Annotated in this window: 55 protein-coding genes and 1 pseudogene (1 of these 56 running past the window's edge); 30 read left to right on the top strand and 26 right to left on the bottom strand. The window is 41.6% G+C overall.

Translation table 11 applies throughout. The annotated features are described in order from the left end of the window. Positions 1–153 precede the first annotated feature (153 nt). The 4 genes from Q0017_RS02170 to Q0017_RS02185 all read right to left on the bottom strand — a co-directional run bounded on the left by Q0017_RS02170 (position 154) and on the right by Q0017_RS02185 (position 2789). On the bottom strand, positions 154–573 hold the full coding sequence (locus Q0017_RS02170; RefSeq protein WP_298142160.1) for a roadblock/LC7 domain-containing protein: 420 nt from the start codon (positions 571–573) through the stop codon (positions 154–156). Positions 574–587: 14 nt separating this feature from the next. Continuing rightward, entirely contained in the window at positions 588–1124 is a 537-nt protein-coding gene (locus Q0017_RS02175) for an ATP/GTP-binding protein (RefSeq protein WP_298142162.1), read from the bottom strand. Between the two features lie 12 nt (positions 1125–1136). Further along, the gene (locus Q0017_RS02180) at positions 1137–2366 is read right to left on the bottom strand and encodes a hypothetical protein (RefSeq protein WP_298142164.1); all 1230 of its coding nucleotides are present in this window, start codon (positions 2364–2366) and stop codon (positions 1137–1139) included. A 63-nt stretch (positions 2367–2429) separates the two neighbouring features. Further along, a complete protein-coding gene (locus Q0017_RS02185) occupies positions 2430–2789 on the bottom strand; it encodes a roadblock/LC7 domain-containing protein (protein WP_298142166.1) in 360 nt (119 codons plus the stop codon). Between the two features lie 660 nt (positions 2790–3449). Between Q0017_RS02185 and Q0017_RS02190 the strand changes: the two genes are divergently transcribed. Next, positions 3450–5852 (top strand): YgiQ family radical SAM protein, encoded by a 2403-nt coding sequence (locus Q0017_RS02190; RefSeq protein ID WP_298142167.1) that lies wholly within the window; start codon positions 3450–3452, stop codon positions 5850–5852. 199 nt (positions 5853–6051) lie between these two features. Beyond that, on the top strand, positions 6052–6573 hold the full coding sequence (locus Q0017_RS02195; protein ID WP_298142168.1) for a DUF2726 domain-containing protein: 522 nt from the start codon (positions 6052–6054) through the stop codon (positions 6571–6573). A 1-nt stretch (position 6574) separates the two neighbouring features. On the opposite strand, the gene Q0017_RS02200 is transcribed toward Q0017_RS02195, so the two are convergent. The 3 genes from Q0017_RS02200 to mdtD all read right to left on the bottom strand — a co-directional run bounded on the left by Q0017_RS02200 (position 6575) and on the right by mdtD (position 9435). Beyond that, positions 6575–6928, bottom strand: a complete 354-nt coding sequence (locus Q0017_RS02200) for a RidA family protein (RefSeq protein WP_298142170.1) — start codon at positions 6926–6928, stop codon at positions 6575–6577. Positions 6929–7245: 317 nt separating this feature from the next. Further along, complete coding sequence (locus tag Q0017_RS02205) at positions 7246–8007, bottom strand: GH25 family lysozyme (RefSeq protein WP_298142172.1); 762 nt, start codon at positions 8005–8007, stop codon at positions 7246–7248. Between the two features lie 45 nt (positions 8008–8052). Further along, positions 8053–9435 (bottom strand): multidrug transporter subunit MdtD, encoded by a 1383-nt coding sequence (gene mdtD / locus Q0017_RS02210; protein WP_298142174.1) that lies wholly within the window; start codon positions 9433–9435, stop codon positions 8053–8055. A 230-nt stretch (positions 9436–9665) separates the two neighbouring features. Here mdtD and Q0017_RS02215 point away from each other — a divergent pair, with 230 nt between their 5' ends. Continuing rightward, complete coding sequence (locus tag Q0017_RS02215) at positions 9666–10640, top strand: hypothetical protein (protein ID WP_298142176.1); 975 nt, start codon at positions 9666–9668, stop codon at positions 10638–10640. 48 nt (positions 10641–10688) lie between these two features. Here the strand turns inward: Q0017_RS02215 and Q0017_RS02220 are convergent, their stop codons facing one another. Then, positions 10689–11309, bottom strand: a complete 621-nt coding sequence (locus Q0017_RS02220; protein ID WP_298142178.1) for a TIGR00730 family Rossman fold protein — start codon at positions 11307–11309, stop codon at positions 10689–10691. A gap of 274 nt (positions 11310–11583) precedes the next feature. On the opposite strand from Q0017_RS02220, the gene Q0017_RS02225 reads away from it, so the two are divergent. The 6 genes from Q0017_RS02225 (at position 11584) to Q0017_RS02250 (ending at position 19967) form a co-directional block, all read left to right on the top strand. After that, positions 11584–13161: a transporter associated domain-containing protein gene (locus tag Q0017_RS02225; RefSeq protein ID WP_298142180.1), complete on the top strand. Its 1578-nt coding sequence runs from the start codon at positions 11584–11586 to the stop codon at positions 13159–13161. Between the two features lie 46 nt (positions 13162–13207). Next, entirely contained in the window at positions 13208–13672 is a 465-nt protein-coding gene (locus Q0017_RS02230) for a YchJ family protein (RefSeq protein ID WP_298142181.1), read from the top strand. A gap of 51 nt (positions 13673–13723) precedes the next feature. Next, entirely contained in the window at positions 13724–14368 is a 645-nt protein-coding gene (locus Q0017_RS02235) for a trimeric intracellular cation channel family protein (protein ID WP_298142183.1), read from the top strand. A gap of 122 nt (positions 14369–14490) precedes the next feature. Further along, positions 14491–15810 (top strand): MFS transporter, encoded by a 1320-nt coding sequence (locus tag Q0017_RS02240; RefSeq protein ID WP_298142185.1) that lies wholly within the window; start codon positions 14491–14493, stop codon positions 15808–15810. A 124-nt stretch (positions 15811–15934) separates the two neighbouring features. After that, the gene (gene parC, locus Q0017_RS02245; RefSeq protein WP_298142187.1) at positions 15935–18154 is read left to right on the top strand and encodes a DNA topoisomerase IV subunit A; all 2220 of its coding nucleotides are present in this window, start codon (positions 15935–15937) and stop codon (positions 18152–18154) included. Positions 18155–18290: 136 nt separating this feature from the next. Then, positions 18291–19967: an AMP-binding protein gene (locus Q0017_RS02250; RefSeq protein ID WP_298142189.1), complete on the top strand. Its 1677-nt coding sequence runs from the start codon at positions 18291–18293 to the stop codon at positions 19965–19967. A 29-nt stretch (positions 19968–19996) separates the two neighbouring features. On the opposite strand, the gene Q0017_RS02255 is transcribed toward Q0017_RS02250, so the two are convergent. Beyond that, complete coding sequence (locus Q0017_RS02255; protein WP_298142191.1) at positions 19997–20398, bottom strand: hypothetical protein; 402 nt, start codon at positions 20396–20398, stop codon at positions 19997–19999. Between the two features lie 92 nt (positions 20399–20490). On the opposite strand from Q0017_RS02255, the gene Q0017_RS02260 reads away from it, so the two are divergent. Together Q0017_RS02260 and ppa are read left to right on the top strand one after the other, a co-directional pair. Next, entirely contained in the window at positions 20491–20895 is a 405-nt protein-coding gene (locus Q0017_RS02260) for an MAPEG family protein (protein WP_298142193.1), read from the top strand. 94 nt (positions 20896–20989) lie between these two features. Further along, entirely contained in the window at positions 20990–21526 is a 537-nt protein-coding gene (gene ppa / locus Q0017_RS02265; RefSeq protein ID WP_298142195.1) for an inorganic diphosphatase, read from the top strand. Positions 21527–21592: 66 nt separating this feature from the next. Here ppa and Q0017_RS02270 read toward each other — a convergent pair whose 3' ends face one another. Further along, positions 21593–22891 (bottom strand): OprD family outer membrane porin, encoded by a 1299-nt coding sequence (locus Q0017_RS02270; protein WP_298142197.1) that lies wholly within the window; start codon positions 22889–22891, stop codon positions 21593–21595. 772 nt (positions 22892–23663) lie between these two features. On the opposite strand from Q0017_RS02270, the gene Q0017_RS02275 reads away from it, so the two are divergent. Together Q0017_RS02275 and Q0017_RS02280 are read left to right on the top strand one after the other, a co-directional pair. After that, the gene (locus tag Q0017_RS02275) at positions 23664–24425 is read left to right on the top strand and encodes a TorF family putative porin (protein ID WP_298142199.1); all 762 of its coding nucleotides are present in this window, start codon (positions 23664–23666) and stop codon (positions 24423–24425) included. 94 nt (positions 24426–24519) lie between these two features. Further along, positions 24520–25431 (top strand): annotated as a pseudogene (locus Q0017_RS02280) (patatin-like phospholipase family protein). Here the strand turns inward: Q0017_RS02280 and Q0017_RS02285 are convergent. After that, entirely contained in the window at positions 25421–26908 is a 1488-nt protein-coding gene (locus Q0017_RS02285; protein WP_298142200.1) for a YifB family Mg chelatase-like AAA ATPase, read from the bottom strand. The pseudogene Q0017_RS02280 and the gene Q0017_RS02285 sit on opposite strands and share 11 nt — an antisense overlap. A gap of 67 nt (positions 26909–26975) precedes the next feature. Then, positions 26976–27200, bottom strand: a complete 225-nt coding sequence (locus Q0017_RS02290) for an accessory factor UbiK family protein (RefSeq protein WP_298142202.1) — start codon at positions 27198–27200, stop codon at positions 26976–26978. 273 nt (positions 27201–27473) lie between these two features. Between Q0017_RS02290 and glnK the strand changes: the two genes are divergently transcribed. The 7 genes from glnK (at position 27474) to Q0017_RS02325 (ending at position 33595) form a co-directional block, all read left to right on the top strand. Next, the gene (gene glnK / locus Q0017_RS02295) at positions 27474–27812 is read left to right on the top strand and encodes a P-II family nitrogen regulator (RefSeq protein ID WP_297426732.1); all 339 of its coding nucleotides are present in this window, start codon (positions 27474–27476) and stop codon (positions 27810–27812) included. A gap of 62 nt (positions 27813–27874) precedes the next feature. Continuing rightward, positions 27875–29269 (top strand): ammonium transporter, encoded by a 1395-nt coding sequence (locus Q0017_RS02300; protein ID WP_298142205.1) that lies wholly within the window; start codon positions 27875–27877, stop codon positions 29267–29269. 129 nt (positions 29270–29398) lie between these two features. Beyond that, positions 29399–29866 carry a transcriptional regulator NrdR gene (nrdR, locus tag Q0017_RS02305; RefSeq protein ID WP_297426728.1) on the top strand — a complete coding sequence of 156 codons (468 nt, stop codon included), beginning with the start codon at positions 29399–29401 and terminating at the stop codon, positions 29864–29866. A 6-nt stretch (positions 29867–29872) separates the two neighbouring features. After that, the gene (gene ribD / locus Q0017_RS02310) at positions 29873–30955 is read left to right on the top strand and encodes a bifunctional diaminohydroxyphosphoribosylaminopyrimidine deaminase/5-amino-6-(5-phosphoribosylamino)uracil reductase RibD (protein WP_298142207.1); all 1083 of its coding nucleotides are present in this window, start codon (positions 29873–29875) and stop codon (positions 30953–30955) included. Beyond that, positions 30952–32247, top strand: a complete 1296-nt coding sequence (locus tag Q0017_RS02315; protein ID WP_298142209.1) for a DNA adenine methylase — start codon at positions 30952–30954, stop codon at positions 32245–32247. Before ribD ends, Q0017_RS02315 begins: the two co-directional genes overlap by 4 nt. Positions 32248–32277: 30 nt before the next feature. Then, entirely contained in the window at positions 32278–32937 is a 660-nt protein-coding gene (locus Q0017_RS02320; RefSeq protein ID WP_298142211.1) for a riboflavin synthase, read from the top strand. A 109-nt stretch (positions 32938–33046) separates the two neighbouring features. Next, the gene (locus Q0017_RS02325) at positions 33047–33595 is read left to right on the top strand and encodes a VTT domain-containing protein (RefSeq protein ID WP_298142213.1); all 549 of its coding nucleotides are present in this window, start codon (positions 33047–33049) and stop codon (positions 33593–33595) included. A gap of 38 nt (positions 33596–33633) precedes the next feature. Here Q0017_RS02325 and Q0017_RS02330 read toward each other — a convergent pair whose 3' ends face one another. From Q0017_RS02330 to Q0017_RS02345, 4 genes are all read right to left on the bottom strand, one after another. After that, complete coding sequence (locus tag Q0017_RS02330; protein ID WP_298142215.1) at positions 33634–33852, bottom strand: hypothetical protein; 219 nt, start codon at positions 33850–33852, stop codon at positions 33634–33636. Between the two features lie 162 nt (positions 33853–34014). Next, positions 34015–34653, bottom strand: coding sequence for a hypothetical protein (locus Q0017_RS02335; RefSeq protein ID WP_298142217.1), 639 nt, complete (start codon positions 34651–34653; stop codon positions 34015–34017). Between the two features lie 19 nt (positions 34654–34672). Then, on the bottom strand, positions 34673–35080 hold the full coding sequence (locus Q0017_RS02340) for a DNA polymerase III subunit chi (protein ID WP_298142219.1): 408 nt from the start codon (positions 35078–35080) through the stop codon (positions 34673–34675). Beyond that, the gene (locus Q0017_RS02345; RefSeq protein ID WP_298142221.1) at positions 35073–36518 is read right to left on the bottom strand and encodes a leucyl aminopeptidase; all 1446 of its coding nucleotides are present in this window, start codon (positions 36516–36518) and stop codon (positions 35073–35075) included. Before Q0017_RS02345 ends, Q0017_RS02340 begins: the two co-directional genes overlap by 8 nt. A 148-nt stretch (positions 36519–36666) precedes the next feature. On the opposite strand from Q0017_RS02345, the gene lptF reads away from it, so the two are divergent. The 4 genes from lptF to Q0017_RS02365 all read left to right on the top strand — a co-directional run bounded on the left by lptF (position 36667) and on the right by Q0017_RS02365 (position 41655). Next, positions 36667–37758 (top strand): LPS export ABC transporter permease LptF, encoded by a 1092-nt coding sequence (lptF, locus tag Q0017_RS02350; RefSeq protein ID WP_298142223.1) that lies wholly within the window; start codon positions 36667–36669, stop codon positions 37756–37758. 10 nt (positions 37759–37768) lie between these two features. Continuing rightward, positions 37769–38839: an LPS export ABC transporter permease LptG gene (lptG, locus tag Q0017_RS02355; RefSeq protein ID WP_298142225.1), complete on the top strand. Its 1071-nt coding sequence runs from the start codon at positions 37769–37771 to the stop codon at positions 38837–38839. 112 nt (positions 38840–38951) lie between these two features. Beyond that, a complete protein-coding gene (gene gpmI / locus Q0017_RS02360; RefSeq protein WP_298142226.1) occupies positions 38952–40496 on the top strand; it encodes a 2,3-bisphosphoglycerate-independent phosphoglycerate mutase in 1545 nt (514 codons plus the stop codon). 10 nt (positions 40497–40506) lie between these two features. Further along, positions 40507–41655, top strand: a complete 1149-nt coding sequence (locus tag Q0017_RS02365; RefSeq protein WP_298142227.1) for a S41 family peptidase — start codon at positions 40507–40509, stop codon at positions 41653–41655. A 1-nt stretch (position 41656) separates the two neighbouring features. Here the strand turns inward: Q0017_RS02365 and Q0017_RS02370 are convergent, their stop codons facing one another. The 3 genes from Q0017_RS02370 to Q0017_RS02380 are packed head-to-tail and all read right to left on the bottom strand — an operon-like array spanning position 41657 to position 45293. Beyond that, complete coding sequence (locus Q0017_RS02370; protein ID WP_298142228.1) at positions 41657–43072, bottom strand: sigma-54 dependent transcriptional regulator; 1416 nt, start codon at positions 43070–43072, stop codon at positions 41657–41659. Between the two features lie 18 nt (positions 43073–43090). Beyond that, a complete protein-coding gene (locus Q0017_RS02375; protein ID WP_298142229.1) occupies positions 43091–44656 on the bottom strand; it encodes an ATP-binding protein in 1566 nt (521 codons plus the stop codon). 1 nt (position 44657) lies between these two features. Then, positions 44658–45293 (bottom strand): response regulator, encoded by a 636-nt coding sequence (locus Q0017_RS02380; RefSeq protein WP_298142230.1) that lies wholly within the window; start codon positions 45291–45293, stop codon positions 44658–44660. 227 nt (positions 45294–45520) lie between these two features. Here Q0017_RS02380 and Q0017_RS02385 point away from each other — a divergent pair, with 227 nt between their 5' ends. After that, entirely contained in the window at positions 45521–46633 is a 1113-nt protein-coding gene (locus Q0017_RS02385) for a D-alanyl-D-alanine endopeptidase (RefSeq protein ID WP_298142231.1), read from the top strand. A gap of 52 nt (positions 46634–46685) precedes the next feature. On the opposite strand, the gene thrC is transcribed toward Q0017_RS02385, so the two are convergent. The 4 genes from thrC to xerD all read right to left on the bottom strand — a co-directional run bounded on the left by thrC (position 46686) and on the right by xerD (position 51115). Beyond that, the gene (gene thrC / locus Q0017_RS02390) at positions 46686–47825 is read right to left on the bottom strand and encodes a threonine synthase (protein ID WP_298142232.1); all 1140 of its coding nucleotides are present in this window, start codon (positions 47823–47825) and stop codon (positions 46686–46688) included. Between the two features lie 57 nt (positions 47826–47882). Continuing rightward, complete coding sequence (locus Q0017_RS02395) at positions 47883–49187, bottom strand: homoserine dehydrogenase (protein ID WP_298142233.1); 1305 nt, start codon at positions 49185–49187, stop codon at positions 47883–47885. A 121-nt stretch (positions 49188–49308) separates the two neighbouring features. After that, positions 49309–50121 (bottom strand): DsbC family protein, encoded by an 813-nt coding sequence (locus Q0017_RS02400; protein ID WP_298142234.1) that lies wholly within the window; start codon positions 50119–50121, stop codon positions 49309–49311. Positions 50122–50197: 76 nt separating this feature from the next. Then, positions 50198–51115 (bottom strand): site-specific tyrosine recombinase XerD, encoded by a 918-nt coding sequence (gene xerD / locus Q0017_RS02405; RefSeq protein ID WP_298142235.1) that lies wholly within the window; start codon positions 51113–51115, stop codon positions 50198–50200. Positions 51116–51283: 168 nt separating this feature from the next. Between xerD and Q0017_RS02410 the strand changes: the two genes are divergently transcribed. The 5 genes from Q0017_RS02410 (at position 51284) to ftsW (ending at position 56351) form a co-directional block, all read left to right on the top strand. Further along, positions 51284–51538, top strand: coding sequence for a FeoA family protein (locus Q0017_RS02410; RefSeq protein ID WP_298142236.1), 255 nt, complete (start codon positions 51284–51286; stop codon positions 51536–51538). Next, positions 51535–53391, top strand: coding sequence for a ferrous iron transporter B (locus tag Q0017_RS02415; protein WP_298142237.1), 1857 nt, complete (start codon positions 51535–51537; stop codon positions 53389–53391). Before Q0017_RS02410 ends, Q0017_RS02415 begins: the two co-directional genes overlap by 4 nt. An 18-nt stretch (positions 53392–53409) precedes the next feature. After that, on the top strand, positions 53410–53661 hold the full coding sequence (locus Q0017_RS02420; RefSeq protein ID WP_298142238.1) for a DUF6587 family protein: 252 nt from the start codon (positions 53410–53412) through the stop codon (positions 53659–53661). 127 nt (positions 53662–53788) lie between these two features. Beyond that, positions 53789–55135 carry a UDP-N-acetylmuramoyl-L-alanine--D-glutamate ligase gene (gene murD / locus Q0017_RS02425; RefSeq protein WP_298142239.1) on the top strand — a complete coding sequence of 449 codons (1347 nt, stop codon included), beginning with the start codon at positions 53789–53791 and terminating at the stop codon, positions 55133–55135. A 19-nt stretch (positions 55136–55154) separates the two neighbouring features. Continuing rightward, positions 55155–56351, top strand: a complete 1197-nt coding sequence (gene ftsW, locus Q0017_RS02430) for a putative lipid II flippase FtsW (protein ID WP_298142240.1) — start codon at positions 55155–55157, stop codon at positions 56349–56351. Here ftsW and Q0017_RS02435 read toward each other — a convergent pair. The 3 genes in view from Q0017_RS02435 to dksA are tightly spaced (at most 48 nt apart) and all read right to left on the bottom strand, a layout consistent with a single transcriptional unit that may run on beyond the window. Beyond that, on the bottom strand, positions 56348–56593 hold the full coding sequence (locus Q0017_RS02435) for a zinc ribbon domain-containing protein (RefSeq protein WP_298142241.1): 246 nt from the start codon (positions 56591–56593) through the stop codon (positions 56348–56350). The genes ftsW and Q0017_RS02435 overlap by 4 nt on opposite strands. A 48-nt stretch (positions 56594–56641) precedes the next feature. Continuing rightward, a complete protein-coding gene (gene gluQRS / locus Q0017_RS02440) occupies positions 56642–57538 on the bottom strand; it encodes a tRNA glutamyl-Q(34) synthetase GluQRS (protein ID WP_298142271.1) in 897 nt (298 codons plus the stop codon). Between the two features lie 37 nt (positions 57539–57575). Then, a protein-coding gene (gene dksA / locus Q0017_RS02445; protein WP_298142243.1) for an RNA polymerase-binding protein DksA crosses the window boundary here: on the bottom strand, positions 57576–57671 show its 3' portion. The gene runs 417 nt beyond the window's last position; 96 of the gene's 513 nt are visible here — the last part of the coding sequence; the start codon falls outside the window, past its right edge; it ends in the stop codon at positions 57576–57578.

Here is a 57671-nt window from a genome sequence, read left to right on the forward strand (position 1 = left end):
CGCTGATGGTAGTGTGGGGTTACCCATGTGAGAGTAAGTCATCGCCAGCTCATTATTCTAAAAAGGCCCCCTGATCAATGATCAGGGGGCCTTTTTTTATGCCTGAAATTTGAAAAATTTAAAAATAGCCCAAATATTTTGGGCTATTTTTATCTATTTGATTGGATAATTCTGATCGGCTTGTGCAATTTGTTCACTGGCTTTCTTAATTGCTAGTAATAAATGACCTAAAAGTACGTCTTTTGAAGTAAGTGCAACAATCAGCATTGGATGATTTGGGCTTGGTACTGCAGTTAAAAGCGCTTTGCCATTTTCTGCATCTAAAGTAATGTTTTGGCAGCCATTTAAATTGATCTCACCTAAGAATGCCTGCACCATTGCTAAAATCGAGCTACTTACGGCAGCTAATTTTCCTGAATTAGGCACATTTTTCTTGTGTATAGAAGCTAACTCAAAGCCGTCAGTAGAGCACAGCATAATGAAATCTACGCCACTCACTTCACGTAAAATTTCTTCAATACTTTGCTGTGCAAGATTGATCAAAGCATCAGGTGCTGAACGTTTTAATAACATAACTATTTAATCTTTTAATGAGAGAAACTAATTTCTGCATTGGCAAGTAATGCATCCACCATTAATAAAACATCGTCTTTTACTCGGGCATCAACAAAAAACACAGGATAACTCACTTTTTGCTGATCTTGCCACTGACGATAAATCGCAGTACTTTGTGTATTTTTCTCATCCACATGAGTAATTCCAATAATAATGTTATCACTCATATCTTTGAAGCTGCCCAAGTAATCATTTAAGGCAGTAATAGGGTCGGCAATACTATGATCAATTAATAAAATTGTACCTAGCGCACCTTTGCAAATCACACCCCACATAAAGTTAAAGCGTTCTTGTCCGGGAGTGCCGTATAGACCAACTTTGGTTTCATCATCTAGCGCAATCTCACCGTAATCAATTCCTACAGTGGTTAAGGCTTTTTGATGTGCAGCAGTATCGGTATTAATGGCTTCGGTACTTAACACTTTAATTTGTGAAATGGTTTGAATGGCGGCTGTTTTTCCAGCGCCCATTGTGCCTGCAAAGACAATTTTATATTGTTGTAAAATCATAAAGCTCTTTTCCTAGAGACCTAATTTTTTACGCAATTTACCAAAAAAATTACGTATGGCAGAAGGTGGTTCTACCACGGCATGTTTTTGCTCAGCTTTAAAACGCGAGTCTGCTTGTTGTTCATCAATTACCTCAAGCATATTACTCACTAAACTTGTAAAAACAAAACGATGAATAAACTCTAAGGCAATGCCTGTTTGCTTGTGTATATACTCAAGATCAGCACCATATTGTAAATAACCAGCAATTTTAAAAATATCTTTACGATCTTTTAAAGGCTGAGGCCAATACTTAAGACGATAGTAACCGCTATAACTTGGTACTCTTTCTTCAACGTTGTGCCAAACAAAATTCCATAGCCCATAGTGCAAGTCGTAGGGTTGATTCTTATGGCAAAAGCGTACTACATGATTTAAATCAGCGTGTTGTAACTCTAAGCTAGTTTGTTTAATACTACCGATTGAGCTACTTAACCAAAATTGATGGTTAGGCTTATCAAGCAGAGCAATTTTATCGCTTGCAGCGGTGATAATACATTGGCGATATTCATCGCTTTGCCACAATTGTTGCTGTAGCTGTTCAAAATATTTATAGTGAATTTTTTGCTCAAACAGCGCTTCAGATAAAGGGCTTTTCGGTTTTATAAAAACAGTTTCAGTGGGGATATTACTTGGTAGTAGAGGTTGTTGACTGCTTTTAAGCGGTCTTTGCGAGGTTGCTTGTGTAATTCTTGATGTATGTTGTGCCACACGTTGCACAAGTTGCTCAGCTTTAACTTGAGGACAAGAGGATTCTAAGACAACCGCTGGCTCAGTTTGTGGTTGGCTTGGTATTTCAGATTGAAGGGTAGTGGTATTGGGCAAAGTGGCTTGTAGTTCTGCTAAAGTGGGGAGAGCAGGTTCACAGATGTTATGATCTTCTTCTAAGATATGTTCTGCAAACCATTGTTGCAGTGCTTTTGTTTGAGCAGGTAAATATAAAGTATCGTCAACCACTTGATCATGTAAATGTGGATCATGCGCAATTTTTAAGGTCTTTAAATGCGGGCTTCTGCGGATCGCAACAATATTAGGCAACTCATAAAACAAATGACTAATTAAAAGCACATCTAAATGGGCATCACTAATATTGCTCCAATTGATGCTGTATGTTTCAGGCAAAACACCTTCAATCATGAGTTTTAACTCATCGATGGTCGTAAGCTTTAAGCCAAATACAGAAATATTGAGTTGCTTTTTCACGATAAGCCTATGTTAGAGAAGAAGAAGGTGAGACAAGTCAATTCTTATCTCACTGTGAACACATTAAGCGAAATCTAGTTCACGTTCAAAGCCTTTAAGCTCATGACGCGCCATAGCTAAGTTCGCTTTTGCACGGTCTAATACCACGTATAAAAATAAGCTGTCATTTGACTCAAGTGGACGAATCAAGTGATATTGTTTGCCTAATGTAATTAAAATATCTTCGATGGTGTCATCAAGGTTTAAAGCTTTTGCAACTTTACGTTTTGCACGTATCACTTCTGTATTACCTGCTGCTGCTAACTCTAAATCAATGCCTGAGGTACCTTGTGTTGCAAGTGCTAAACCACTTTCGCTATCGACTAATGCTGCAGCTACGAAACCATCGATCTCGCTTAAGCTTGCCAATGAAACTTTAGCCATGATTTTCCCCTTAAAAATGTCGTTATTGATATATAAACCTATGCATCACAACCGATATTGGATTTATGATGGTTGTCTGACTTAATCTAGCATTTTATTCATATTTAGCAATCTAAAAGTATGAAATACCTGTTGGATGATTGATGATAAACATTATATAAGTAAGTAATATTAAACAATATTTTTATAAATTAATTCTCGTAATTGAGAAATTTTGTGATGTGGTTATCATAGATTACTTGGATATATGCAAAAAATAATTTTTGTATGTATTTAGCAAATTTGGTCTAATTGTTGACCTTAATCACCTAAAAGCTATGTTATTGCTGTGACTACAGGTATTATAACGCAAGCGATTAAAAACTATACATCTTTTTAAATAGCAAAACATGAAGAATTTTTTATGTTGCCTATGCGCTATGCCAGTGTAACCGCGCAGGTATAGTCGAGCTTTTTATTAAGCACTCCTGCTGTTGTTTATCATTTCCGTAATTGTGTTCTGCAACCAAAATTACTCAACCATACTTTAGGAATTAGTCCTTGGGTATTGTATAAATTATAGTCAGACAAATTGAGCAAAATTCATGGTAAAATGCTCGGCTTTCATCTTTGATCTTATTTTTAGATCTCCTATCATCTGCCAGCCGAGAATTGCTAGCCATGTCTACAGCTTATACCGCTCAGACCGCGCCGACCGCGTTGTTTGATTACGACAAATATTGGGCGTCATGTTTTGAACCCGCACCATTTTTGCCGATGTCGCGCGAGGAAATGGACCAACTCGGTTGGGATTCATGTGATTTTATTTTAGTGTGTGGTGATGCATATATCGATCATCCTTCATTTTGTTCGGGCATTATCGGGCGTACTTTAGAGGCGCAAGGTTTCCGTGTTGGGATTATCGCGCAACCGGATTGGACCAACGTAGATGCGTTTCGTGTATTAGGCAAGCCAAATATTGCTTGGGGCGTGACCGCAGGTAATATGGATTCGATGATCAACCGTTATACGGCTGACCGCAAAATCCGCTCTGATGATGCTTATTCGCCAGATAATCAACCCAATAAACGTCCTGACCGTGCGGCAACTGTTTACTGTCAGCGCGTGCGCGAAGCTTATCCTGATGTGCCAGTGCTATTAGGTGGTATTGAGGCTTCACTGCGTCGTATTGCGCATTATGACTATTGGTCAGATAAAGTACGCCGTTCGGTACTGATGGACTCTAAAGCCGATTTACTGATGTACGGTAACGGTGAGCGTTCGATTACTGAAATTATGCATCGCTTGGCGCGTGGTGAAAAAATTCACCAAATTACCGATGTTCGTGGTACTGCGTTTATTGTCAATAAACATAACCGTGCCTCTAAAGCCAAGTTTGTGGAAATTGCATCTAACGATGTCGATACCATCGGTCGTGTTGATCCAATTATCAACCCGTATGTAATGACCGAAGATATTGAAGGCTGTGAAATTGAGCAAGGCAAAGACAGTAGCCAATATCAAGGCTTTGAAAAAGAACATGTTGCAAATCCAATTGTGCGCGAAGGCGATCAATTAGACGAAAATACTCAGATTGTTCAGTTACAGCCTGCAAAAAGCAAAGCAATTAAACATAAATTGCCACCACGCGAACTTGCTGTGATTCGTTTGCCTGCCTTTGAAGAGGTGGCAGAAGATCCTGTACTGTATGCTCATGCTAACCGTATTTTGCATTTAGAGACCAATCCGGGGAATGCGCGTGCCATGGTGCAAAAGCATGGCGAACGTGACGTATGGCTGAATGCTCCACCAATTCCGTTAACCACGGAAGAGATGGATTATGTGTTTGACTTGCCTTATGCACGTTTGCCGCATCCTGCGTATGCAAATTCACGTTTCCCTGCTTTTGATATGATTAAGTTCTCTGTGAACATCATGCGCGGCTGTTTTGGTGGTTGTACTTTCTGTTCAATTACCGAGCATGAAGGTCGTATTATCCAAAACCGTTCGGAAGAATCGATTTTACGTGAAGTTGAAAAAATCCGTGATACAGCACCGGGCTTTACCGGCATTATCTCGGACTTAGGTGGTCCAACAGCCAACATGTACCGTTTGGCATGTAAAGATCCCGAGATTGAGAAAAACTGTCGTAAGCCTTCGTGTGTATTCCCGGGTGTTTGTCAAAACTTGCATACCGATCATGCACCATTAACACAGTTATACCGTAAAGCACGTTCTTTACCGGGTATTAAAAAAATCTTGATTGGTTCAGGTTTACGTTATGACTTGGCGGTATTAAATCCTGAATACGTTAAAGAGCTAGTGACCCATCACGTAGGTGGTTATCTTAAGATTGCACCGGAACATACCGAAAAAGGCCCACTCAATAAAATGATGAAGCCGGGTATTGGGACTTATGATCGTTTTAAACAAATGTTTGAGCGTTTTAGTAAGGAAGCCGGTAAAGAACAGTACTTAATTCCGTATTTTATCGCGGCGCATCCGGGTACCACCGACTACGACATGATGAACCTTGCAATTTGGTTAAAGAAGAATGGTTTCCGTGCTGACCAAGTACAAACCTTCTATCCGTCACCAATGGCAACAGCAACCACCATGTATTACACCGGTAAAAACCCACTTGCCAAAGTGGCACGTTATACCGAACAAGTTGACATTGTTAAAGGTGACAAGCGTCGTCGTTTACATAAAGCGTTCTTGCGTTATCATGATCCAAATAACTGGCCAATGTTGCGTGATGCTTTACGTGAAATGGGTCGCCAAGATTTAATTGGTAACTCAAAGCAGCATTTGATTCCGACCTATCAACCTGCCGGTGGTGCAGAGGGCCAGTATCAATCAGCACGTAAGAAGAACTCAACTGTCGCAGGCGATTCGGCAAAACGTACAGGTGAACAAGGTAATCGTACTAAGGCGGCGCAAGCACGTCCTTCAAATACCAAGAAGCGTCCTGAACGTGGTCAAATTTTAACGCAGCATACCGGTTTACCACCGCGTGAAACAGGTGATAGCAAAAAGCCATTTAGTGGCAAGCCTAAATCAAAACCGAAATCACGTAGTTAATGCTTGACTCAAAAAAGGACGCTTAGGCGTCCTTTTTTTGTGCTGCATTTTATCGGAATATCACTTGTTGCTACCAAAAACATCTTGTGAGCTATGAATAAACTGCCTAGATTAAATCTAAGCAAAGGATATGTTTAAAGCTTAAATTTGCATTTAGGCTGATCAATAAAAATAAAATATAACAATTAGGATAGTCACCATGTGGATTTATATGCTCATTAGCATTCTGCTTTTAGGATGTATGACTTTATTGCTCAGGCAGATATTTTGGTATCGCCGACCGGCAGATAGTGCGTTAAAGCAAAGAGCTATTTTTAGCCCTCAACAGCAGTTGATTTACCAACGCTTAAAAACTTTGTTGCCTGAAAAAAATATTTTGGCACAGGTGTCTTTTGATGCGTTATTAACCACCAAATACCCAAGAACGCGCTCTAAATATCGCAATATGGTGGCAGATTTTGTTTTGCTTGATACAGATCATCATATTATCGCCGTGGTGGCACTCACCGAAAGTCATGCCATAAAGCGTTTAAAGCAGGATTATTATGAAGATGATCTACTTAAAATGGCGGGTTACAAGGTACTACGTTATACCCAAGTGCCACAGCTGAGTGAGTTAAAGCGTGATTTTTTAAATGCCCACATTGTCTTTAATGATCATTTAGACATGCGCCATCGGGACAAAGCTTATCCATTAACTCATGCCCCAATGTCATATTAAATTAAGGTTTCACGGCAACTACTGTCATTTCAACCAAAACATCAGGTCGATACATTTTTGCTTCGACGCAAGTCCGTGGCAGTGCTTGAATATCACTGACCCATGCATCCCACACTTGGTTAAATGCATCATAATCTTGCTCAATGTCTTTTAAATAAATGGTAACCGATAAAATATTTGATTTATCTGTCCCTGCATCTGCTAAAAATTGGTCAATCATCGCTAAGGTTTGCGTGGTTTGCCCAGTAATATCAAGGCTCGTATCATTTGCTAGTTGCCCGGCTAAATGCACCAATTGACCTGAAATTGCAATTTCTGAGAAACGTTGTGAAACGTGTAAGCGCTGTACTGTCATTATTTTATTCCTAGACTTAAAACTGATTTATTTTTATTGAGTGTAGTCAGGCTTGGTACAATTGCAAGAGCAATCACAGATACAGAAGAAGAATGAACAGAGAAGCCCTGTAATATTTGGATGGATCATCGCGCCAATCACAGGACAGTGTGCCAAAAATAAAGGTGATTTTTAGCATCTCAGCACATACATGGATAATGTATTGCGCGCATAGATTAACCTAAATTGGCTAAAATGGAATCCCTATTTTTACAAATATTTGCTTTAGAGCTTGCTTAAAGTATTGGAGTTTAAGAAAAAGTGCAGATATACAGCATTTAATCAATTGCAGCATGCTTGATGACTTGCTGCTGAATTAAGAAATTTTGCCAATCTTGCTGACTGCCATTAAAACGATTGACATCTACAGGGCCGTTAATCCCTTCAATTTTGCCTTGATTGCTATATTGCCAAAATAACCAAGTCAGCGGCTCAGGCAGCTTGGGCTGTCCTTGATAGTCACGAATCCAAAGCGGGGTATTTTGAAAATGACCGACTAGCACAATATGATAAAAGGCTGGTGTGGTATAAAAAATTGGTTGTTTTTCATAATGATGAAGTAAAGCATCATGCATGATTTGAATTTCATTTAATAATTGTTCTTTGCTGTAATGATTAATACATTTGCTGTCGTATTCTAAATCCATCACCGGTGGTAGGGCATCGGCTTTTTTAGGTACGGTATGGATAAAATGTTGAGCTTGCGTTTTGCCATCACGACACAAACGATAAAAATGATAGGCACCTACGTGTAAGCCTTGCTCACGTGCTTTGAGCCAATTGTCTTGAAATCGAGTATCACTAAAATCACCGCCTTCGGTGGCTTTAAGATACACAAATTGATATTTTTGCGGTGAAATTTTTTGCCATTGGATCTGTTTTTGATGGTGCGACACATCAAAACCTTGCACCATAGGCGGATTATGCGCACTGTTGGCTTGCTGATAAATAAGCTTGCAAACTATGCCAAGCAAAATCATGCTCAGCACAATGCCAAGCGTAAGCAATTTTGCTCGAGTGCTGAAGCATAAAGAGGGCATAAAGTGACGCCTGAAGGTAAATAGTTTGAGCTTAGTGTACTCGGGCTAGGTGTTTTTAGGAATCTGCCAAAAAATTGCGGCAGCAATTAAATTAATTGCGCCTAAACAGATTAAACTTAAATGAAAGGCCTGTTCTAAATGTGCAGCACCTAAATAGCCGCTAAACACATTTACTAAAGTCCCTGCCAATGCCACCCCAATACTCATTGCCAACATCATAATCATGGATAAGAAACTGTTGCCGCTACTTGCATTGTGTTGTGATAAATCTTTTAAGGTAAAAGTATTCATGGCAACAAACTGCAATGAGTTGAATAAGCCAAAAATAAACAAATGCAGCGCACGTAACCACAGTGGCATGTCAGCATGGGTAAATGCAAAGCTGGCAATGCATAAACCGAGTAATAACGTGTTGCTGAATAAAAAGCGACGGTAACCTAAGACCTGAATTAATTTACGAATGATTGGCTTAGACGCTAAAGAGCCCAAAACCGCAGGAATCATCAGTAAGCCTGTGGTGAGGGCATCAAAACCAAAGACCACTTGCAGCATCAGCGGTAAAATAAATGGAATGGCATTGCCACCTAAGCGTGCAAAACTATTGCCTAAAATTCCAATGGTAAAGCCTTTGTTGGTAAATAATTGGCTACGGAACAAAGCATTTTGATGGCTATGGGCATGATATGCATAACCAGTCATGGCGGCTAAACTCAATCCAATCAGCAGGATAGACAGCCACAGCGATTGTGCAGGATGGGCAAAATTTTCAATGCCTAAGGATAAACCCACCATCGCGATAAACAGCAATACAAACCCCATAAAGTCAAAACTTTTGACCGTGGCTTCTTTGACGTTGGGCATGATCTTAAACGTCATCCATGCACCTAGCAGACCCATGGGTAAATTGATTAAAAAAATCCATTGCCACGAGGCATATTCAACCATCCATCCACCTAAGGCAGGTCCTATTAAAGGCCCTAGTAAACCAGCCAAACTCATTAAGCTCATGGCAGATAAAAATTGGTTACGTGGAATAATCTTGAGCATAGCCAACCGCCCAACCGGCATGAGTAAAGCACCTCCTACACCTTGTAGCACACGATAAAGCACCAACTCAGTATAGCTACTGGCAAAACCACAACCTAAAGAGGCCAAAGTGAAAATGACGATGGCTGCAAAATAAGTATTACGCACCCCAAAACGATCTGCCAACCAACCACTCAGTGGAATAAAGGCTGCAACCGACAGCACATAGGCCACCACTACACCGTGCATGCTTAAGGGATCTTGTCCTAAATGCGCGGCAATATTGGGTAGAGCGGTATTAATAATGGTGGTGTCCAAGCCCTGCATAAAAAAGCCAATGGATACTAAGAGCACCAAAAGGCGAAATTCAGGTTGTAAGGCTTGGTGGGCAGGTGCAGTCATTGCTAATCACGCGAATTTTTATTCTATTTTAATGGAACTGATCACAAAAAACCCAAGGATTGCTGTGCTTATATTTTGGCTGATTTAAATTTTTGAGATAAAAAATACTTTGAAATTCATTCAACTGATCAATTTGCAGAAAAAACCCGATAAAAAATCACCAATGTTCATGAAATTGTCATAAAAACGCCATAACATTGCAACAAATTTATGATCTAGCATTTTTTGTTATGACAATTGAAATCTTAATGGTCATTGGCTTCTGTTTAGCGGCCTACTCCATTGTTGGGAATGACGTACCACAAACTTTAGGTACTTTCCTTGCATCAAACTCCCATCGCCCATGGTGGATTCTGTGGATTTTTATCAGCAGTATCTTGATTGTGGTTCTTATGTACGGTTGGTACGCATCGGGTGTTGGTGATGCGTCTTATGGTCGACTTGAAACCATTCCATTCCCTGAGGGTGGTATTACTTGGTTGTATATTGTACCGCCAATCTTACTGTTGTTTTTAACCAAGTATGGTATTCCTGTGAGTACTACATTCTTGGTGCTCACAATTTTCTCGCCATCGAGCTTAGGTTCGATGATGGTAAAATCGATGATGGGTTATGCGGTTGCCTTCATTGCAGCGCTAATCATTTATCGTTTTGTTGCCAACAAAATGACGGTGTACTTTAACCAGACTAAAGATCAAGAACATTCAACCAAATGGATTGTGTTGCAATGGTTATCGACGGCGTTCTTATGGAGCCAATGGTTAATTCAAGATTTAGCCAACATCTTTGTCTATGTACCGCGTCAAGTACCATTTGAATTCTTGATGTTTGCGATTGTGGTGTTTGTGGTCTTACTTGGTGTGATTTTGTACCAACGTGGTGGCGCAATCCAAAAGATCGTGGATACCAAGACCGACGTAAATGATGTACGTGCAGCAACTATTGTTGACTTTATCTATGCGATTATCTTATTGATTTTCAAAGAGTGGAGTAATATTCCAATGAGTACCACATGGGTATTCTTAGGTTTACTTGCAGGTCGTGAGTTTGCAATTTCAATGTTAATTCAAACAGTAGGCAAGCATCGTACTTCACGTAATGTGAGTAAAGATGCGATGAAGTTAATGTTTGGTTTGGCTTTGTCGGTGATTTTAGCCACCACCTTACCGTGGTTCTATGAAACGGTAACTGCTTTAGCTTCTTAAGCGAAGTGGATTCAAAAAAAGCGAGCTTGATGCTCGCTTTTTTTATATTTAAACCCTGACATTTTTGGGTGTATCTAAGTTTTGTAAGACATTATAAATTTGCTGTGCCTGCTCACATACAATCAGTTTGGCACGATGCTGTGGTGGTAAAAATCCTTCTAAGACAGCGTGGTCTAGTTGTGCAATTAAAGCATTATAAAAACCTTTGACGTTATAGAGCACCATAGGTTTTTGGTGCTGATTGAGTTGTCCCCATGTTGCAACTTCTAAGATTTCTTCAAATGTACCAAGCCCACCGGGTAGTGCGACAAAGGCACTGGCACGCTCTGCCATTAATGCTTTGCGTTCATGCATGGTCTGTACCACATGCAGTTCGGTTAAATGGGTATGCGCGATTTCATAATCCAACATAAATTCAGGAATCACACCCACAGCTTCACCGCCGTGTGCAATCATGGTGTCGGCCACTTGACCCATTAACCCAATGCTTGCTCCGCCATACACCAAACCAAAATGATGCTCTGCTAAACCTTGTGCTAGATCAATTGCGGTTTGTAAATAAATGGGATCATTGCCCACACGTGAACCGCAATATAGGGCAATTAAAGGTTGCGTGGTTTGGGCTTTAGGAAGATTAAATTGTTGTGGCATTTTTAGTTCGCTATTCATGTTTTTTTTCACCTTAACATTATTTTTTTATTTTCTTAGTAAGTTTATGCAACTAATGTGACAGTTTATGCAGATCTAAACATTTAGACATAAACTTAACTTAATATCACCATATGATAAAAAGCGTGAATTTGTTAAGTACATTGCCTATACTCAAACTATATTTCATAACATTTATTCAGCATATGCGTGATGGTCATCTTCGGAATATCACTGAAAATAGCCTATTTTATAAATCATATAACAACAAAATACTGCGACAGGAGCAGCAATCATGATATTTGAATGGATGTCAGATCCTGCGGCATGGGTGGGTTTAGCCACTTTAATTGTGTTGGAAATTGTCTTAGGTATTGATAATTTAGTCTTTATTGCCATTTTGGCGGAAAAATTGCCACCTGAACAACGCAACCGTGCTCGGATTGTGGGATTACTGTTGGCTTTGGTGATGCGCTTAATTTTGTTGGCATCTATTGCTTGGGTAGTGACTTTAACTGAGCCTTTATTTTCGATTTTTGCGCATGAATTTTCAGGTCGCGATTTGATTTTGCTATTTGGCGGCATGTTTTTGTTGTTTAAAGGCACGATGGAATTACGTGAGCGTTTAGAAAGTAAACCTGCTTTAAAAGCGGAAAATCCTGTGCATGCCACTTTTTGGATGGTCATTATACAAATTGTGGTGCTCGATGCAGTGTTCTCACTCGATAGTGTGATTACCGCAGTGGGGATGGTTAAAGATTTATCGGTGATGATGACTGCAGTGATTATTGCAGTGGGGATCATGCTTTGGGCATCAAAACCCCTTATGGATTTTGTTAATAAAAATCCATCGGTAGTGATTTTATGTTTATGTTTTTTAATGATGATTGGTTTTTCGTTGTTGGTTGAAGGTTTTGGTTTTCATATTCCAAAAGGCTATTTATATGCCGCAATTGGTTTTTCAGTGTTGATTGAATTTTTTAACCAAATGATGCGTCTTAATCAAGAAAAACAAGTCACTACACACGATTTACGCTATCGCACCGCTTCAGCAGTCATGCGTATGTTGGGTGGTAAAACCCTTGAGCAGCCACAAAGCACTGATGTGCTCGCCACGCGTGACTTTGCCAATCAAGTTTTTGATGAGGACAACAGTATCTATCATAGTGTTATGGTACAAGGCGTTTTAAGTCTATCCGAGCGTCCAGTGAAATCGGTGATGACACCACGCCCCAAATTAGAATGGATTGATTTATCTAGCGATGCCGAGCATCTTCAACAGCAATTGCTGAGTATTAGCCATTCACGCGTGATTGTGGCGCATGGCGAATTGGATCAGATGGCTGGTGTAATGCTGACCCATAATTTGTTAAATGAATATGTGGCAACAGGTGTGTTACATGTAGAGCAACATTTGCGTGAGCCTGTGATTGTGCATGAAAATGCGCAATTGCTCATGGTGATGGAACAGTTGCGTCAAGCACCGTTACAAATGGCGATTGTGCTAAATGAATACGGCTCAATTGAGGGTATTGTCACCCCCATAGATATTTTGGAGGCAATTGCCGGTGAATTTCCGGATAAAGATCAAAGCAGCATTCGCGCAGAAACCTTACCAGATGGCAGTTTGATTTTGGAAGGTTCGAGCGATATTCGTCATGTGTCTTTATTACTTGGGCGTGATTTAGTGGATGAAGCAGAGCAATATTCCACTTTGTCGGGCTATATCCTGTTTCATTTAGGGCATTTACCCCATATTGCTGAAGCGTTGCATGATGAGCAACATATTTTTGAAGTCATTAGCATGGATGGTCATAAAATTGAAAAAGTCCATATTGTGGCTAAACTGCAAGATACAGATATAACCCATTAAATCAGGTTAAAATAACGCGTATCAATGCGCTATTTTTTGAGAAATAATGTCTAATTTATGCCCATGTGGCAGCCCTGATTATAGTTTATGTTGTGAACCGCTGCATTTAGGTCAAGCGCATGCACAAACTGCCGAGCAATTAATGCGTTCACGTTATAGCGCTTTTGCTAAACAAAAAATTGACTATATTGTAAAAACCACCGCAGTCTTGCAGCAGCCATATTTAGATGTACCTGCTATTTTGGAGTGGAGCCAAAGCAATCAATGGCTAAAACTTGAGGTTGTGCAAGCTCAAGAAAAATTGACCAAAAAGCATGCCCAAGTTGAATTTAAAGCGCATTACCATGATGCTACACAGGCGCATATTCACCATGAAGTATCGCATTTTGTACAGCACGAAGGTCAGTGGTATTTTTTAGATCCGACCACAGATCATCAACCAACCATGAAGCAGGCTTGTATTTGTGGTTCGGGGAAAAAATTTAAGCAGTGCTGCGCAGCATTTTTATAAGTTTTGGCATAGAATAGCGCGCAAGAAAGCGCCTACACGGATAATCAGGCCATGTTACTGACCATTATTTATATTATTGCAATTACCGCTGAAGCAATGACGGGTGCGTTATCTGCCGGTCGGCGCAGTATGGATTGGTTTGGTGTGGTGATTATTGCCTGTGTGACTGCATTAGGCGGTGGTTCGGTGCGTGATGTTTTGTTAGGACACTATCCTTTAACATGGGTCAAACATCCAGAATATTTGGTGCTGACCTGTGCTGCGGCATTTTTTACTATCATGATTGCCAAATGGATGCGTCATTTACGCTCCATCTTTTTATTGCTTGATGCATTAGGCTTAATTGGCTTTACCATTATTGGGTGTCAAATTGCGCTAGAAATGGGGCATGGCTTTGTGGTGTGTGCTGTGGCCGGAGTACTAACCGGTGTTTCGGGTGGTATTTTACGTGATATTTTATGTAATGATGTGCCTTTAGTCTTCCGCCGTGAATTGTATGCCAGTATTTCTTTTGTAGCAGTAATTTGCTATTGGGCTTGCCTTGAGATTGGCTTGTCGCTTGAGCTGACCGTGATTGCCACTTTAGTATTTGGTTTTTCATTGCGCTGTATTGCGATTTACTTTGGGTTAGAGATGCCTAAATTTATCTATAAAGAAGATGATGAGCAATCTGCTTCTTCAAAAGACGCTTCATAATAAACAACGCGCCCGCTTAAAATAGCAGATATTTTAAGCAATTTAGCGTATAACAAAGAGCAAAATCATACATCCTGTTGTGAAAGCAGTACGCTTCCTTTCACCTTATCAGAGATCTTGCTATGGATTTAGTTTCGCGAATTCAACGCTTACCCATCGGTAAGTTTCACTATACCTTGTTATGGGTAATCGGACTGGGATGGATGTTCGATGCCATGGACACAGGCTTAATCTCATTTATTTTGGCCAAAATGGCAGAAGATTGGTCAATGACCCCCACCGAAAAAGGTTGGGTGGTGTCGATTGGTTTTGTGGGCATGGCGATTGGTGCGGTGTGTTCAGGCGCCTTAGCCGATCGTATTGGGCGTAAAACTGTTTTTGCCACAACACTCGTCATTTATAGTTTAGCCACAGCAGCATGTGCCTTTGCGCCCAACTTAACTTGGTTGTTGGTGTTTAGGTTTATTGTAGGTTTAGGTTTAGGTGGGCAACTGCCTGTTGCTGTGACTTTGGTCAGTGAATACATTCCGGCCCATGTGCGTGGGCGTTTTATTGTCTTGCTTGAGAGCTTTTGGGGTTTAGGCTGGTTGTGTGCAGCATTGGTTTCTTATTTTGTGATTCCAAAATTTGGCTGGCATATGGCATTTTTAATTGGTGGTATTCCTGCTTTATATGCGATTGTAATTTGGAAGATGGTACCTGAGTCGATTCCGTATTTAATCCATCGCGGGCGGATTCAAGAAGCACACGAGTTGGTGCAAAGCATTGAGCGAAAGTGCGGTGTAGCCGTTATTGAAACTATTGAAGTTAAACAGATTGCCGAGCAAAAAACTGGTTCATTTTCACAATTATGGTCGGGCATCTTTGCACGACGTACCTTAATGCTGTGGTTGATTTGGTTTGGAATTGTCTATTCTTATTATGGGATTTTTACATGGCTGCCAAGTTTGTTGGTACAACAAGGCTATAGCATTGTGCAGTCGTTTGAATACGTCCTATTTATGATTTTGGCACAATTGCCGGGCTATATTGTGGCAGCATGGCTGGTAGAGTTATGGGGGCGTAAAGCCACGTTGGCCATCTTTATTGGGATGTGCGCAGTTTCTGCTTATTTCTTTGGCCAAGCCGATAGCGTTGCACTGATTATGTTATGGGGCTGTTTACTGTCATTCTTTAACCTAGGGGCTTGGGGTGTACTGTATACCTATACCCCAGAACAATATCCAACCCATATTCGTGCTTTTGGCTCAGGTTGGGCGGCAGCCGTTGGGCGGATTGGTGGCATTGCTGCACCATTGGCGGTCACGCATTTAATGGTTAAAGACGATGGTTTTAGTTATGTCTTTATGATGTTTACTGCTGTTTTAGTGGCTGTGGCAGTGGTCATTTTAGTGTTAGGTGAAGAAACCAAAGGTCGTACTTTGGAATCCATTTCCAAGTAACTGTGCTTGATTGAATTAATAAGCGTCATGCGTTGTCGCATAGGGATTTGTAATTAGGTTTCTATTGCGACATCGCATTATAATTTCCCAAGACAAAAATATTATTTTAGGATTATAGGTTGGTATGACAAGCCTTGTGCATCATGCGACAGAAAATCGCTCAGTAGCAGAATTTACCGAACAAGCATATTTAAACTATGCCATGTACGTGATTATGGATCGTGCATTACCGCATATCAGTGACGGTTTAAAGCCGGTGCAACGTCGTATTGTGTATGCCATGAGTGAACTCGGTTTAAAGCCAAGTGGTAAACCGAAAAAATCTGCGCGTACTGTAGGTGATGTGTTAGGTAAATACCATCCGCATGGTGACTCCGCTTGTTATGAAGCCATGGTGTTAATGGCACAGCCTTTTAGTTATCGCTACCCGTTTATTGAAGGGCAGGGCAACTGGGGTTCACCGGATGATCCAAAATCTTTTGCTGCCATGCGTTATACCGAAGCCAAGCTTTCATCTTACAGCGATTTATTGTTGTCAGAATTGGGTCAAGGCACCTGTGATTGGCAGGATAACTTTGACGGCTCAATGAAAGAACCGGTCAATTTACCTGCTCGTGTACCCAATATTTTAATGAACGGTACCACAGGAATTGCCGTGGGGATGGCCACCGACATTCCACCGCATAACTTACGTGAAGTCATTAAAGGCACGATTGCGCTAATTCGTAATCCAAATTTAAGCGACGAAAAAGTGGCTGAATTTATTCCTGCACCTGATTTACCCACCAAAGCGGAAATTATTACCTCACCGCAAGATTTACTTAAAATTCAAACCACAGGTCGTGGTAGTTATCGGGTACGTGCGGTTTATACAGTCGATAAAAACGAAATCATCATCACTGATTTGCCATACCAAGTGTCAGGTTCAAAAGTTATCACCCAAATTGCCGACCAAATGCAGGCTAAGAAATTGCCATTGGTCAGTGATATTCGTGATGAATCGGATCATCAAAATCCAACCCGCATTGTGATTGTGTTGCGCTCAAATCGTATTGATGCAGAAGCGGTGATGAGCCATTTGTTTGCCACCACCGATTTAGAATCAAGTTATCGCGTTAACTTAAATATGATTGGTGCAGATGGTCGTCCGCAAGTGAAATCCATCCGTCGTATTTTGCTGGAATGGATTGAGATTCGTAAACAAACCGTAACCCGTCGTTTAAGTTACCATTTAAATAAAATTGAAAAACGCCTGCATATTTTGGGCGGTTTATTGGTGGCGTATTTAAATGTGGACGAAGTGATTCGAATTATTCGTGAAGAGGACCATCCTAAAGCCATTTTAATGCAACAATTTGGCATTGATGAGATTCAAGCCGATGCGATTTTAGATTTAAAACTACGTCAGTTGGCCAAACTTGAAGAGCAAAATATCCGCACCGAACAAGCCGATTTAGAAGGCAAAGCTGCGGTTATCCGTGAGCAATTGGATAATCCTGATTCATTGAAGAATCTGATTATTAGCGAATTAAAAGAAGACGCGAAAAAATTTGGCGATGCCCGTCGTTCACCGATTGTCCAGCGTCAAGAAGCGACAGCAATTAATGAACAAGACATGCTGCCTGCTGATCCTGTTACCGTGGTCATTTCACAAGCCGGTTGGGTACGTTGTGCCAAAGGTCATGATGTAGATGTGGCTAATTTAAATTTCCGCGCCGGTGATCAATACTTAAGTCATGCGCAAGGTAAGTCTAATCAACGTGCTTATATTTTAGATGAAGCAGGGCGTAGTTATGCGCTTGCGATTAATCAATTGCCATCGGCGCGTGGCTTTGGTGAACCATTAAGCTCTAAACTAAGCCCTGCCAATGGTATTGGCTTTAAGCAGGTATTTATTGGCGAAGATGACGCTGAAATTTTAGTGTTAAGCAGTAAGGCATTTGGCTTTAAAACCCAAGCCAAACAACTTGATACCAGTGCCAAAGCCGGAAAAGCCTTTTTGACTTTGCCAGAAAATAGCCACATATTAGATATTCAAGCCATTGAGCAGTTTAGCCATGTTGCTGTGCTGACGTCTGGTGGTAGAGTGTCGGTGATTGATCTTACAGAATTACCAATCCTCAACAAAGGTAAGGGCAATAAATTGGTACAACTAGAAGATCAAGAACAGCTGCTTGCCGTAGCGTTATTGAATTTAGATGAGACAATTCATGTGGTTGCGGGTCAACAGCAGTTAAAACTCAAAGCTGATGATCTACTCAAGTATGTGGGTAAGCGGGCCTCTAAAGGGCAACTGCTACCGCGTGGTTATCAAAAAGCAACGAAACTCTTCGTTCAAAGATAATACGGGTCTTATTCTCAATACGCTTATATACTTGAATCGTGAAGATGGAAGCAATGCTGCACATTACACGTATAACAATGAGTGCAGCATTGAAAATAAGAGTGAAGACACAAAATTAGTGGGAGACATTGGGATTATGGAAAAGATCTGGTTTGCTGAGTATCGAAAAACAGGGATTCCTGAAACTGTTACATTACCACCAGAAAACACCTCGTTAGTAGATGTTTTTGAAAGTAATTTCCAAAAATTCGGCGCACGTGATGCTTTTATCTTTATGGATAAAACCATGAGCTTTACTGAATTAGAAGAAGCAAGTCGCAAATTTGCCGCGTATTTGCAATCTTTGAATTTAGCCAAAGGCACGCGTGTTGCGGTCATGATGCCCAATGTCCTTCAATATCCTGTGGTGGCTGTAGGCGTGTTACGCGCAGGTCTTGTTTTAGTGAATGTGAATCCACTGTATACCGCACGTGAGCTTGAACATCAGCTCAATGACTCAGGTGCAGAAGTCTTGGTGATCGTGGAAAACTTTGCCCACGTTTATCAAAAAATTATGGGTAAAACTACTGTTAAGCATGTGGTTGTCGCTTCAGTGGGCGATATGTTGGGCGTGCTTAAAGGGACTTTGGTCAATTTTGTGTTGCGTTCGGTGCGCAAACAAATTCCGGCTTGGGACATTCCAAACCACGTTAAATTTAATACCTTAATGGCTAAAGCACAGGCAAGCCAGTACAAGCGTCCAAGTTTAACCTTAAGTGATACAGCAGTGTTGCAATACACCGGTGGTACCACCGGTGTGTCTAAAGGTGCTGAGCTGACTCATCGCAATTTAGTGGCTAACTTATTGCAATGTGACGGGATTTTCCAAAGTAAATTTGGCAATCAAGATGGTGCGCCAGATGACCGTTTCTTGTGTGCCTTACCGCTGTATCATATTTTTGCTTTTATGGTGTGTGCCTTATATGGCATGTATAAAGGTCAAGCCAACGTCTTGATTCCCAATCCGCGTGATTTACCTGCGGTGATTAAAGAGTTACGTAAGTATCAACCGACCTTTTTCCCTGCGGTAAATACCTTATTTAATGCTTTGGTTAATAATGATGAGTTTAAACAGCTTGATCATAGTCGTTTAAAAATGACCATGGGCGGTGGTATGGCGGTATTGCCATCAACAGCAGAAGCATGGAAAAAAATTACCGGCACCAACATTACCGAAGGTTATGGTTTATCAGAAACTTCACCGGTTGCCACGGCTAATCCGCCAGCTTCAAACGAGTTTAGCGGCACCATTGGTATTCCTTTACCACTGACCGAAGTTGCAATTTTAGATGACGATGGCAATGAAGTGGCATTAGGTGAACAAGGCGAAATCTGTATTCGTGGTCCACAAGTCATGAAAGGCTATTGGAACCGTCCCGATGAAACCGAAAAATCCATGGTCAATGGTTTTTTCCGTAGCGGTGATATTGGTGTGATGGACAGCCGTGGCTATACCAAAATTGTCGATCGTAAAAAAGACATGATTTTGGTATCAGGTTTTAATGTTTATCCTTCAGAGATTGAAGAGATTATTGCCAAACATCCAAAGGTACTTGAAGTAGCTGCGATTGGCGTACCGGATGAAAAATCGGGCGAAGTACCAAAACTATTTGTAGTCAAAAAAGATCTATCTTTAACCACAGAAGAAGTCTTGGCATTTGCCAAAGAAAACTTAACTGGTTATAAGCGTCCGCGTTATGTGGAGTTTATGGATGAATTACCAAAATCTAATGTAGGTAAAATCCTGCGTAAAGATTTACGTAAATCAGCTTAAAAATTAAAGCGCCATAAAGGCGCTTTTTTTTATTTGCGTGGGGTGGTATTACTTTTCATCAGCCAACGGTCAATATAAGGACGACCAATCCCAATAATCCATAAAAACACTAAGGTAGTTCCACATTGACGACCAAAAGCATCTAAATTAAAACTGCCTTGATAGCTATATAAGTTATCTATGAGGCAATACACTATCACCACAGTGGCCCAATGCCAAACCACTTTACGCTGAATACCCACCATCCAAAAGGCTATTGTCATCATCACAATCGTACCTAAGGTTGAGAGCATATTAAAATTGGCACAAATTACAGCCAATAAAAATGCCACAATTGGCAAAACGACTTTTAGCACGCGATCAACTTGTTGTTGATGCAGTTTTTGTTGCTCAAGGATGTTAAGCATCTTGAGTTGTTCTTGATCGTTCATAAACCTAGCCTAAGTGCAATTGTAGCAAAGGCTCTATTTAACAAATTGCCATGCTATGATGCAAGCTTAGTGCAACTTGAGAAACAATATAGATGCAAAGTATAAGTGGAATTATTTATCTCATTTTAATTGCTTGTTTATTACCTTATGCTTTTGCCGTGACTGCTAAAGTTGCAGGTGGCTTTCGTGCTCAAGATAATCAAAATCCACGTCAATTTTTAAGTCAAACCACAGGCTTGGCAGCGCGTGCCAATGCAGTCCAACAAAATAGCTTTGAAGGTCTACCTTTATTTATTGCAGCGATTTTAATTGCTGAATATATGGTGATCCCACATAGCATTATTATGACCTTTGGCGTTGCTTATTTGCTGTTACGTGTGGTGTATGGCTTATGTTATTTGCTTAACTGGGCAACCCTACGGTCGATTGTGTGGTTTATGGCGCTCTCATGTCCTGTTTTGTTGTTACTGTTGGTGATTAAACTCACAGTGGGCTAAAAATTCCTGTTGAGCGGTGTATAATCGGCAACGGATAATACACAAAGTCGCTATAATTGCGCTTTGAAAGACAGCTTAATTTGAGAGTGATGCTATGAGCTACAGCAACATCCCAGCGGGTAAAGACGCACCAAACGATATCTACGTAATTATTGAAATTCCTGCTAATGCAGCGCCAATTAAATACGAAATCGACAAAGATTCTGATGCATTGTTTGTAGACCGTTTCATGGGTACAGCAATGTTCTACCCAGCGAACTACGGTTATGTACCAAATACATTATCGCTTGATGGTGACCCATTAGACGTACTTGTGGTGACGCCTCATCCAGTTGAACCAGGTTCGGTGATTCGCTGCCGTCCTGTAGGTAAACTCAACATGGAAGATGACGGTGGTATTGACGCGAAACTTGTTGCTGTTCCACACGACAAATTAACGCCAATTTACAAAGACGTTCAAGAATATACTGATCTTCCGCCATTATTGATCAGCCAAATTGAGCATTTCTTCCAACACTACAAAGACTTAGAGCCTGGCAAATGGGTGAAGTTAAGTGGTTGGGAAGGCGCTGATGTTGCAAAACAAGAAGTGTTAAGCTCAATTGCAGCCTATGAAGAAGCTAACAAATAAGTTGTAAGCTTTAATAAAAAACCTGCACAGTGTGCAGGTTTTTTTATGGCTCAGACTACAAGTGAATTAGAATAATTTCACAGGAATGTCTAACCAAATACGCCATTCATTGGTCGAACCAATACCATTGCTCACATAATCACCTGAGGCATTGTTATAGGTATCGCTGCTACGTAAATATGAGTGACGTAAGCGTAAACTTGCATCTTTCATAGCGCCGCTTTGTACGGTGTATTTCACTTGGTTAAAGAATTCGTGTTCTTCTGCTTGGTCAATGGTTTTGGTTGGATTGTCGTATTCGGCAATATCAATATCCCAACCATAAACAAAAGCACTGGTCCAATTTAAGCCCGCTAAGCCATGATTTTTAAAGTTATAGTTGTACATTAAACCCACTGATTTTTCATCTTTACCGTTAAAATCAGAAAGGTATGAGTTTGGTACATAAATACTTTGTAAGCCATCTGCGTTATAGGCATAGTCATAGCCAATATCGCCGCTATTGTCTTGATAAGACAACGCTACGCTATGAACATCTTTGTTATAGCTTGCAGATACACCCCAAATGGTGTTACTTAAAGATTCAGTTAGACTGCGTTTGTCGGTAGTTGCTGCACCTGCTTCCCAATCAGTTTGGTAACCCATCGCATCTAGAGTCAATGACGCGTCATTTTTTAAAGGACGTGTATAACTGACATTGGCATAGTGACGATCAAGTTTATCTTCAACATCAACGCCGTAGTAAGCACCGTTGACTTGGTCGTTAAACTTGTATTTTGCACCCCAAAAAATTGCGCTATCTAAACCTTGAGCATCTGATTTAATATCATTTGACCATTGGTTTTGTGTGAACTTACCACCAATTAAAGTTAAGTCTTTAATTTCGTTACTTTCTACATATAAACCTGTGAAGTACTCAGGCACTAAACGCGCTGTGTTGCTGGCCAATACAGGTAACTCAGACACTTGTGTACCATAAGTCACTGTCGTGTTTGAAATGCGTGCTGAAACGTTAGCGCCACCACGTACCCAATGATCATAGGCATCGCCTGAACTATCACGCGGGATCATTTGGTTGCCCGTATTTTTATTTGCGCCTAACTTCATTGAGGCATCACCAACAACACCTACAGCAAAGCCTACTTTACCTTGAGTAAAGCCTGAATCTAATTTAAAGATCGCCGTTTGTGCAGCTGAGCTTGTGTCGGTTAAACCATCTTTTTTATCGCGGTTTAAATAGCCAGTACGGAAAAGGACAGAACCTTCAGCACCGTCAACAAAGCCTTTGGCTTCGCTTTGTTCACTTGCGTATACCGATGAAACGAGTGCAGCTTGGATTAAAACTGCCAAGGTAAGTTTTTGCATTGGGAGAGAGCCTCATACAAAATTTAGGGGAAAACGAAAGCCAATATTTTGGGTGTGGCAATGTACTGAGTGTGCAATGCGGCAACAAAATATGATTTTTGTAAAATTTATGTAGTTAAAAGTACACAATTGAGCTGAAGGATGCGATAGTTTTTTTACTTTTATATTTCAAAATTATGAATTTAATTTTTTTTTCTTTTAAAAACAAAAATATATATAAAATTCTTTTTAAAAACTCATGTCTAAATTTTATGCTTAATTATTTTTAGCGACATAAACTCAATTAGGATATTTACAAACCTTACTACGCTGTTGACGACACAACATATATCGCTTTTATTGGCTTTAAATTAAATAGGCAAATAGAACTTTAAAAAAGCGCTAGAAAAATTTTAACTTGCCATAAATGTTAGAAAAAGTGCAACACGATTGCAGCATGAGCCATAAGGCATTTAATTTTTATGTTAAAGCTGACTAAGGTGCATAAACATTAGGCAAAATGCACCATTTATAGGCAAAATAACCTGCCTTTAAAAAAAGCGAATTTTATGATCACGTTAACTCATGCCAAAAATACAATTTGAGGAGGAAGTTGTAAATTATAACCTGTTAAATCACATTAACATTCTTGATAAAAATAAATAGCAAACAGTTATTTAGATTAAAAGCATATTTTAAAACTTGGGCTTTTTATCACATTGGCATAGCAATTGCTAAAGCTTGGCTTAAGTAAAAATGAATTTGAACAACATCAATATATAGGGGAATCATCATGCAATTGACAACTAAATTATCGGCAGCATTGTGTCTGGCACTAGGCACAACGAGCGTATTTGCAGCTGAAGAAGTCAATTCTGAGCATCAAATCAGCGGTAATATCGCTGTGTTATCAAGTTACAATTCACGTGGTCTGACCAATAGCCCTGAAAATGACAAGGTCACCATTCAAGGTGGTTTAGATTATAGTCATGCATCAGGTTTTTATGCAGGTTATTGGGGTTCAACTATTGGTTACTCATTAACAGACTATGACGCAGGAGTAGAAGATTACACAGGCAGTGATACTTTTGAGCATGATTTTTATTTGGGTTATAACGGCAGTATTAATGATGATTGGGGCTATAACTTAGGTGCAGTTTATTATTACTACTATGAATCGGATGCCGATGCAGATGCGCTTGAAAGTGTGCTAGGTGTCAACTATAAAAATTTAAGTCTAACTGCACAAACTTTGTGGGATGATGTGAACTGGGGCAACACAGGCGATACCTATTTACTAGCAGCCTATAGCCATGCTTTACCACGTGATTTTACCCTTAATACTTCTTTAGGTATGTACTACTATAACGATGATACGAGTCCATATTTTGCAACCACAGAAGATTTTGGTTTCCGTCATTTTACTGCCGGCTTAAGCCATCCTTTGGGCAACACAGGGGCAGAAATGAGTGTTGATTTGATTATGGGTGGATATAACCGAATTGATGAAAAACAAAAAAACAAAGTGGTGTTTGGCTTAAGTTATAACTTCTAAGTGATTTAATATTTTAACCAATAATCAGCGGTCAAGACTTGGCCGCTTTTTTTATGCTATATAAATAAAACAATAATAATCAAAGCGTCGAAGCATGAAAAAAATATTAAGTATTGATGGTGGTGGGATTCGCGGCATTATTCCTGCGTTAGTATTGGCTGAAATTGAAAAACGTATCGATAAGCCGATCAGTGCCTGCTTTGACCTATTTGCAGGTACATCTACCGGTGGAATTTTAAGTTTAGGTTTAACCAAAGCCGACCAGTTTGGCCGACCTGAATATAGCGCTGCGGATTTAGCTGAAATTTTTGCTCGTTCTTTATGGCAAGGCTTTTCTTCTGTGGGTGGCTTAACGGATGAGACCTATTCTGATCATGGTTTAGAAGCAGTATTAAAAGACTATTTTAAAAATACGGATCTAGCCAAATGCTGAGTTAAAACCATGATTACCACCTATGACTTAGAAAAACGTGAGCCTTTATTTTTAAAAAGTTGGCGAGCTGAATATGCCGATGTCCTCATGCGTGATGCAGGGCGTGCCACTGCTGCGGCCCCCACTTATTTTGAACCTGCAAAAATTGCCGTTAACGGTGAGCCGCGTGTATTGGTAGATGGTGGAATTTTTGTGAATAATCCTGCTATGTCGGCTTATGCTGAGGCACGTCGGATTTTCCCTGATGAAGCTGATATTTTGTTGTTATCTTTAGGTACAGGAGAATTGGTGCGTCCCATTTATTACCATGAAGCCAAACATTGGGAAAAATTGGAATTGGTATTAGCATTACTCAATTGTATGTTTGATGGTATGGCAGATGCGGTAGACTATCAGCTCAATAATTTATTAGAAACAGAGCGCTATTTTCGCTTACAACAAAGTCTCACCTATGCTTCAGATGATCTAGATAATGCCACGCAAGGTAATATTAGTTTATTGCAACAAGAGGCTGCACGACTCATTCAAAAGCACAGTTTAGATTTAGATAAACTCTGTAAGCTTATTGCGTAGCCCCTCGATAAGACAACGCTTCAGTGATATGGGCACTTTCAATATTAAGGCTTAGGTTTAAATCGGCAATAGTGCGAGCCACGCGTAACACACGATGATAGCCACGTGCCGATAAATTAAGACGTTGTTGAGCAAGGCTTAAAATTTGTTGGGCTTGTGGATTAAGGTAAGCATATTGTTCTAAGCCTTGTGGGCTTAATGCGCTATTGAGCATGCCTTGGCGCTTGATTTGTTGCTCATACGCTTGGATTACCCGTGCACGTACTGTGGCTGAATTTTCAGCAGGTATGCGGCTTTGTAATTCTTCAGCCGGCAACGGTGGTACATCAATATGCAAATCTATACGATCGAGTAATGGCCCTGAAATACGATTTTGATAGCGCTGAATACTTAAAGCAGAACATTGACAGCGTTGATCTTGATGAAAGGCATAACCACAAGGACAAGGGTTCATTGCGGCAATTAGTTGGAAATTGGCAGGAAAGGTCATTTGCCTTGAGGCACGTGAAATCACAATCTGCTTAGATTCAAGAGGCTGGCGTAAAACCTCTAATACCTTTCGGTCAAATTCTGGTAGTTCATCTAAAAATAAAACCCCTAAATGAGCAAGGGTGATTTCACCGGGTTTAGGTTGTGAACCACCACCCACCAAAGCGATGGCTGAGGCAGTATGATGCGGTGCGCGAAAAGGGCGTGTGCCAAAGGCATGAGGCACATTTGCAACAGAGTAGATGCGCGCCACTTCTAAATTTTCGTTTAAGTCTAAGGGCGGCAAAATGCCAGCTAAGCGCGAGGCAAGTAAAGTTTTACCTGTCCCCGGTGGTCCTTTAAATAATAAAGAATGTCCGCCTGCTGCGGCAATTTCTAAGGCGCGCCGTGGTCTTAGTTGACCTTTAACATCGGCTAAATCTAAGCTACTTGGCTCAAAAGCATGTTCAGCAGTGATGACATAAGGCACCAATAAATCGGTTTGATTTAAATGCTGACAAACCTGCGTTAAATTGTGGGCTGCAAATACCGCAAAGTCACTGAGCTTGGCAGCCTCTGGTGCATTTTCAGCAGGTAACATCAATTGATGACCTGCTTGTTGGCAGGCAATGGCAATACTTAAAGTGCCTGTAGTGGGGCGTAATTGTCCATCTAAGGCAAGCTCACCAATAAATTCTAAACCTGCTGTGCTGTGTTCTGGTAATTGATCAGAAGCGATTAAAATTCCAAGCGCAATGGCTAAATCTAGGCGTGCACCATCTTTAGGTAAATCTGCAGGGGCTAAATTAATAGTCAGACGTTTGGTGGGAAAGTTAAAACCGCTATTAAGAATAGCAGAGCGCACACGGTCTTTACTTTCGCGTACCGCAGCTTCGGCTAGCCCAACCATGGTTAAAGAAGGTAAACCTTGGCTAATATGCACTTCAACTTCAATTAAAGGGGCATCTAAGCCCAACACACCACGCGTATAAATTTTCGCAAAAGACATCACACATGCTCCTTATTGGTGCATATTCACTGGATAATTTTGCTGAAAAAATGCACAAAATGGGTGCTTATTTCTGTTTTAGCTGCTGCTCTAGTGCGTCAATATGTTGCATCAGTTGCTCAAGACGTAAATTTGCCTGTTGCAACGCGTGGCGTTGACGTTCCATTTCATCTTGCGAGACCAAATCCATTTTACTCACCGCCTCTTGTAGCAAGGCGCGTAGGTTATGTTCAAGATCTTTTTTAGGTTGATCAATCTGTTGCAAAATGGCTTGGATCAAAGTTTCAAGCATGCGTAAGCCCAGTGAATAATAAAGTCATTTTAGTGTAGCACCGCTCAGGCACTTGCCCTAGTCATGATAGAAAAATACACTTTCTTTCGATGATTTTAATCGTTATTTTCTGAGTAAATATGTATTTTTTTTAGCATTGTGACTACATGCCGACCCTTAAAATAATGTATAAATAAGCAACGTGAAAAGCCTTAACATCCCCCAACCTTAGGGCTTTGGCACGGAATTTGAACATAAAACCTTACTGGTGCAAGAAACCGAAGGAATACAAAGATGAAACTCGTAACTGCAATTGTTAAACCGTTTAAACTTGATGATGTGCGTGAAGCGCTCTCTGAAATTGGCGTACAAGGTATTACTGTAACTGAAGTAAAAGGCTTTGGTCGTCAAAAAGGCCATACTGAGCTATATCGCGGTGCTGAGTATGTTGTTGATTTTTTACCAAAAGTAAAAATTGAAATCGCAATTAGCGACGAAATGGTTGAGCCTGTGATTGAGTCAATTACCCGTGTTGCAAGCACTGGTAAAATTGGTGATGGCAAAATTTTTGTCACAAACTTAGAGCAAGTGATTCGTATCCGTACCGGTGAAACAGGTGCCGACGCAGTTTAATAGGTTGGCATGAAGTTTGCTCCTTTGGGCATAACTTAAAAAAACACGGTTGGGGGAAACGAATGAAAAAGGCGCTGCTTGCGTTTGGTTTATCCAGCGCATTATTAGCTGGGTCTGCTGCCTGGGCTCAAGAAGTAACGGCAGTAGAAACAGCAAATTCACAAGTCACACAGGTGACGACACAAACAATACCATCAGATCTGATTCCTGTTGTCACACAGAGCATAAGTAGCGTAGAAGTAGCTGAACCAGAAGCTGTGCTTGATACCGGGGACACAGCTTGGATCTTAATTTCAACTGCATTAGTTCTACTCATGACCATTCCCGGTCTTGCGCTTTTTTATGCCGGTATGGTGCGTAAGAAAAACGTGTTAAGCACTATGGCGCATAGCTTTGTTGCTGCTGCCGTGGTCAGTATTACTTGGATTGCTGTCGGCTATAGTCTTGCTTTTGGTGATGGTAATGCTTTTATTGGTAACCTCGACAAAGTCATGCTCGCAGGCATTACAACAGAAACTTTAAGCGGCTCAATTCCAGAAATCTTGTTTGTTATTTTCCAAATGACCTTTGCCATTATCACGGTTGCCATTATTAGTGGTTCAATTGCCGAGCGCATGAAGTTTGGTGCGTTTGTGGCTTTTATTGCGATTTGGTCAGTGGTGGTGTATGCACCGATTACCCATTGGGTATGGGGTGGTGGCTGGTTAGGCAACGATGGCGCACTGGATTTTGCAGGTGGTACGGTCGTACACATCAACTCAGGTGTGGCAGGCTTGGTCGCAGCATATATGTTAGGTAAGCGTATGGGCTTAGGGCGTGAATCTATGGCACCGCATAACTTAACCTTAACTGTATTGGGTGCAAGTTTACTGTGGGTCGGTTGGTTTGGCTTTAATGGTGGTTCAGCTTTAGGTGCCAATGGTTCAGCAGGCTATGCTTTGGTGGTGACCCAAGTGGCAGCGGCAGCAGCAACATTATCTTGGCTGGTGACCGAAAAAATCGTACGTGGTAAAGCATCGGTATTGGGTGGTGCATCGGGTGCAGTAGCAGGTTTGGTGGTGATTACCCCTGCTGCAGGTTTTGTCACAGTTGGTGGTGCATTAGCCATGGGCTTAATTGGGGGTGTGGTGTGCTTTTGGGGTATTACTGCATTAAAACGCATGCTTAAAGCCGATGATTCACTCGATGCCTTTGGTTTGCATGGTGTAGGCGGTATTGTTGGTGCAATCTTAACTGCTTTCTTTGCCAGTGAATTTATTATGGGCGATGCTGTACCGACCAACTTAATGCATCAACTTTGGGTGCAAGTTGAAGGTGTCTTGGCCACAGTGGCTTACTCTGCAATGCTTACCTTTATTATCTTAAAAGTATTAGACATGACGATTGGTATTCGTGTGGCATCGGATGATGAACGTATGGGTCTTGATTTAAGTCAGCATGGCGAACGCGTCGACTAATTAAAAAACTATATATAGTATTAAACAGCCCAAAAGGGCTGTTTTTTTTCTATATCTAGCGTAAAGCTCTACAAAGATCAGATTTTTTGCTACACTCAGTGTTCAGTTTTTGGGTTCAATTTTACCGCTATGCATTGTCCATTTTGCAACGCTGCAGATAGTAAAGTAATTGATTCACGCTTGGCAGCAGAGGGTTGTCAAATCCGTCGTCGCCGTGAATGCATTAGTTGCGGTGAGCGTTTTACCACTTTTGAAAGCTACGAAGTTGTGATGCCACGGGTGATTAAATCCGATGGTAAAAATGAACCTTTTGATGAAGCCAAATTACGTCGCTCTTTAATGCATGCGCTACAAAAACGTCCGGTCACACAAGAACAAATTGAAGCGGTACTCAGCGACATTCAACTTAAAATTCGTCGTTTAGGTGAACGTGATGTCAAATCACGCACCATTGGGGAAATTGTGATGCAAGCTTTGTTTGCCATGGATCATGTGGCTTATGTGCGTTTTGCATCGGTTTATCAAGATTTCCAAGATGTCGAAGCATTTCGTCGTCAGATTGAACAAATGCAACAACGTGACCAAGATGTTGAGTAAGCTTAAATGAGCCATCTAAGCCAAGATCAAAAATGGATGCAACAAGCGATTGCCTTAGCCAAACAAGGGCAATATTCTACTAAGCCCAATCCCAATGTTGGTTGCGTGATTGTGAAAGACGGTCAATTGGTCGGTGAGGGTTTTCATCCCAAAGCCGGTCAACCCCATGCCGAAGTCTTTGCCTTGCGTGCTGCAGGTGAGCAAGCCAAAGGTGCAACTGCTTATGTGACGTTAGAGCCATGCGCGCATTTTGGGCGTACACCGCCGTGTGCTAAAGGTTTAGTTGCAGCAGGCGTGGCCAAAGTAGTAGTGGCGTGTCCTGACCCAAATCCATTGGTGGCAGGCAAGGGCGTGCAAATTTTAAAAGATGCCGGTATTGAAGTTGAAGTGGGCGTGTTAGAGCAACAGGCACATCAACTCAATTTAGGCTTTTTAAAATCTATGGCCACAGGTCAACCCTATGTACGCTTGAAAATTGCCTCAAGTTTAGATGGGCGTACTGCAATGGCATCGGGTGAATCTAAGTGGATTACTGGAGTTGAAGCACGTCTTGATGTGCAACATTGGCGCGCTATTTCAGGTGCGGTCATTACTGGAATTGAAACGGTCTTGGCTGATGATTGTGAATTAAACGTGCGTGACTTAGGCGAGATAGATTTAGCCCATGTGGTACAACCCAAACGTGTGGTATTAGATCGTCAAGGGCGTTTACCACTCAATGCCAAAATCTTAGCCCAACCCGACCAAGTCATGGTGATGACGCCTTATCGTCAAGAATTGGCTGATTTAGGGGTTGAGCAATTTGAGGTACAAAGTCTGCAAGATTTACTCAAAACCTTAAAAGACAAACAGATTTATGATGTATTGGTTGAAGCAGGGGCCACCTTATCAACCGCATTTTTACATGCCAATTTAGTCGATGAACTCATTAGCTACGTTGCACCCACCTTTTTAGGTCAGTCTGCACGCGCTATGTTTAACACCGAATTTAGCCGTATGGCAGAGCAACAACGTTTTAAACTCATTGATGCCATCCAAATAGGCAGTGATGTACGTTTAAGACTGATTCCAATGCAAGAGACACTATGAGTTCAGAGTCATCTACGGTTTACCATAAACGTCGCCATGCTGCGCGCACCACCGATGAATACCTTTTCCATCAATTGGTACCTTATTTAGGCAATAAACGCCGTTTATTGCATTTAATTTTAGAAGCCTTAGAAAGCACTGGCACGTTAAAGCGTGATGATGGGCGTTCGCCAATTTTTGCTGACTTTTTTGCAGGTTCAGGTGTGGTATCACGTTTGGCGCGCCAAAATGGTTATCGTGTGATTGCCAATGATTGGGAACCTTATAGTCATGCGCTAAACAGTGCAATTTTATCTTGTACTGAAGCACCTGCATTTAAAGAATTGGGTGGTTATCAAAAAGCCATTGATTATTTAAACCGTTTACCTGAAGTTAAAGGTTGGGTCACGCATAATTTATGTCCGCGTAATGATGAAATTTATGACCCAAGCCGTGATCGTTTGTTCTTTAAACGCCGTAATGGCATGCGTATTGACGCAATTCGTCAGCAAATTGCAGCATGGCAAGCACAAGGCGCGATTGATGATGTAGAAATGAGTGCTTTACTTGCACCACTGTTATATTCGGCAAGTTTTGTCAGTAATACCTCAGGTGTATTTAAAAGTTTTCATCATGGTTGGGGCGGAAAAACCCAAACTGCATTAGAGCGTATTGAATCTTTATTATGGCTCACTCCAAGTCGTTTTTGTGAAGTTGGTGCAGCGCAGCAACCTGCGGCAGAAGTATGGTGTGTTGACGCGCAGCATCTTGCCAATCAAATGAGCAGTTTTGAAGTGGATGTCGCCTATTTAGATCCACCTTATAATCAGCATGCTTATAGCAGTAATTATCATGTGCTGAATGCCTTAACACTTTGGGATCAAGTGGATTTACCTACCCCAGACACCAAAGGTTTTAAAAGTGGTATTGATCGTGCGTGGCGTAAAGAGCGTCCAAGCCCGTACAATTCTTCACGATACGCCAAAGAAGCCTATGAAAAATTAGTCGCAACCATTAACGCACGTTACATCCTGACCAGTTACTCAACTGATGGTAATATTGATGCAGTAGATTTACTGCAAGCCAATTTAAAACGTGGTCGTGTGACTTTACTCACGCAAGATGTACCGCGCTATCGGGTTAGTAAGCAACGTCAATCAGAACGGGCGCGTGTCTTAGAATTTATTGTCATTACCGACACACATGCTAAATCTGGTCCACCTTTACGTCAATTGTTGACGCAATTGCATCATTATGCAGAGTTAGGTGGTGTGGATACCGCAAGCGTTGCGACCCAATTGGCACTGTGGTAAAGCCCTCATTTAGCTAATAGAGAAGCGCTTATGTTTACAGGCATTGTAGAAAGTTTAGGAAAAGTAGAAAGCCTACAAAGCGTAGGAGGGGATGTACGGGTACGTATTCAAACCAATTTGGATATGTCGGATGTGCATTTAGGCGACTCAATTGCCACCAATGGTATTTGTTTAACCGTGATTGCATGGGGTGATAATTGGTATGAAGCCGATGTATCGCGTGAGAGTTTAACCCGTACCACATTGGGCAATTGGCAAGTGGGTCAAGTGGTCAATGTTGAAAAAGCCATGCTACCGACCACACGCTTTGGTGGGCATATTGTGTCAGGGCATGTAGACGCTGTGGGCCAAATTACTGTAGCACGCCAAGATGCACGCTCTTTATATTTTGAAGTTGAAGCACCGCGTGAAATTGCCAAATACTTAGCCGAAAAAGGCTCGGTGACTGTAGATGGCATTAGCCTGACCATTAATTACTTACGTGGCAATATTTTAAGCTTAAATTTAATCCCACATACCGCAGAGCGCACCAATATTTCTACATGGAAAATGGGCAGCAAAGTGAACCTTGAAGTGGATGTGTTAGCCCGCTATATCGAGCGCTTGTTGCTTGGAGATAAAGCCGCCGAACAACCGCAAGCGTCAAAAATTAGTATGGATTTTCTTGCAGAAAATGGCTTCTTGAAGTAAAACTATCGCAACATAGAGACAGTCTAGTTGAAAAATTAGACTGTTTTTTTATGTGCAAATTAGTTTTTAACCAAAATAGCAGGAGAGGGCACGCTATGGAATTTATGCCATGATGGAGATTTTACTGCATTTAGAGCAATGGTTACCTATGTTGCTTGAGCAATATGGGGTGTGGATTTATGCCATTTTATTTTTGGTGATTTTGGCAGAAACCGGCTCGGTATTTATGTTCTTTTTACCCGGAGACAGCTTACTGATTGCTGTAGGGGCACTATGTTCAACCAGTAGCGATGTGCACTTGCAATACATGGGAGTATTGCTATTTATTGCGGCTACATTGGGCTACACCATCAATTATTATACCGGTCAAGTATTGGGGCTAAAGTACTTTAATCAGCATTCCCGCTTTTTTAAGCCACAGTACATACAAAAGACCAATCATTACTTTGTTAAACATGGTGCATTCACCATTTTAATTGCGCGCTTTGTGCCTTTTGTACGCTCATTTGCACCATTTGCTGCAGGTTCAGCACGCATGAATCCGGCTAAATTTACCTTATATAACATTTTAGGTAGTGGCTTATGGATTGGAGTATTACTGTCGATTGGTTATGGTTTAGGAAATATTGTCGGTTTTTTTAAAGATTTATTGATATAAAAAAAGCCCATATGATATGGGCTTTTTGCTTGAATATTTTAGTGTTTGAGCACCGTTAAAGATGCTTGATCTAACCACGCCGAGTGTTGCTGCTTTTCATCAATAGAAAAATCACCTTCACTTGCTTGACGCGACAAGTACACTGCTAAAGATTGGAAATCAGCGCGGCTAATCCATAGGTCTTTGGCAGTTACAACCCATTGATCGCCACTTTTTAGTGCAGCAATTTTAGTTGAAACTTGATTTAAAATATCCATAGTGACCCTATCATACTATCGTTATTGAGTACCCTCTATGCTCAGATTACGAGAATCTTTGCACTCATTTGGTTATTTTGTGACAAAAATATGTCAATTTAATGACAATTTAAACAAATTTTCTGAATATTCAACTGAAGTATAATCGGGCGGTTTTAAAAACTATGGTAATTCTTGGTGCGAAATTTCACTTGAAAATGCACTATTTTGTAGCACTAAATTAATTTCTTCTTTGGCCGCTGATTTTAATAAACGACGTAATTCATTGACCTTAGCTTCTATCACAGCTTCAGCTTCAAGCTCTAAACGTAAGCGTACACTTTCAAGTTCAGACAACATGCTGGTGTCTGGTAGATGAACAGCTTTATTAAAAGCTGAGTAGCTGTGTTCAGGATTTTTTTGGTAGCGTGCCACATAGGTATCAACTGCTTGAGTTTGTTGTTGGCGGATTACCTGTAAAACTTGCAGTTGTTTTTGCTGCGCGATGTGTTGCTGTTGCTCAAGTTCAGCGGCTTGCTTAGCCTGTAAAGCGCGTTTTTCGGCAAGTTGTTGTTCAAGTACTAAGCGCTGTTTTAAACGTTTGGCAGCAATAAGTTCGGCTTGATAATCTAAATAAGCCTGTTTAATGCGTTGTTTGGATTGAGCTACATGATGTTGCTCTTGCTTAAGCCAAGTGTGGCTGTCAACTTCAGGTTGTAAGAGATCACAAATTCGGGCGAGGTCGTCTAAATAGACCTGACGTACCGCCGTTGGTGTAGCCAACCAACGCTGTTTAAAATCTTGACTGACGTTTAATCGCACCGATGATCTCCTTTAAGCTTTATAATTTGAACGTACGTGGTTCAATTCCAAGACGACGATAATGTTTAAATTTTTCTCGGCCTAAGGTCTTGGCATCCGAGTGATTTTCAATAATTTCAATAATGTGGCTAAAGGCCTGACATTGTTCAAGTGCGTTGGGGTTAAAATTAAACACAATCCAGTCTTGTGCATCGGGTAATTGTGCCGAAATGCAAATTGTGGCGTTGGGTTGATCAATGCCATGCGGCAAGAAACTCACCGCATCAAAACTCCATAGCGCATCGTCTAGCTGCTGCTGCAATTGTGCATCTTGCACATACAGCCAAATTTTTGCAGGTTGCTTTAGAATTTTTCGGCACAAACGACAGGTGATTTCCACCTGTCCTTCGAGGCTTTGTTCAAACAGATAAAAGCTAACTTTAGCCATTGTTGGCACGATCAGCGATGAACTGCATGAGTAATGGAACAGGACGACCTGTTGCACCTTTATTCGCGCCTGAATTCCATGCACTGCCTGCTACGTCTAAATGCGCCCAACGATAGTCACGGGTAAAGCGTTGTAAGAAACATGCTGCTGTGACTGAACCTGCTTTTGGGCCACCAATATTGGCAATATCGGCAAATGGTGAATCAAGTTGTTCTTGATAGTCATCAATTACAGGCAAGCGCCATACACGGTCAAATGAAGTTTGACCTGCAGTTTCAAGTTCTTGTGCTAAAGCATCGTCTGGGGTAAACATACCTGTGAGCACTGAACCTAGCGCCACCACACATGCGCCGGTTAAGGTGGCAATATCCACAACAACAGCAGGGTTAAAGCGTTTAACGTAGGTTAAGGTGTCGCATAACACTAAACGTCCTTCGGCATCGGTATTTAAAATCTCAACCGTTTGACCGCTCATAGTGGTCACAATGTCGCCCGGACGTGTTGCACCGCCTGATGGCATATTTTCAGCTGCAGCAATCGTACCTACCACATGAATGGGTAATTGTGCTTGGCACAGCGCACGCATTGTACCCAAGACTGACGCAGCCCCACACATGTCGTATTTCATCTCGTCCATACCAGCGCCCGGTTTTAACGAAATACCACCGGTATCAAAGGTAATGCCTTTACCCACTAATACTACAGGCGCTTCTGAACGCTCGGCTTGATATTCAATATTAATGATACGTCCCGGACGCTCAGAACCTTTGCTCACCGCCAAGAATGCACCCATACCCAAATCAGCCATTTGCTGTTCATCAAGTACAGTGACTTTAATTAAATCAGGAAATTCAGCAGCTAAGGCTTGAGCTTGATCGGCTAAGTATTCAGGGAAACAAATGTTACCCGGACGGTTGCCTAAATCACGCGCATAGTTTTGACCCAATTCAATGGCTTCAACTAAATTGAGTTGTTGTGTCGTTAACGGACTGTCTTTGGCAATCAAGCTGACTTGGTTTAATACAAATTCATTTTTCTTAGATTTAAATTCATCGAAACCATAGGCTGCTTGGGTCAGGCTTAAAGCAAATAAATAATGCTGCTCGCTTGGTAATGCCGAAATATCAATACTGATATGAGCGAATTTTTTTTGTGTGGCTTTAATAATAGTTTGGGCAATTTTTGCCAATTTATTTGGATTTAATTCGTCCGATTTGCCCACACCCACCAATGCACTATTTGGCGCTGCATCAATTTGCGCAATTAACGGCAGAGTTTCAGTCAAGCTTGCTTTAAACTGTGTCGCTTCGGTAAGTTTTGCCAAGTCACTGATCGAATAAGTGGTTGCTGCCTGTTGTACTTGTTCAGAATCAACTAAAATCAACAAAGATTGGCTAGACGTATTCTGAGTGAATGACGTATTCATAGTAAGTTTCATATACGGTATTCAGGCCTTTTTAAAGTTTTATGATTCATTAAACCACTGAAACTCGCCAAAGGGTAGAGTTTCAATAACTAGGTTTTATATTTTCAACATTCGGGTAAACTAATAGCAGTTTATTCGGGCATTTTTTGGAAGAATTCATTTGATTATTCGGCGTTATCTGGTCAAGCAAGTCGTGTCGACCTCCTTGGTGGTGATTGCTTTACTGACCTTAATTATGATGGGCGGTCGTCTGATCAAATACTTTGGTGTGGCGGCGCAAGGGCGTTTGGATGCCAGTATTTTGTTTAGCATTATTGGCTATCGTTTACCTGAATTTTTAACCTTAATTCTTCCATTGGGCTTTTTTATTGGCTTGATGTTGGTGTTTGGGCGTCTTTACGTTGATCACGAAATGGCGGTCTTAAATGGCAGCGGCATGAGTCGTAACCGTTTGGCACGTCTATTGGTGCCAATGACGGTGGTGTTTTTAGCGGTACAAGCGGCTTTAACACTGTGGATGGCGCCGTGGGGTATTCGTCAGTTTGAGCAACTCACCAGCACCCAAGCGGTACGTACAGGCTTTGACTTGGTGCGCCCTAAAGAATTTATATCATCGGGTCAATACACCATTTATGCAGGGTCGTTATCTGAAGATCGTAAAAACTTAAAAGATATTTTCTTCTATCAGCGTGCCACCCAAGAAGGTAAACCTGATGTGATGATTTTGGCGCAAGAAGCCACCCGCGTTGAGTTTGCCAATGACAATGCCAGTGTGGTGGATTTAACCGCAGGGCGTCGTTATGAAATTTATCCGGATACTGCCAAATATAGCCAAGCTGAATTTGAAAATTATCGCTTACGTTTAGAAACCGACAAAGAAGCCAAATTTGAAAGTACCGAAGTTGAGGCCTTAAAAACCACAGAACTTTGGAAAAACCGTCAAGATCCAGTGGTGGCAAGTGAGTTAGGTTGGCGCGTATTTGTACCCTTTGCCATTGTGATTGCTTTAATTTTAGCAACAGCTTTGTCTGAGGTGAGTCCACGTCAAGGACGTTACTTAAAGCTGTTTCCTGCTTTACTGATTTTTGCCAGTTTAATTGTGGCATTAATGGCGGTAAAAACGCGTATTAGTAAAGAAGAAATGGGGATTTGGGCTTATCCATTGGTGCTGTTTATCTATGCCGCAGCCGGTATGTTGTTTTCGCGCAAACAGAGTTTGGCGCCTAAACTTCGTAAAAAGTTAGCTAAGTGAGGTCATAAAAATGCTTGCACGTCGAATTGTTGCCAAACATGTGACCCGAACCACAGCTTTAGCGATGTTAGGGGCAACCGCGATTTTATCGGGCTTACAAATTTTATTTACCTATTTAGGTGAATTAGGTGAGCTTAAAGACGGCTATGGCGCGTGGAGTGCTTTGCTACATGTGCTATGGGGTGCGCCAAGTGCCTTATATGAAATTTTACCTATTTCAGCCTTAATTGGTGCTGTTTTGGGTTTAGGTACATTGGCTTCAAACAGTGAACTGATTGTCATGCGTGCGGCAGGGGTGAGTCTATGGCGTATTGTCGGTTGGGTCATTCGTTCGGCTTTATTGTTAGTGGTCTTGTCATTTGCATTAAGTGAATGGGTAATTCCATATAGCTCTGAGCAAGCTAAAAGTGTCAAAAGTCATCGTGCAGTTGCAGAATTAGGCGAAGTCAAAGGCTATTGGAGCCGTGAAGGACAACGCTTTATTTATATTGATTATGCCAATGCTCAAGGTGAATTACGTAATGTTCAAGTGACTGACTTTGACAATGACTATCGTCTACGTGGCACACTCAATGCAGAACAAGGGCAGTTTGTGCAAGATGGTCAATGGCGTTTACAGAACACGCAAGAGATGAATATTTTAGCCCAAGGCAATGCAAGTTTGACCAAACAAGCCAATAGCGATTTGTCTTTAGCTTTACAACCTAAATACGTGCATATGGTCACTATTGACCCAGAAGATTTATCACCAAGTCAATTGGTGAGCTTTATGGGGTATATGCATGAATATAGCCAAGTGCCAAAAACCTATCAGTTGGCATTTTGGCAAAAAGTGGGTGCACCATTTGCACTGATTGCCTTGGTGTTGATTGCCTGTTCATTTATTTTTGGACCCTTGCGTCAACAGTCTATGGGCTTTCGTTTGGTGATTGCTTTATTTGTAGGTTTAACTTTCTTTTATTTACAAGATTTCTTGGGCTATGCAAGTTTGGTGTATTCACCATCACCGGCATGGTTTGTATTTATTCCGATTATTTTCATGTTTGTGGTGGGCGGTTATTTGCTGCATCGCGCACGCTAAATCCTACATCCAAGCATGGTGCTTGAAGGTTTTAAGCCTAAAGCCAAACATAGAGTCTGACCCTAAAATTGGGTAAGATAGAGTTTAATTTGTAGACACAAGAGTACTGGTTATGACGGATGCAACTGCTGGCAAAATCCCACACGTATTGGTGATTATGGATGGTGTGGGTCACCGCGAAGCAATTGAAGATAATGCGTTTTTAGCGGCTGCACGCCCAAATTTAACGGCAATGCAGCAAAAACATCCGCATGGTCTAATCTCAGGTTCAGGCGAAGATGTAGGTTTACCTGATGGTCAAATGGGTAACTCAGAAGTGGGCCATATGAACCTTGGCGCAGGTCGTGTTTTGTATCAAGACTTTACTCGTATTACCAAAGACATCCGTACCGGTGATTTTTTTAATCACGAAGTACTTATCGATGCGGTAGAAAAAGCCAAAGCTACAGGCGGTGCGGTACATTTATTGGGTCTGTTGTCAGAAGGTGGTGTACATTCTCACGAAGATCAGATTGTGGCGATGGCTGAGCTTGCGCTTAAACGCGGTGCCAAAGTGTATCTACATGCTTTCTTAGATGGTCGTGACACACCACCACGTAGTGCTGAACCTTCTTTACAAAAACTAGATGCCTTATTTGCACAGTACCCAAATCAAGGTCGTATTGCGACTATGATTGGTCGTTACTTCGCGATGGATCGTGACAATCGTTGGGACCGTGTTGAACAAGCGTATCGCTTATTAACAGAAGGTGAGGCAACCCGTACAGCAGCCACTGCTGTGGAAGGTTTAGCCCAAGCGTATGCAGCTGATGAGTCAGATGAATTTGTTAAAGCCACTCGTATTGGTGATGTAGCTCAAGTACAAGACGGCGACAGCGTTGTGTTTATGAACTTCCGTGCCGACCGTGCCCGTGAGTTGACCCGTGCTTTTGTAGAAACTGACTTTGCCGGTTTTGAACGTAAAGTGGTGCCTCAATTAGCTAAATTTGTGATGCTTACACGTTACCAAGCCAGCATTAATGCACCTGTTGCATATATGCCAGAAGATTTGGTCAACTCTATTGGTGAATACTTATCTAATTTAGGTAAAACCCAATTACGTATTGCCGAAACAGAAAAATATGCGCATGTAACCTTCTTCTTCAGCGGTGGTCGTGAAGATGAATATCCGGGTGAAAAACGTATTTTGATTCCATCCCCAAATGTAGCCACTTATGATTTAAAACCTGAAATGAGCGCAATTGAAGTGACCGATGAATTGGTTGCAGCAATTCATTCAGGTGAGTTTGATTTACTGGTGGTGAACTATGCCAACGGTGATATGGTTGGACATACAGGTGTGTTTGATGCAGCAGTCAAAGCGGTTGAAGCAGTCGACACCTGCTTAGGTCGTGTTTATGATGCTGTGATGGCACAAGGCGGCCATATGCTCATTACTGCCGATCATGGTAATGTAGAGCAAATGCAAGACTACCATAGCGGTCAAGTGCATACCCAACACACCACAGAGCTTGTGCCATTTATTTATGTCGGTCCAACTCAAGCAGAAATCGCGCAAGGTGGTGTTTTGGCAGATGTTGCCCCAACATTACTCAGCCTGATGCAGTTACCTATTCCTGCTGAAATGCAAGGTCGTAACTTAATTACATTAAAATAAGGAAAAGGTCATGACCCAATGGAAATCTATAGCATTTGCTTTCGCGATGTGTAGCAGTTTGGGTCATACCGCGGGCGATTCGGGAGATTTTGCTCCCGAATTTGAACCGGCTTATACCGAAGTACCCGTCGAATCTATTCAAGAATTTGTGCAAATCTACGGCATTGTCAAAGAAAACTATGTCGATATAAAAAATGACCAGCATCTATTTCAACTTGCCATTCAAGGTATGGTGGCAGGCTTAGACAATTATTCTCGTTATTTATCTGCCCAAGACTATACTCAACTGATTCAGTACACTGAAGGCGAAATCGCCACGGTTGATTTTGAACTTGAATATCACCAACAACATCAACAATGGGTCGTGGCTGGTTTAGATCGCAATGCTGATTCTGCCAAACAAGGCTTACGTAATGGTGTGACGGTATTTAAAATTGATGATCAAGAACTCAAAAATTTAAACCAAGATCAAGTCAATGCACTCCTCACAGGATCAATTGCCTCAAATTTAAATCTGCAATTGGCAGCCAATAGTCAGCAACTAAAAATTGTACGTAATCAAAAAATTGATACTGCCATTCAAAGTCAAATGTTGCCCAATCAGGTGTTGGTGATTAAAGTACAAGTGTTTCAACAAGATACTGCCAATGAAATTAAAAATATTATTGAGCAATATGCAGCAGATGCCCCTAAAGCAGTGCTGATTGATTTACGCAATAATCCGGGTGGTTTACTCTCGGCTGCGGTAGAAACTGCGGATTTGTTTTTAGATCAAGGTTTAATTGTCGTGACTAAAAGTCGCTCTGAAGGTGAGCAGCAATTTCAGGCTTTACCAAGTCATGAATTTAGCAATCTTAAACTTGGTGTGCTGATTAATCAGCGCTCGGCTTCAGCCGCAGAAGTATTTACCGCAGCCATGAAAGTACATAAACGTGCTTGGGTCATGGGGGAGAAAAGTTATGGTAAGGGTATGGTACAAAAATTATTCCCCTTATCTAACGGCGCTGCGTTACAAATGACGGTGGCACATTACTACACTCCCAATGGGCAAATGATTGAAGGTGTTGGTATTCAGCCCAACCAAAGCTATGCCATGCAATTGGGCATGAATGAGCAACACTATCTTGAGCGAGTAGCCGAGTTATTATTGCTGCAATAACTTATTCATCATCGGTGTCTAAACCAAATTTCTTTAAGCGATAGCGCAGCGAACGAAACGACATACCGAGCTTTTTAGCTGCCAATGTGCGGTTCCAATGGGTCATATTTAAAGCATCAAGTAAAATCTGCTTTTCGATATTTTCTAAATGCTGTTCCAAACCTTCTTGTGGCAACTTTTGCTTAGCTTGTAGAACAGGTTGCTGTGGGATACTTGGGTTAGCAACAGTAGCTTCTATTACAGCAATAGATGAGCTACGTAGAGTTGAGGCTTGTAAATGCTCAACCTCAATTTCTGTGCTGTCACATAAGGTCAGCGCACGTTCCATCAGATTGCGCAATTCACGCACATTGCCCGGAAAATGCTGTTGCAGTAAAAAATTGGCTGCTGTAGCACTTAGATTTTTGTGTGCGATTTGCCACTCTTGGCTAATTTTTTCAATAAAATGCCGCGCCAATAATAAAATATCATCGCCACGCTCACGTAATGGTGGTAATTGAATATCCATAACATGAATACGGAAAAATAAATCTTGTCTAAATTTACCTTGTTGGACCAATTGCTCTAGGTTTTGGTGCGTGGCACTAATAATGCGAAAATCCACTTCAATTTCGCTGTCACTGCCAATCGGGCGGATGCGCTTTTCTTGTACTGCACGTAGTAGCTTAACTTGCATAGTCAGCGGTAATTCGGCCAATTCATCTAAAAATAAACTGCCGCCGTGCGCCGCTTGAATCAAGCCTTGCTTGTCTTGGTTTGCGCCAGTGAAACTGCCTTTTTTATGTCCAAAAAGCTCACTTTCCATCAGCTCAGAAGGAATAGCACCACAGTTAATCGCAATAAAAGCGCCATGGCTGCGGTTACTTAAAGAATGTACCAAATTGGCAACCACTTCTTTACCCGTACCGGATTCACCGTGAATAAATACCGGTGCTTGTGAGCGCGCAATTTTTTGAATAGTTTGACGTAGATGTTGAATCGCAGGTGACTGTCCAAGCAACATTTGTTCTTCTATCAGTTGTTGTTTGGGGGCATCGGCTGCATAAATTGGACGATTAAGCGCTTGATTGAGTAAATGTTGTAACTCAATTTGATTGACCGGTTTACTGACAAAATCAAAAGCACCTGCTTTTAACGCAGCAATGGCAATGTCCATATTGCCATAGGCACTGAGTACCGCAACCGGCAATTGCGGATGGTATTGGCTAATGTAACTGACCAATTGTAGCCCTGAACCATCCGGCATATTCAAATCGGTTAAACAAGCATCATATTGATTTTTTTCTAATAACTGCTTGGCCTGTTGAACACCATTGGCAATATGGCTGTCGATTCCCATACGACTTAAGCTCATTTGCATTAGCATACATAAATCTTCTTCGTCATCGACGAACAATACGAGTGGTTTGACGTCCACTGTGACACCCCAATTAATTTAAGCAAAATTGACGCGGAGGCATTCAATACGAAAGCATGCGCCTTGTTGTTGTTCTACATAATACAGTTTGGCCTGATTGGCTTCACAAAAGCTATGGGACAGATACAAACCTAAACCAGTACCGTTAATTTCGGTACTAAAAAATGGTTGAAATAAAGAGGCGATATCTGCGCTTGCCACGCCTGCACCAAAGTCACGTACTTCAATGCGCACATGATTATGCTGAGTATAAACATGTAATTCAATCTTGTGCGGACTAGATTGATTATGGTGTAAGCCATTACGTAATAAATTGATCAAGATCTGACGCAGTTGATCTTCATCAAAATAAATTGCTGCCTCTTGTTCAATCACGCTATTGATTTGATCGCGTGCATGAGAAAAATCCTCTTCTAAACATAGTGGAATGAATTTTTCTAAACGAATTACACTGCTTTTGGTTTCACGGTTACGCACCATATTTAAGGTATCTTTAACAATACGATCAATTCGGTTGGCTTGTTTGGCAATTAAATTATTCAGCATAGTTTGCTGATCAAGATCACTATCGCGCATTAATTCATTGGCTTGCACAATAGCAGCCAAAGGGTTACGAATTTCATGGGCAATACTGGCAGATAATTGACCTAAAGAGGCCAGTTTTAACTGTTGTACGCGTTGATTAATGGTACGTGCATCTTCTAACACTAAAAGTGTTAAGGTTTGATTGGGAATACGAAGTTTTTGAATCCGTACATGTAATTGATACAAACTTTGTTTGGCTTCAAATTGAAATTTCTCGCCTTCAATTAAACGCTCTAGATGTAAAACGTCAAATAATTCTGGTTGTACACTATATAGCGGTTGTTTTTCGTAGGCATGAATCGGTGAAATACCTAAAAAATCACAAGCTGCAGGCGTGGTCAAAATCACATGATAATTCTCATCTAAAACCAAATAACCACTTTCGATTTGATCTAAAATATAGCTACTAATATCTTGTAAACGGCGTATCTGCTGTGCTTGGGTTAAATTGACGTTTTCTAAGACTTCAAAACGCCGAATTGCAAATTGACCTAAAGCATACACACAAAAAAACAGCACAGCCAATAAGGCACTGTTACTAATATTATTTAAAGAGTGCGATGTGGCAAAAAGTGAGCCAATAAAGTGTTGATAAACGACACAAATTACCGCAACCAAGGTTACAGAAAGCGCTTTATGTTTTTCAAGCAATAATGAGGCGGTGAAAATGGTCATCACAAACATCAGGCTAATTTGTAAATTGGTACCATCGCCAATAAAAATTAAGCTGGTTAAAATTGCGATATCGACAATAAATAAAGCAAGCAACTGATAACTTGCCGCAACATGTGAATAGCGCAGCATTAACCATTGTGCAGTGCTGCAGATAAAGTACAAAAACAGAATAAATAGATGTGATTGTGCATAAGACACAGCTAAAGTATTGCTGTAATGCCCAACTGATGCGATCAGTAATAAGCTAAAAGAAATTAAAAAACGATAGGACGCATACCAGCGCCCTAAATAATAGCGATTAAGTTGAGGATTACCACTTGCCATATTAAGGTTTAATCAGACCGTAACGAATGGCCAAATGGGTGAGTTTGACATCACTATCTAGATTGAGTTTTTCAAAAATACGATAGCGATAGGTGTTTACAGTTTTCACACTCACAAACAGCTTATCGGCAATTTCTTGTGCGCTAATACAGTTGACCACCATCATCGCTACTTGCATTTCACGTTCTGACAAAGCATCAAAAGGCGATTGTTGGGTATCGGATAAATAAGAACTGGCCAATTGTTCTGCAATGTCGGCACTAAAATATTTACCGCCTTGCATGACTTTTTTAATGGCGCGTACCATTTCTGTCACAGGCGCACCTTTGGTGATATAGCCTTTAGCACCAGCTTTTAACAACAAAGACGGATAAGGCTCTTCGGCCAATCCACTAACCGCCAAAACTTTGGTGTCAGGTGCACTTTGTAATAAACGGCGTGTGGTTTCAACCCCACCAATCCCCGGCATATTGACATCTAATAACACCACGTTGGGGTGATGTTGACGAACGAGATTAATCGCTTCTTCACCAGATTCTGCTTGCCCAATCACTTGTACATCAAGATGGTCTTCGAGCATACGGCAAATGCCGGTGCGAACTAACTCATGATCATCTACTACAACAACTGTGATCACTGGCTTCTCCCTCTGAATGATTTTTCATCTTTTTTGTTACATAACGCAAAATTAGCTTGCAATGAAACGACAAAATTAGCAATCCTATCTGTATTCCAAACCCAAGTGATAGGCAGAATGTGACAGTTGCAAGATTTGTACATTTTGTAGCTCACTGTATGTAAATGTAAGGCATATTTGAGGTAATACGCAAATGTATCTTACCTCCTTGAGATGAGTAAGTGATTGTGAAAAAATTTAACAAATCGTTAAAACATGTGTTGAGCCTATCCGTGCTACTTGGTATGAGTTCTACAGGTTTTGCAGAACTGATTGTCAATTCTTCTTCAGGGAGTACAGCACAGGCCAACATTGCGTGGTCATCAGAACAAGCCGGCCAATTTTTAAATAATGAAGAAGCTTCACCACAAGGCTCTGTGACAGCAACCACCACCTTACGTGCGCCAACTCAAGCGACCACAACGTTAACTGCGCCAAGCGAGAGCAGTACCAAAATTACCACCAGTGTGCGTAGCGTAGACGGTGTGGTGACGCAAGGTGAAACTAAAAAAACCATTCAAATTTTAGATACCAACCGTTATAGCAATCAACCTTCGGTGAATGCGCGTGCCGCTTTGGTGATGGATGCAAACACCGGTGAAGTGTTATATAGCAAAAATACCAATGCTGCATTGCCCATTGCATCTGTGACCAAGCTGATGACTGCTGTGGTGATTACTGATGCACGTTTAGATATGAATGAAACCATTACACTGCAATCGGTTGATTTTGCAGGAGCGGGTGGTAAAAACTCAAGCTCAACTTTACGTGTGGGCGATAAAATGAATCGCGCTGAAGCGTTGTTATTTGCTTTAATGAAATCTGAGAACCCTGCTGCAGCTGCATTAGGACGCACGTATCCGGGTGGCAAGAGTGCTTTTGTTGCTGCAATGAATGCCAAAGCCAAAGAGTTGGGCATGCACAGTAGCCGTTTTATGGAAGCCACGGGTTTACATCCTGCTAATGTGGCATCGGCACGTGATTTAGGTGTGTTGGTGAGTACTGCATCGCAATATGGTTTGATTCGTCAGTTTTCAACCACACCAACCTATGATTTTAATTTAGGCTACCGTGTACTTAAATCAAATAATACCAATGGTTTAGTACGCAACGGCGGCTATAATATTAATCTGTCTAAAACAGGTTTTATTAATGAAGCTGGGCGTTGTGTGGTCATGCACACCACTTTAAATAACCGTCCAGTGGCTTTGGTGATTTTAGGTGCAAGTAATACTCAAGCACGTAATAATGATGCCATTCGTTTAATGAATTGGACCACCAATTTACCTAAAGCGATTTAAGCTTTCAGCATAAAAAAAGCCCTGCATGTGCAGGGCTTTTTTACAACATAAATTACATGTTATTTAAAATTGAATCACGAACTTGATCTAAAGTTGCGTCAATAGACAACATCACAGCATCAGAACATTGTTTGATTGCTGTATCTGGATCTTTAAGACCATTACCTGTAACGGTACATACGATCACAGAACCTTCTTTGATTTTGCCAGCTTTAATGTCACGGATTGCACCGCCCACAGAAGCAGCAGAAGCAGGTTCTACAAATACGCCTTCATACATAGACAGCAAACGTTGTGCATCTAAAATTTCAGCATCGGTAAGTTCATCAAACCAACCATTTGAATCACGTACTACAGCTTTTGCATGGTTCCAGCTTTGTGGGTTACCAATACGAATTGCTGTTGCTACTGTTTCAGGGTTTTCAACTGGCGCACCACGTAAGAATGGCGCAGCGCCAGATGCTTGGTAACCTGCCATAATTGGCAAGCCTGCAGGTTTTGGACCTGTGAAGGCATCTGTTGCAGGGTCATAAACCACTTGCTCAAATTCACCTACAGGTTGGTTGGCTACAGCTTCTGTATAACCCATCCAATGCGCTGTGATGTTACCTGCGTTACCCACTGGTAAGCAGTGGTAATCTGGTGCACGACCAAGCTCATCCACGATTTCATAAGCAATGGTTTTTTGACCTTGTAAACGGTACGGGTTGATTGAGTTTACAATCGTCACCGGTGCTTTATCAGCAATTTCTTTTACAAGACGCATACCGTCGTCAAAGTTACCGCGAATTTGCATCGTGATTGCACCATACATCATCGCTTGCGCCATTTTACCCATGGCAATTTTGCCTTCAGGGATTAAAACAAACGCTTTCATACCTGCACGCGCAGCGTAAGCCGCTGCAGCAGCTGAGGTGTTACCTGTAGATGCACAGATAATCGCTTTAGAGCCTTCTTCAGCCGCTTTTGTTACCGCCATGGTCATACCACGGTCTTTAAATGAACCAGTCGGGTTTAAGCCCTCATACTTCACATAAATTTCAACATTTTTGCCAATAATGCGCGGAATATTCGCAAGCTTAATCAGTGGGGTATTACCTTCGCCGAGTGATACAGCAGGGGTAGTTGCAGACACTGGTAAACGGTCGCGATAGCGGTCAACTAAACCAGTATAACGATTGGCATTCGACATGATGATGTTCCAATTGTGTGTAGAGCTTGGTCAGAGGAGAGCATCCTCTGAACCCGATTAATTATCCAACGATTCTAAACGAATTCGTACAATTTCGCCATGAATGACAGGAAGAGCTTGAATTTGTTCTAAGGCTTCATCCATTTTCGCTTCTTTAACAGGGTCTGTTAAGATCACGATTGGAATTAAGTCTTTTAAGCGTGGCTGTTGCATAATGGCATCAATACTGATGCCAGCATTACTTAAAATAGAGGTGACATTGGCCAATACGCCCATTTGATCTTCAGCATTGATACGGATGTAGTAACCCGTGGTCATTTCTTCACGCGGAAGAATATGTAGATCGGTCAGGTTTTCAAATGCCAATTGAGGAATTGTACCTGCACCATCTTCTGTATAAGAGATGTCACGGACAATATCAACTACGTCAGCCACGATGGCTGATGCTGTTGGACCTGCACCTGCACCTGCGCCATAGTACAGCGTTGGACCTACCGCATTGGCTTGTACAAGTACGGCATTTTTAACGCCATTGACGTTGGCAATTAATTCTTCTTCAGGAATTAAAGTAGGATGAACACGTAATTCAATGCCTGTTTCGGCACGGCGTGCAATCCCTAAGTGCTTAATACGGAAACCTAAGTCTTCTGCGTATTTCACGTCTTGTGCGGTAATTTTGCTAATACCTTCGGTAAATACTTTATCAAATTGCAATGGAATACCAAAAGCAATTGAGGCAAGCAGTGTCAACTTATGTGCCGCATCAATGCCTTCAACATCAAAGGTTGGGTCTGCTTCGGCATAACCTAAAGCTTGCGCTTCGGCTAATACATCTTCAAAAGCACGGCCTTTTTCACGCATTTCGGTCAGAATAAAATTACCTGTACCATTAATAATACCGGCTAACCAATCAATACGGTTGGCTGCTAAGCCTTCGCGCATTACTTTAATAATTGGAATACCACCAGCAACAGCCGCTTCATAGGCAATTTGCACGGCGTTGTCGTCGGCAAGTTTAAATAATTCGTTGCCATGTTCAGCAAGTAATGCCTTGTTGGCAGTGACCACTTGCTTGCCATGTAAAATTGCTTCTTTAATTACTTCATAAGCAGGGTGAATACCACCCATCACTTCAACCACAACATCTACGTCTGGTTGACGCACGATGTCGAGTAAATCCGCACTTTGTTTCACGCTGTCTGGTAGATTTAGATCAGGACGTGGACGACGTGTACCCACATGGGTAATTTGAATTTCACGACCGGTGCGACGTCTAATCTCAGCAGCATTTTCTTGTAATAGTTTAAGGGCACCACCACCCACAGTACCTAGACCGAGGATTGCCAGACGAACTGGTTTCACGTCACACTCCATATTTACCAATTTTAAGTGAGCCTAGATCATAGCTAAAAAAAACAGGATACTCTAGCATCCTGTTAACTTTATCTACATCTATAAAAAACAGTAATTTATAGCATAAGAATTATTTATCTAAACGGGCAGCCAATTCATCAGCACTCAAGTAACCGCCTAAGTAAACGCCTTCGCTGTTGTAAATAGCAGGGGTGCCATTCACGCCCATGGCTAAGCCCATTTCATATTGCTGCTGTACAGGATTGCTACAAGTGGCGGCAGGTAATTGCTCACCACTGATGGCAAGGTTAAAGGCAGCTTTACGGTCGTCGCTACACCATACGCTTTGCATGGCTGGCATAAACTGATCGCCACGTGGCCATGCGATGTAACGCACTTCAATGCCTTTGGCATTAATGGCTGCCATTTGCTCATGCAATTTATGACAATACGGACAGCTAATATCAGTAAACACATACACGATATGCTTGGTTTTACCTTGAGCAGGATAAACAATTAAATCTTGCACCTTGAGGTTACTGAGGATTTTTTTGTTGTTTTCAGCTTGTAAGGCTTCGCTTAAGTTATGTAATGTTTTGTCGCCTAAACGAATCACATCACCTTGAATAATGTATCGACCATCATGTGTGGCATAAACCGAGCCCATCCCTTCTAAAGACACCCACACTAAGTTGGGTACTTCAGTGGCTTTAATTTCAGTAATTTTGGCTTGAATATTGGCGGTTTTAAAATGTTGCTCTAGGGTTTTGATCAAACGCTGTTCTGCATTACGTTCAATGATATTTGATGCTTCACCAGTGGCAGGTGTACTTGCTGTGAAGGTGGTTTGCTTATCTTCATTATTTGAATTTGAGCAAGCACTTAAAGCAAAGCTTAAGCTTAGACTACAGGCTAAAACTAATTTGGCGCGGGTAAAAGACATCAGTAACCCTTCATAGATGACAAATAAAGAGCGCACAGCATAGCAAAAAACCGCCCTGAAACTAAATGTTTTACGCTTAGGCGCGTGGATGATGGGTGGCGTGTAACTGCTGCATCCTTACTTGTGCAACATGGGTATAAATTTGTGTGGTAGATAAATCACTGTGCCCAAGGAGCATTTGCACCACACGTAAGTCTGCACCATGATTGAGTAAATGTGTGGCAAAGGCATGTCGTAAGGTATGCGGTGAAAGTTCGGCTTGCACACCGGCTTGCAATGCATAGCGCTTAATGGCGTACCAAAAATTTTGTCGGCTCATAATGCCGCCTTGTTGAGTTAAAAACACAAAATCAGTGGCGCTGCGATACAGTTTAGGACGTGCCTCACTCAAATAGCGCTCCACCCATGCACAAGCATGTTGTCCGAGTGGCACCAGACGTTCTTTATTGCCTTTACCCAATACACGCAAATAGCCTTGATTTAAGTTAATTAAATCAAGGCGTAAATTGAGCAGTTCAGACACACGTAAACCTGAGGCATACAGCACTTCAAGCATGGCGCGATCACGTAAACCTAAAGCCGTTTTGTCGTCCGGTGCTTGAATTAAGGCATCTACATCGTGTTCGGACAAATCTTTAGGTAAGTTGCGTCCAATCTTTGGGGTTTTATGGGTGGCAACTGGGTTGTCGGTGCGTAAATTTTGCTCACGTAAAAATTTAAAAAAAGAGCGCAATGCTGATAACGTTCGGGCAATCGAACGTGGGCTTTTGCCCATTTGCGTAAGGCTCAGTAACACCGCACTAATATCATCACTGCTCCAATCGGGTAGGTAAGTCTTGGACAGCTCAGCGGCTTGAATTAAATCAGATAAATAGGCATTACGCGTATGTGGACTCACCGTTTGTGCGACTAAATTGTTGGCAAACCCCTGTAAAAAGCTTAAATCTTCAGGAATCTGTACAGGTGCAGGAATGCGAGGTTTTTTGTTCAACATAGTTTTTTTAATCTGTTAAAGCGATGAGAATGATTGATATTATCCAATCTAGAGTAATTTTGCTTGCATGTCGATGTGATATAAGAGCAAGTCGAAATGTAACTCGCCCTTATTTGTTAATTATTCTCATTTGTTTGTATAATGAGCAAAAGTATTTAGGATTCAATCGTGCGTTTGTCAGAGTTGAAAGTGAAACAAACTGCCGTCATTTGCAAAGTGCATCGTACTTTGGATGGCACCAGCCAAAGCGATATCGTCGCAAGTCGTTTAGAAACCTTGGGCTTTACGCCAGGTACTCAAGTACAAGTGATTACCAAAGGTATTTTTGGTGGTGACCCTATTTTAATTCAAATTGGTTTTACCCGCTTTGCACTGCGTAAAGTTGAAGCTCAAAAAATTGAAATTGAAGGAGTTGCTGCATGAGTGATGCACTACGTATTGCCCTTGTTGGTAACCCAAACTGCGGTAAAACTTCACTGTTTAACCATTTAACCGGTACACGTCAAAAGGTAGGTAACTATGCTGGTGTAACGGTGGAGCGTAAGGTGGGTCATTTTAACCTACCTTCAGGTCAAGCGGTTCGCGTGCTCGATTTACCTGGTACTTATAGCTTAGATGCCACCAGTCCAGATGAAGAAGTGACCCGTAATGTGGTGCTTGGTCATTTAGCAGAAGAGCGTGAGCAAGATGCCTTTTTATGTGTGGTCGATGCCACTAACTTAAAGCTGCATTTAGGTTTGATCCTTGAGATGATCGAGCTGGGTCGTCCTATGCTGATTGTGCTGAATATGATGGACGAAGCACGTCGCCGTGGTATGCAAATTAACACCCAAAAGCTTGCTGAGCGTTTAGGTGTGCCTGTGGTAGAAAGCGTTGCGGTGCGTGAAGCGGGGATTGAAAATCTAAAACATGCCCTTGATCAAGGCAAGTACCATGCACCAAGCACCGAACTCAGCGGCTTAAAAGGTGATCAGCATCAAAAAGTTGAGCAACTCGTCAAAGATGTGGTGGTGTTTGCTGAACAAGACGACCAACGCTCAGCATTTTTAGATAAGATTTTCCTCCATCCTGTGCTTGGTTTAGTCACCCTTGCAGTGATGATGTTTGTCATTTTCCAAGCGGTGTTTGCCTGGGCTGCGCCATTTATGGATGGCATTGATGCGCTGTTTGGTTGGCTAGGTGAAGTGGTGGGGAGCAACATTTCACACCCACTTTTAAATAGTTTAGTGGTAGACGGGATTATTGCCGGTGCCGGTGGCGTGGTGATTTTCTTACCGCAAATTTTAATTTTGTTCTTCTTTATTTTGGTGTTAGAAGAATCAGGTTATTTACCACGTGCAGCCTTTTTGCTCGATAAACTGATGTTTAAATCGGGTTTGTCGGGACGTGCCTTTATTCCGCTATTATCAAGTTTTGCCTGTGCTATTCCCGGCATTATGGCATCGCGTACCATTAGTGATCCGCGTGACCGTTTAACTACAATTTTTGTAGCACCTTTGATGACGTGTTCGGCACGTTTACCTGTGTATGCCTTACTCATTGCAGCGTTTATTCCTGAACAAAGCGTGGCCGGTATTTTTAACCTACAAGGTTTAGTACTGTTTGGTTTATATATGGCAGGGATTGTCAGCGCGCTGTGTGTGTCATTTGTGATTAAGTTCTTTCATAAAGACAAATCACAACACATGCTGTTGATGGAATTACCAAGCTATCGTATCCCAGATTTAAAGAACATTTGGATTGGTTTACTCGACCGTGCCAAGATTTTCTTAAAACGTGTGGGTGGTATTATCTTTGCCTTGTCGGTGTTGTTATGGTTCTTGTGTACCTTTCCACAACCGCCAGAAGGGGCCACCTTACCTGCAATTGACTATACCTTAGCCGGTATGCTTGGACATATATTAGAACCGATCTTTGCACCACTTGGCTTTAATTGGCAAATTTGTATTGCCTTAATTCCAGCGATGGCTGCGCGTGAAGTGGTGGTTGCAGCATTAGGCACTATTTATGCGTTATCTGCTGTAGATGACGACGCTATGTCAGAAGGCTTAGCTGCTTTAATTAGCAGTGGTGGCGAGTTAGGTTGGTCTGTGGCAACAGGTTTGGCTGTGTTGGTATGGTTTATCTATGCACCGCATTGTTTACCAACCCTTGCTACTGTTAAACGTGAAACAGGTTCATGGAAAACCGTAGGTATTATGACCTTTTACCTATTTGGTTTGGCGTATTTGATGGCGTTTTTAACCTATCAAATTGCTTCAAAAATCTTTGCTTAAACTTTAGGAGCTTAAAAGATGTTGGAAGGTTTAATTATTGCTGTATTGGTACTTTGGAGTACGTTGGTGGTATTTAAAAAGGTGTTTCCAAAGACATCTTTTAAGTTGTTTTTAAGCTTAGCCCAGACAGCTGAGCAACGCGGTTTGCCACGCTTGGCTAAATGGTTAAAGCCTGCCATGGCAGCCGGTTGTGGTGGCAGTTGTGATTGTAGCCAAAGCGATCAGCCACAACAGCAAAAGCCACAAGCCCAAGCTGTAAAATGGAAATAAGCTAAAAAACCTTGAAGCCGCTCGACTGAGCGGCTTTTTTACGCCTAGACACAAAAAAAGCTAAAACACAAAAAGCCAAAGTGCTAACATTTTGCCAGTTTAAATATCAACAAAAGAGATGGATTACATGTTAATACAACGTGGTGGATTAAAAGTTGTTGCAGGGCTTGGAATTTCCGGTGTTGCAGCGGTGAATTTCTTACATGAACAGGGCTACCGCGTTGCTGTGACCGATTCTCGTGCCAATCCACCGGGGCATGACCAGATTTCAACTGAAGTACAAAGCAGTTTTGGTGCATTAGACCAAGATTTATTGCTCGCGGCAGAAGAAATTATTATTAGTCCGGGGCTTGATCCAAAATTGCCTGAAATTCAAGCAGCAATCGCTAAAGGCATTCCTGTGGTGAGTGAGATTCAGATTCTACGCCGTGCCACCGACAAACCTATTGTGGCCATTACGGGCTCAAATGCCAAAAGTACCGTGACTACGTTATTTGGTTTAATGGTCGCTGATGCGGGCAAAAAAGTAGCAGTGGGTGGTAACTTAGGCCGTCCGGCATTGGATTTAATCAAAGATGACCCTGAGCTTTACGTTTTAGAATTATCAAGCTTTCAGTTAGAAACCACCTCAAATTTAAATGCTGAAGTGGCTGTGGTGCTGAATATGAGTGAAGATCATCTTGACCGTCATGGCGATATGATGGGTTATCACACGGCCAAGCATCGTGTTTTCCAAGGCGTGAAAAAAGTAGTGCACAACCGTGATGATTCACTCACTCGTCCATTGGTGCCAGATAGCACGCCAATGCAAAGTTTTGGTCTAAATGCACCGGATTTAAATCAATACGGCGTATTGCGTGAAGACGATGGTACGATGTGGTTGGCGCGTGGTCGTGAGCGTTTAATTCAAAGTTCTGAGTTGTATATTCAAGGGATGCATAATATTGCCAATGCTTTGGCCTGCTTAGCATTAGGTGAAGCGATTGGTTTAGCACTTGAATCGATGTTAAAGACGTTAAAAACTTTTAAAGGTTTAGAACACCGCTGTGAATTTGTCAAAGAACTGCATGCTGTACGTTATTACAATGACTCTAAAGGCACCAATATTGGCGCAACTTTAGCTGCACTTGATGGTTTAGGTGCTGCAATTCAAGCCAAAGGTGGCAAAGTGGCGATTATCTTGGGTGGGCAAGGCAAAGGGCAAGACTTTACAGCATTGCGTGAAGCTTTAACTCAGTACGCTAAAGTTGCGGTGTTGATTGGTGAAGACCAGACCATGATTGAAAACGCGATTCAAGGTACAACAACCTTGCTACATGCCCAGACTTTAGAACAAGCAGTACAGTTGTGTCAGCAACATACCCAAGCCAATGATGTGGTGTTGTTGTCGCCTGCATGTGCCAGCTTTGATATGTTTAAAGGCTATAGCCAACGTGGGCAACAGTTTGTAGCTTGTGTTGATGCACTGCACTAAAAAATAAAAGGAACGATGTATGGTGGGCTTTGCGCAGACAACCATCCTGAAATTACAGCAATGGTATCAGTACATTGCACCGAAAATGCCTGAGCAAATTACAGTACGCAATACCTTGATTTTTTGTGTCTTGGCATTGCTGTGTATTGGCTCAATTATGGTGGCTTCGGCTTCAATGCCTTATGCCGATCGCTTACATGAAAATCCATTTCATTATGTGATACGACATGGCATTTCAATTGCTGTGGCGGCGGTAGCAGCTTTTGTGACCTATCGTGTGCCTATTGAGATGTGGTTTAAAAATGCCTTCCCAATTTGGATTGCGACCATCTTGTTGCTTGCAGCGGTATTGGTTGTAGGTACAGAGGTCAATGGTTCAACCCGTTGGATTCGTATTGCAGGTTTTACCTTACAAGCCACAGAGGTGGCGAAGGTTGCTATGGCGATCTTTACCGCCGACTATGTGGTGCGACGCTCGCAAGAGGTGAGGAATAAGTTTTCAGCCTTATTTCGCTTAGGTGTGGTGATGCTACTCACGGTCGGCTTAATTATTAAAGAGCCAGATTTGGGTGCAACGGTGGTGATTGCACTGATGATGTTGGGTGTGTTTTTCTTAGCAGGTGCACCTGTTATTCAGTTTATTATTGCCTTTGTGGCCATTTTACTTGCCTTTAGTGCATTGATTGTATTTGAGCCTTATCGCTTTGAACGCTTAATGTCATTTACCAATCCTTGGGATGACCAATTGGGTGTGGGTTATCAGCTGTCTAATGCCTTAATGGCCTTTGGACGGGGAGAGTTCTTTGGGGTTGGGCTTGGGCACAGTATGCAAAAAATGTCGTACTTACCCGAAGCACATACCGACTTTATGTTGGCCATTTATGCCGAAGAATTTGGCTTTTTTGGTTTTGCCATCTTAATGACTTTAAGCTTTTTAATGCTGGCCTGTTCCATCAAAATTGCGCATCGTGCCTTACGTAATCAGTACTTACGTGCAGGTTACTTGGTGTATGGCATTGCAATTATTTTCTTGCTACAAATTTTGGTAAACGCTGGTATGAACATGGGCTTATTGCCAACCAAAGGCTTAACCTTGCCATTCATTAGTTATGGCGGTTCGTCTTTAATTATGTGTGCGGTGATGATTGCCTTGGTGCTTAAAGTTGAGCGCCAAACGCAAACCATTAACCCAAGTCGTGAAGAATCGAGTTTTTAATCAAACGGCCCTTTTTGCTGAGCGTGTTGTAAGACATTGCTCGGCATGTCGGTGCTGCAGTTTAAACATTTTACAAACGCTGTTTTAGGCTTAGAAAGTGGAATTAAAGGAATAAAAAATAAAGAAAAATAATTGCGCTGTTGTTTGAGTTCATAGCTGCTATAGGTGCGACATACTGGGCAGGCAAACTGCTTTTTTTCAACCACTTTGGTTTTCGGTCCAATCCCAAAAATAAAAAACATTTCATGATCCTTTGTCTTTTAAGCTGATCTTAACCCAAAACATTAGCTTTATAGATAATGACCTTGTAACTCAATTTGTCGTGGAATTAAGCTGACATCCCATTGGGCAATGGCTTGCGCTAGCATACGTTTTGGTTCATCTAAGTCCACAGGTGGTTGCTGTAGCGCACCAATGGCCTGTTGTAATAACGTTGCTGCTTGTTGTAGATCTAAAGCTTGCGCTAAATTTTGTTTTGAGAGCTTTTGTCCTTGATCATTCATGGCAAGTGGTAAATGCATATACACAAGCTCAGGATAGCCAAGTAACGTACCCAAATAGATTTGTCGTTCGGTATTATCAAGTAAGTCTGCACCGCGCACCACATGGGTGATACCTTGCAAATAATCATCCACCACCACCGCCAATTGATAGTTAATAATGCCATCACGGCGCTTGAGTACAAAATCACCCAATTCTGTTTTTAATTGCGAGCAATGACGACCTTGTAAACGGTCTTCAAAACAGACCTCAACCTCATCAACTTTTAAACGAATGGCTTGATGGGCAAAGGGCAGTTGGGCATTGCGGCAGGTGTCTTGATAAATATGATTAGAACCAAGCATCTTACGCGTGCATTGGCAAGCATAGACCAAATTTTTGGCTTTTAATTGCTCTAAGACTTGTTCGTAGATGTCTAAACGGTCTTTTTGAAAAACAATCTCGCCGTCAGGCTCAAAACCAAAAGCTTTAATACACGCTAAAATATGGCTTTGGCTACCGGGATAAATACGTGGGATGTCGGTGTCTTCAATGCGCACCAACCAACGACCCTGTTGGTGACGCGCATCGCAGTAACTCGCAACTGCAGTCAGCAGTGAGCCAAAATGCAAAGGGCCGGTTGGCGAGGGTGCGAACCGACCTGAGTAGCGAGATGCCGAAACCAAATTTGGCTGCTGTTCAAGCATGGAGCTTGGCTGGGTTGCTCCACCGATAACAGGCATATTAACCGTTATTTTGCTTTTCTTTAATCTCAGCTAAGGTTTTGCAGTCGATACATAAAGTCGCGGTTGGGCGTGCTTCTAAACGACGTAAACCAAT

Origin of the sequence: uncultured Acinetobacter sp. (genome assembly GCF_947624825.1) — a bacterium.
GTDB lineage: Bacteria > Pseudomonadota > Gammaproteobacteria > Pseudomonadales > Moraxellaceae > Acinetobacter.

Coding starts and splice junctions, on each gene's coding strand:
- Q0017_RS02185 (WP_298142166.1), bottom strand. CDS start 2,789: ATGGCTAAAGTTTCATTGGCAAGCTTAAGCGAGATCGATGGTTTCGTA.
- Q0017_RS02290 (WP_298142202.1), bottom strand. CDS start 27,200: ATGCTTGAAACTTTGATCCAAGCCATTTTGCAACAGATTGATCAACCT.
- ftsW (WP_298142240.1), top strand. CDS start 55,155: ATGGTGGGCTTTGCGCAGACAACCATCCTGAAATTACAGCAATGGTAT.
- Q0017_RS02215 (WP_298142176.1), top strand. CDS start 9,666: ATGACAATTGAAATCTTAATGGTCATTGGCTTCTGTTTAGCGGCCTAC.
- thrC (WP_298142232.1), bottom strand. CDS start 47,825: ATGTCGAATGCCAATCGTTATACTGGTTTAGTTGACCGCTATCGCGAC.
- Q0017_RS02320 (WP_298142211.1), top strand. CDS start 32,278: ATGTTTACAGGCATTGTAGAAAGTTTAGGAAAAGTAGAAAGCCTACAA.
- Q0017_RS02325 (WP_298142213.1), top strand. CDS start 33,047: ATGATGGAGATTTTACTGCATTTAGAGCAATGGTTACCTATGTTGCTT.
- Q0017_RS02420 (WP_298142238.1), top strand. CDS start 53,410: ATGTTGGAAGGTTTAATTATTGCTGTATTGGTACTTTGGAGTACGTTG.
- lptG (WP_298142225.1), top strand. CDS start 37,769: ATGCTTGCACGTCGAATTGTTGCCAAACATGTGACCCGAACCACAGCT.
- Q0017_RS02235 (WP_298142183.1), top strand. CDS start 13,724: ATGTTACTGACCATTATTTATATTATTGCAATTACCGCTGAAGCAATG.
- Q0017_RS02315 (WP_298142209.1), top strand. CDS start 30,952: ATGAGTTCAGAGTCATCTACGGTTTACCATAAACGTCGCCATGCTGCG.
- Q0017_RS02250 (WP_298142189.1), top strand. CDS start 18,291: ATGGAAAAGATCTGGTTTGCTGAGTATCGAAAAACAGGGATTCCTGAA.
- Q0017_RS02175 (WP_298142162.1), bottom strand. CDS start 1,124: ATGATTTTACAACAATATAAAATTGTCTTTGCAGGCACAATGGGCGCT.
- Q0017_RS02200 (WP_298142170.1), bottom strand. CDS start 6,928: ATGACAGTACAGCGCTTACACGTTTCACAACGTTTCTCAGAAATTGCA.
- Q0017_RS02300 (WP_298142205.1), top strand. CDS start 27,875: ATGAAAAAGGCGCTGCTTGCGTTTGGTTTATCCAGCGCATTATTAGCT.
- Q0017_RS02225 (WP_298142180.1), top strand. CDS start 11,584: ATGATATTTGAATGGATGTCAGATCCTGCGGCATGGGTGGGTTTAGCC.
- Q0017_RS02340 (WP_298142219.1), bottom strand. CDS start 35,080: ATGGCTAAAGTTAGCTTTTATCTGTTTGAACAAAGCCTCGAAGGACAG.
- Q0017_RS02275 (WP_298142199.1), top strand. CDS start 23,664: ATGCAATTGACAACTAAATTATCGGCAGCATTGTGTCTGGCACTAGGC.
- xerD (WP_298142235.1), bottom strand. CDS start 51,115: ATGTTGAACAAAAAACCTCGCATTCCTGCACCTGTACAGATTCCTGAA.
- Q0017_RS02415 (WP_298142237.1), top strand. CDS start 51,535: ATGAGTGATGCACTACGTATTGCCCTTGTTGGTAACCCAAACTGCGGT.
- Q0017_RS02205 (WP_298142172.1), bottom strand. CDS start 8,007: ATGCCCTCTTTATGCTTCAGCACTCGAGCAAAATTGCTTACGCTTGGC.
- Q0017_RS02375 (WP_298142229.1), bottom strand. CDS start 44,656: ATGGCAAGTGGTAATCCTCAACTTAATCGCTATTATTTAGGGCGCTGG.
- Q0017_RS02195 (WP_298142168.1), top strand. CDS start 6,052: ATGTGGATTTATATGCTCATTAGCATTCTGCTTTTAGGATGTATGACT.
- Q0017_RS02330 (WP_298142215.1), bottom strand. CDS start 33,852: ATGGATATTTTAAATCAAGTTTCAACTAAAATTGCTGCACTAAAAAGT.
- nrdR (WP_297426728.1), top strand. CDS start 29,399: ATGCATTGTCCATTTTGCAACGCTGCAGATAGTAAAGTAATTGATTCA.
- mdtD (WP_298142174.1), bottom strand. CDS start 9,435: ATGACTGCACCTGCCCACCAAGCCTTACAACCTGAATTTCGCCTTTTG.
- Q0017_RS02190 (WP_298142167.1), top strand. CDS start 3,450: ATGTCTACAGCTTATACCGCTCAGACCGCGCCGACCGCGTTGTTTGAT.
- parC (WP_298142187.1), top strand. CDS start 15,935: ATGACAAGCCTTGTGCATCATGCGACAGAAAATCGCTCAGTAGCAGAA.
- Q0017_RS02435 (WP_298142241.1), bottom strand. CDS start 56,593: ATGTTTTTTATTTTTGGGATTGGACCGAAAACCAAAGTGGTTGAAAAA.
- Q0017_RS02255 (WP_298142191.1), bottom strand. CDS start 20,398: ATGAACGATCAAGAACAACTCAAGATGCTTAACATCCTTGAGCAACAA.
- Q0017_RS02230 (WP_298142181.1), top strand. CDS start 13,208: ATGTCTAATTTATGCCCATGTGGCAGCCCTGATTATAGTTTATGTTGT.
- murD (WP_298142239.1), top strand. CDS start 53,789: ATGTTAATACAACGTGGTGGATTAAAAGTTGTTGCAGGGCTTGGAATT.
- Q0017_RS02345 (WP_298142221.1), bottom strand. CDS start 36,518: ATGAAACTTACTATGAATACGTCATTCACTCAGAATACGTCTAGCCAA.
- Q0017_RS02240 (WP_298142185.1), top strand. CDS start 14,491: ATGGATTTAGTTTCGCGAATTCAACGCTTACCCATCGGTAAGTTTCAC.
- glnK (WP_297426732.1), top strand. CDS start 27,474: ATGAAACTCGTAACTGCAATTGTTAAACCGTTTAAACTTGATGATGTG.
- Q0017_RS02170 (WP_298142160.1), bottom strand. CDS start 573: ATGTTATTAAAACGTTCAGCACCTGATGCTTTGATCAATCTTGCACAG.
- Q0017_RS02270 (WP_298142197.1), bottom strand. CDS start 22,891: ATGCAAAAACTTACCTTGGCAGTTTTAATCCAAGCTGCACTCGTTTCA.
- Q0017_RS02220 (WP_298142178.1), bottom strand. CDS start 11,309: ATGAATAGCGAACTAAAAATGCCACAACAATTTAATCTTCCTAAAGCC.
- ribD (WP_298142207.1), top strand. CDS start 29,873: ATGAGCCATCTAAGCCAAGATCAAAAATGGATGCAACAAGCGATTGCC.
- Q0017_RS02260 (WP_298142193.1), top strand. CDS start 20,491: ATGCAAAGTATAAGTGGAATTATTTATCTCATTTTAATTGCTTGTTTA.
- gluQRS (WP_298142271.1), bottom strand. CDS start 57,538: ATGCTTGAACAGCAGCCAAATTTGGTTTCGGCATCTCGCTACTCAGGT.
- gpmI (WP_298142226.1), top strand. CDS start 38,952: ATGACGGATGCAACTGCTGGCAAAATCCCACACGTATTGGTGATTATG.
- Q0017_RS02365 (WP_298142227.1), top strand. CDS start 40,507: ATGACCCAATGGAAATCTATAGCATTTGCTTTCGCGATGTGTAGCAGT.
- Q0017_RS02285 (WP_298142200.1), bottom strand. CDS start 26,908: ATGTCTTTTGCGAAAATTTATACGCGTGGTGTGTTGGGCTTAGATGCC.
- Q0017_RS02400 (WP_298142234.1), bottom strand. CDS start 50,121: ATGTCTTTTACCCGCGCCAAATTAGTTTTAGCCTGTAGTCTAAGCTTA.
- ppa (WP_298142195.1), top strand. CDS start 20,990: ATGAGCTACAGCAACATCCCAGCGGGTAAAGACGCACCAAACGATATC.